Genomic DNA, 55,651 nt, shown 5'->3' on the forward strand with positions numbered 1-55,651 from the left:
ACGTCTCCGCAACGCCCGCGCGCCACCTGGGGTGCGCGCGGCCCGGGGGTCGGCGCCACCCATATCTGCCCACCAGCTTATGTGGTGTGTGTTCCCGCGGGTTCTGACCGTCGGGAACACTCACGAGCCCTTATCCCCGCGACTTGTACTCGCGCAGGAGACCGCGCGAGATGATCGTCTTCTGGATCTCGGACGTGCCTTCGCCGATGAGCAGGAACGGGGCCTCGCGCATGAGGCGCTCGATCTCGTACTCCTTCGAGTAGCCGTAGCCACCGTGGATGCGGAACGAGTCCTGGGTGACCTCGGCGCAGTACTCGCTGGCGATCAGCTTCGCCATGCCGGCTTCGACGTCGTTGCGCTCGCCGGAGTCCTTGAGGCGCGCGGCGTTGACCATCATCAGGTGCGCGGCCTCGACCTTGGTGGCCATCTCGGCGAGCTTGAACGCGATCGCCTGGTGCTCGGCGATCGCCTTGCCGAAGGTCTTGCGCTGCTGGGCGTACTCGACGGCCAGCTCGAACGCGCGGATCGCGATGCCGCAGGCGCGGGCGGCGACGTTCACCCTGCCGACCTCGACACCGTCCATCATGTACGAGAAGCCCTTGCCCGGCGCCTCGCCGAGCACCTTGTCGGCGCCGATGCGGAAGCCGTCGAACACCGCTTCGGTGGTGTCGACGCCCTTGTAGCCCATCTTGTCGATCTTGCCGGGGATGGTGAGCCCCGGAGCGACCTCGCCGAAGCCCTCAGGCTTCTCGACGAGGAAGGTGGTCAGGTTCTGGTGGGGCTTTTCGGCGCCCTCGTCGGTCTTCACCAGCAGCGCGATCAGGTTGGAGCTGCCGCCGTTGGTGAGCCACATCTTGGCGCCGTCGATGACATAGTCGTCGCCGTCGCGCTTGGCGCGGGTCTTGATCGCGGCGACGTCGGAGCCGAGGTCCGGCTCGGACATGGAGAACGAGCCGCGCACCTCGCCGGTCGCCATCCTGGGCAGGAAGTGCTCCTTCTGCGCCTGCGTGCCGTGCCGCGAGATCATGTGCGCGACGATGAAGTGCGTGTTGATCACGCCGGAGACGCTCATCCAGCCGCGCGCGATCTCCTCGACGACGAGCGCGTAGGTCAGCAGCGACTCGCCGAGCCCGCCGAACTCCTCGGGGATGGTGAGCCCGAACAGGCCCATCTCCTTCATGCCCTCGACGATCTCGGCCGGGTAGGTGTCGGAGTGCTCCAGTTCCTGTGCGTGCGGGATGACCTCCTTGTCCACGAACGCACGGACCGTCGCGAGGATCTCGGACTGGACGTCCGTCAGGCCGGCTGTCTGGGCGAGGCGAGCCATCACTGCTCCCTTTCGAGCGGTCGGAACGCCGTGCCCGGCGCTGGGTTACCGGTGAGTATGACCCCAATCCCCCAGTACTGCTATGAGCACGCTCACGCCCGTCTACGGTGAGAGCACACCAGCACGAGGGGAACAGAACGTGAGCTACCCGCAGGATCCCTACGGCCAGCAGCCCCCGCCGTACGGGCAGCAGCCGTCGGGGCCGTACCAGCAGCAGCCCTACGGCTATCCGCAGCCCGGCTACCCGTACGGGTCCGGGATCAACCCGGCAAGCCAGGACACCGGGATGGCCGTCGGCGCGCTGGTCTGCTCGATCGTCGGGCTCTTCCTGTGTGGCGGGACACTGTCGATCGTCGGGATCGTCCTCGGGCACATCGCGCGCGCCAAGGCGAAGCGCGGTGAGGCGGGTGGCGAGGGCATGGCGCTGGCCGCGTTGATCATCGGGTACCTCGCGATCGCGCTGATCATCATCGGCGTCGGCGTGTTCCTCGCGTTCGGCTTCGCGACCGACTGGCGTTTCAGGTAAGAGGGGCAGAAGAGCATGACCGAACCGTCCAGCCCGGCATCGGACCCGACGCCGTCGTCACCCGATCCGGTGGCCGACGCCACCGCGGCGCCGTCGCCTTCGCCGGATCCCACGGCCGAGCCGGCCCCGGAGCCCACGCCCGCCCCGGAGCAGGTGTTCCCTTCGTCGACCGGCTTCGCCTCGCCGGATCCGGAGCCGGATCCGTACGGCGCCCCGCCCGCGCCCGAGCCGTTCGTGTCGCCCGGCCCCGAGTCGTTCGGCACGCAGCCGCCCTACGGCCAGGGCTACCAGTACGGCTACGCGCCGACGGGTGGCCCGTACGTGCCGCCGCCCAGCAGCGGGCTGGCGATCGGCGCGCTGGTCAGCTCGATCGCCGGGCTGCTCACCTGCGGTCTCGCGGCGATCGCGGGCGTGATCATGGGTCACATCGCGTACAACCAGGCCAAGCGCGGTCAAGCGGGCGGCGAGGGCATGGCGTTGTCCGCGATCATCGTCGGTTACGTGATGCTCGCGCTGTGGGCCGGGGTGCTGGCGGCGGCGATCGTTTCCTACACGACCGGGTGGAGTTACCGGTGATCAGCCGTCGGCGGCCTTCAACTGGCCGTTGACGGGTTTCTCCGGTGGCTTCTCGGCCGGTCTGGGTGTCGAGGCCTCCAGAAACCTGAGCAGTTCCACCGGGAACGGCAGCACGAGCGTCGAGTTCTTCTCTGCGGCGACCTCGACGACGGTCTCCAGCAAGCGCAGCTGCAGCGCGGCGGGTGTGTCGGCCATCTGCGCCGCCGCCTGCGCGAGCTTGTAGGAAGCCTGGAGTTCACCGTCGGCTGAGATGACCCGCGCGCGGCGTTCGCGTTCGGCTTCGGCCTGGCGTGACATCGAGCGCTTCATCGACTCCGGCAGCGCGACGTCCTTGATCTCGACGCGGTCGATGTGGATGCCCCAGTCGAGCGCGGGGCTGTCGATCATGAGTTCCAGGCCCTCGTTGAGCCGTTCCCGGTTGGAGAGCAGGTCGTCGAGGTCGCTCTTGCCGATGATCGAGCGCAGCGAGGTCTGCGCGACCTGCGCCACGGCCGCGCGGTAGTCCTGCACGTTGACCGCGGCGATCACCGGGTCTATCACCTTGAAGTAGACGACCGCGTCGACCCGGACGGTCACGTTGTCGCGGGTGATGCCGTCCTGCGCGGGCACCGGCATCGTGACGATCTGCATGTTGACCTTCTGCAGCCGGTCCACGAACGGGACCAGGTAGGTCAGTCCCGCGCCGCGCACGGCGGGCCTGACCCGGCCGAACCGGTACACGATGCCGCGCTCGTATTGCTTGACCACCCGGACGCTCGCGGAAAGCCACGCGCCGCCCGCGAGCACCGCCGCGCTGAGGATCTCGATCACCATGGCAACTCCCTGGTGTGCACGCATCCCTTGCCTTCGATGCTACGCCGCGTCAGGTCACGTTTTAAGCCCTGCTTGAAATTCCTTGTCGGCTGGTATGAGGGCTGGAAAGGTTCCCGCCGGAAGCACCTTTTCGATTCTGGGGGTCTCGTGCGTAAATCGATTGCCGCCGTTCTGCTGGCGCTCGCGGCCATTACCGGCTCCGTCACACCGGCGTCGGCCGCTACCGAAACAACGGCAGCGGGCTGTAGTACCGATATGAAGGCCCAAGCGGACGATGGCATCACTGTCTGGGTCTATTACACGACGTTCAGCGGCGAGTGCTACGTCGATCGAGTGCTCGCCGACCGGCGCCTCCGCAATATGTACGGGCATTTCAACATGTTCGGGCCGGACGGCTTCTACAAGGACAGTGTGACCAAGATGTGGACCACCTCGGACGGGTACAACGAATATCCCCGGTTCAAGACCCACCCTGGTGACCTCTGGTGTGCCAAGTTCTACGACGGCAACAACAACCCGGTGACCAGGGCCGTCTGCGTCACCGTCTGATCGGACGGGGTGCCGCTCGCCGCGTTCACGAAAGCGCTTTCAGCCCAGGCTGAAATCCCTTGCCCGGACTCGAAAATCTCACTTAGGTTCAAGTCGCTCAAGCTGATCGACACAGGGGGTATCGTGCGGAAATTCATTATCGGAGCGCTCATCGCCTTCGCCGGTCTCGCCGGCTTGGCCGCACCCGCTTCAGCGGCGGCCGCCGGACCGCAGTCGGTGCAAGGCTGTCCTGGCACCAAGAGCCAGAACAACGACGGGATCACCGTCTTCGTCTACTTCAAAGAAGTGACAGGCAGCTGTGTGGTGAGCCAGGTCATGGCCTCGAACATGTCCGGTGGCTCGATGTACGGGCATTTCTACGTCTGGGGCCCGGACGGCTACGCCACCAACAGCCCGACCAAGACCTGGGGTTACACCGAGGGATTCATCACGAACCCCAACTACGTCGCCCGTTCCGGCCAGCTCTGGTGCGGGAAGTTCTTCGACGGGAACAACAACCCGGTGACCCGCAACGTCTGCGTCACCATCTGAGCCGGTGAGGCTCCGCGGCGCCGTCCGACTCGGTCGGGCGGCGCCGCGTGCCACCCCATAGGCTGATCGCCATGGGCTCCGTGAACAGGGTTTTTGTCGCACAACTGGCGGGTTTGCCGGTTTTCGGCCCTGATGGGGAGTCGATCGGCAAGGTCAGGGACGTGGTCGCGGGCCTGCGGCTGGACCATCAGGCGCCGAGGGTGCTCGGGATCGTGGTCGAGCTGTCCACCCGGCGCCGCGTCTTCGTGCCGATGCTGCGGGTCACCTCGATCGAGCCGATCGCGGTCACCCTGGCGACCGGTTCGGTCAACATGCGCCGTTTCCACCGCCGCCCCAACGAAGTGCTCGTGGTCGGGCAGCTGTTCGACGCGCACGCCGGGCTCGCGGGATCGGACGCCAGGATCACCGTGGTCGACGCGGCCATGGAGCCGACGCGCACCCGCGACTGGGTGCTCGCGAAGCTCGCCATCCGCGAGCGCGCGCGAGGACTCGGCCTCAGCAAGCGGCGCGGATCGCTGCAGGTCATGCCCTGGTCGGAGGTGACAGGGCTCGGGCTGACCGATCTCGCCGGGCAGCCGCAAGGCGCCGGGCAGCTGCTGGTGCTGTTCGACACCATGCGCGCGGTCGACGTCGCCGCCACGTTGCGCGACCTGCCGTTGAAACGGCGGCATGAGGTCGCCGACGCGATGGACGACGAGCGGCTCGCCGACGTCATCGAAGAGCTGCCGGAGGACGACCAGAAGGACCTGCTCTCCTACCTGCCGGAGGAGCGCGCCGCGGACATCCTCGAGGCGATGAACCCCGACGACGCGGCCGACCTGCTCGCCGAGCTGACCCCCGCCGACCAGACCAGGCTGCTGGAGCTGATGGAGCCGGACGAGTCGGCGCCGGTCAAGCGGCTGCTGGCGTACTCGGCCGACACCGCGGGTGGCCTGATGACGCCGGAGCCGGTGATCCTCACGCCCGACGCGACGGTCGCCGAGGCGCTCGCGCGCATCCGCAACCCCGAGCTGCCGCCCGCGCTGGCGAGCATGGTGTTCGTCTGCCGCCCGCCGACCGAGACGCCGACCGGGCGTTATGTCGGCTGCGTGCATTTCCAGCGCCTGCTGCGCGAGCCACCGGCCGAACTGGTCGCGGGCATCACCGACACCGACCTGTCCGCGCTGCGGCCCGAAGCGCCGCTGGCCGAGGTGACGCGCTACTTCGCGGCGTACAACCTCGCCTGCGGACCGGTCGTCGACGCCGAGGATCATCTGCTCGGCGCGGTCACGGTCGACGACGTGCTCGACCACCTGCTGCCGGAGGACTGGCGTGAGACCGGTCTCCACGACATCACCGGCGAACCCGGTGACCACCCTGAGGAGGCGGACCATGCCTGAGCTCCTGTCACGGCGGCGGCTGGACCAGCCGCGCAGCCAGAGCCGGTTCGCCTTCAGCATCGACCCGGACATGTTCGGGCGGCTGACCGAACGGGTCGCGCGGTTCCTCGGCACCGGGAAGTACCTGTTCTGGCAGACGCTGGCGGTCGTCGTCTGGATCGTGCTGAACCTGTTCGCGGTCTCGCTGCGCTGGGACCCGTACCCGTTCATCCTGCTCAACCTGGCATTCTCGACGCAGGCCGCGTACGCCGCGCCGCTGATCCTGCTCGCGCAGAACCGGCAGGACGACCGCGACCGCGTCTCGCTGGAGGAGGACCGCAACCGCGCGGCGCAGACGAAGGCGGACACCGAGTACCTGGCCAGGGAGATCGCCGCGCTGCGCATCGCGGTCGGCGAGGTCGCGACGCGCGACTATCTGCGCGGCGAGCTCGACAAGCTGCGCGAAGACCTCAACCCGAAGCCGAAGAAGCCCAAGCAGAACCGGGCCGAGAGCGCGACTCCTACCGGTACGTAGCATGGAGGCGTGACCAGTACGCAGCAGCTTCCCAGCGTCGAAGAAGTCCGTACCGCTCTGAAGGCCGTCCAGGACCCGGAGATCAAGAAACCGATCACCGATCTGGGCATGGTCAAGGACGTCGTGGTCGGCGAAGACGGCGTGGTCACCGTCGGCATCTACCTGACGGTCGCCGGCTGCCCGCTCAAGGCGACGCTCACCAACGACACCAAGGCCGCGGTCGAGAAGCTACCCGGCGTCACCGCCGTGCACGTCGAGCTGGACGTGATGAGCGACGAGCAGCGCACGGAGCTGCGCAAGTCGCTGCGCGGCGACTCGGCGGACCCGGTCATCCCGTTCGCCCAGCCCGGCTCGCTGACCAGGGTCTACTGCGTCGCGTCCGGCAAGGGCGGCGTCGGCAAGTCCTCGGTGACGGTCAACCTCGCGGTCGCCATGGCCCAGCGCGGCCTCTCCGTCGGCGTGGTCGACGCCGACATCTACGGCCACTCGATCCCCCGCATGCTGGGCGCGAACGAGAAGCCGACCAAGGTCGACACGATGATCATGCCGCCGCAGGCGCATGACGTGAAGGTCATCTCGATCGGCATGTTCACCCCCGGCAACGCCCCGGTCATGTGGCGTGGCCCGATGCTCCACCGGGCGTTGCAGCAGTTCCTGGCCGACGTGTTCTGGGGCGACCTCGACATCCTGCTGCTCGACCTGCCGCCGGGCACCGGCGACATCGCCATCTCGGTCGCCCAGCTCATCCCCAACGCGGAGATCCTGGTCGTCACCACCCCGCAGCAGGCGGCAGCCGAGGTCGCCGAGCGCGCGGGCGCGATCGCGATCCAGACCCGCCAGCGCGTCGCGGGCGTCATCGAGAACATGTCCTGGCTGGAGAACCCGGACGGCACCCGCCTGGAGGTCTTCGGCTCGGGTGGCGGCCAGACGGTCGCGGACTCGCTCTCGAAGTCGGTCGGCTCCAAGGTCCCGCTGCTCGGTCAGGTCCCGCTCGACCCCCGCCTGCGCGAGCAGGGCGACGCGGGCACCCCGATCGTGCTGGCCGAGCCCGAGGCCCCTGCCTCGCTCGTGCTGAAGGACGTCGCGACCAAGCTTTCGGTCCGCGCCCGCGGTCTCGCGGGCATGATGCTGAACGTGACCCCCGCGGGTCGCTGACGCCCCATTCCTGTCGGTCCCCCCGAGTACTTTGGGTACTCGGGGGATGCTCGAACGTTGTGAACGGGGCGTTCACAACGCTGAGCGTTGCGAACGGGGCGTTCGTTTCGATCGCGGCGCGGGCCAGCCCAGGCTTAGGTGGCGTCCGGGTCGACCGGTGGCTTCTCGCCCGGCTTCAACGGCTCGGCCTGCGGCTTCGCCGGCGCCGCCGCGTAGCCGTTCGACCCGTTGGCGCCGTTCGTGCCGCCGTTGCCGTTGATGTTGTTCAGGCCGAGCGGGTCCGAGTCACCGTCGAACAGGTGCTGCGTCACCACGCGCTTGGGGTCGAAGTTGCGCAGGCCGCGCAGGTCTTCGAGGGGCTTGCGGAGTTGCTCGAACTCCGGGCCCATTTCGTCGCGCAGCTGCTCGCGGGCGCCGGTGGCGAACTCGCGAACCTTGCGCATGCTCTTGGCGAGCCAGGCCGCCGCTTCAGGCAACCGCTCCGGACCGAGAATGAAGAGACCGGCGACGATGAGCACGAGGATCTCGCCCCAGCCAACGCTGTCGAACACCCGTGAACCTCCGCGTCAGGCCAAACCAAGTCAAGCCTACCTGTGTGGTCAGGCCGATCCCAAGGTCACATCGACGGTCAAAACCGCCTTGTCACGGACAAGCTGGACAGGGACGACCTCACCGGGCGCCTTGTCGTCGACGCCCGCCAGGAAATCGAGGGCCGCGCGGACCGGGTGGTCACCGATCTTGATGATCACGTCGCCCTCGCGGATGCCCGCCTTGGCGCCGGGGCCCTCCGGAGCGAGGTTCTGCACACGCGCGCCGGTGCTGGTGCTGCCCGCGACCGAGGCGACGTTGATGCCGATGTCGGCGTGCTTGATCGTCTCGCCCTTGATGAGTGCCTTGGCGACCTTCATCGCCTTGTCGGACGGGATCGCGAAGCCGAGGCCGATGCTGCCGTCGCCCTGCGCGGTCTTGATCGACGAGTTGATGCCGACCAGCGCGCCGGTCGAGTCGACGAGCGCGCCACCGGAGTTGCCGTGGTTGATGGGTGCGTCCGTCTGGACCGCGTAGTAGGCGCCGGGCGCCTGGCCCTCGTCCCCACCGGCGATCATCGGCCGGTTCACCGCGCTCACCACGCCGGCGGTGACCGTGTTCTGCAGGCCGAGAGGGGAGCCGATGGCGACCACCGCGTCGCCGGGCGCCAGGTCGCCTGACTTGCCGACCTGGACCACCGTGAGGTTCGGCGTATCGACCTTGACCACCGCGAGGTCGCCCTTCAGGTCACCGCCGACGACCCTGCCGATGGCCTGCCTGCCGTCGGTGAAGAACACCGTCACGATCATCTGCTTGTTGGTGACCGCGTCGGCGATCACGTGGTAGTTGGTGAGCAGGTACCCCTGCCCGTCGATCACCACACCCGAGCCGAGGCTCCCGTTGTCCGCGCCTGGGGCGGTGACCTGGATCGAGACGACCGCCGGCGCGACCCGCTTCGCGATGTCGGCGACCGAACCGGCCGGGCGTTCCTTGGCGGCTTCGGCCTCGGCGATGTTCGCGGAGCCGGTCAGCGACTCACCCGCGCTGGCGAACCACCAGCCGACCAGCCCGCCGACAGCGCCGACCAGCAGCGCGATGACGCCGAGCAGTGCCAGCGCCCTGGGCTTGACGCGACGGCCGAACAGGACCTCGGGCAGGCTGAGCTGCGCGCCTGGCTTGCGCTCGGCCTGCTCTTCCTCGTCCTCGGTGGCCACGGCGGGACCGCCGAGCACCGCGCCCGCGCCGGGGTCACGCCAGGGGTTCGCGGCGTGGGACCACAACGCGGCTTCGGCGGGATCCGCCTTGGCAGAACCGTTGCCACCGGCCGGACGCTCCAGCAGCACGCCCTCGGCGCCTTCCGGGCGCCGGAACGCCTCGGCCAGAGACTCCGGCGGCGGGCCGAGCGGCCGATGACCGTTGCCACGGGCGGGGGCGGAGAGCTTGTCGAAAGCGCCTTCGACGCCGTGCGGGCGCCCGAAGGTCGCTGCCAGCGCCGGATCCACGGCGGGTTTGTCGAGCGGACGCGGCGGGAGCCGGTCTTCGCCATGCTGCTCGTGATTCGGCTGCTCGGTCATCGTTCCCCGGTGCTGAGATGATCAGGTCGCTCGGCGTGACCCTACCGCCAAGCCTCAGTGACCGAGTCTGCCTCGGCAACGGTGAAACTGGCGTTGCCTACTTCAGGCCCACGAGCTGCGGCGTCGAGGTGACCGTCGGCGTGGCGGGAACGGGCTTCGGCGGCACCAGCTCGGCGGGCACCAGGTTGACGCCCTGCTGCGGCGGCCGGGTGCTGCTGTCGTTGGCGACCTCGCCGGTGTCACCCGAGGTCGCGACCAGGGCGAGTGCGCTGAGCACGAGTCCGGAGACCACGACACCCGCGCCCTGCGCCGCACGGCGCTTGGCCACACCGATCCTGCCGCCGCCGAGCACGTTGGGCGAGTTACCCAGCGGCGCGGAACTTCCCAACGGGGAGGTGCCTCCGAGCACGCCGGAGTCACGCAGCCCGGCGACCCGGTCGGGCCGCTGGATCGCGACGAGCTGACCGTCCGCGGTGATCGCGAGGTTGTCCGGTGTCGCGTCGAGTTCGGTGTTCTGCGGGATCTGCTGCAGGCTGGCCAGGAACCCGGCGGACATCAACGGCGCGCCCGCGCGCCGCAGCGCACGTACGGCCTGCCGCTGCGCCGACACCTCGGCCGCGCACGACGCGCACCGCGCGATGTGCGCCATCGCCCTGTCCTGGGCGCCGAGCGTCAGCTCGCCGTCCACGAGGGCCACTACCGCGTCTGGAAGCAAATGCGACTCGGGGAGGCCCCATCCTCGCGGTTCGCTCATGCGGGGGCCTCCACGGCTTCACGTTCCGTCGCGCGACGGCGTTCCAGGGAAGCGCGCAGCGCCTGCCGCCCGCGGTGAATCCTGCTTCGCACGGTGCCGAGTTTAACGCCCAGCGTCGCGCCGATCTCCTCGTACGAGAGACCTTCGACGTCGCACAGCACGACCGCGGCGCGGAACTCCGGGGGCAGCTCGTCGAGCGCCTCCTGCAGATCCGGGTCGAGGTGGGTGTCCGAGTAGACCTGCTCCGGGCTCGGGTCGTCGCCGACGATCCGGTCGGTGTCCTCGGGCAGCCCCTCCATGCGCACCCGCGAGCGGCGGCGCGCCATGTCGAGGAAGAGGTTGGTGGTGATGCGGTGCAGCCAGCCTTCGAAGGTGCCGGGCTTGTAGGACGCGAGCGAGCGGAACACGCGGATGAAGGTCTCCTGCGTGAGGTCCTCGGCGTCGTGGGTGTTGCCGGTGAGACGGTAGGCCAGGCGATACACGCGGTCGGCGTGCTCGCGGACGACCTCGTCCCACGAGGGCGGGGTCCATGTGGCCTCGCTCGCGTCGACCGTGACCGGCTCGACCTCGTGCGGGCTCTCCAGCTGGCTTGTCGTCATCGGCTGAGTCGGCACCTCCATCATCAGGCTGTTCTCCCCACTTACTGCACCCAACGCGGGCGGTCCGCTCGGTGTTCCCGATCTGCTGGACTTGAGTCTGTCCGGCTTCCTTATGGTTCTAATGAGCTTGGGCTGAGAGAAGTCTGAGAAGTTGATGGTCAAGTTGAAACCGGGTCGATCAGGGAGCCTGCGCTGATTTATCGACAAGCAGCGCTAACCTCCCTGCGTGAGCTCCGGAACACACGCCACCCCCTCGGCTCAGGTGACTGACGCCGATTTCGTGGAGGGGTACCTGCCTGACGACGAGGCGCTGGTCGCCGCGCGCGTCAGAGCGGCGGATTTCGGCTGTGTCCCGCTCGGGCCCGCCGCCGGTGCCGCGCTGCGCTTCATGGCCGCGACACTGCAGGCCAGGGCCGTCGTGGAGATCGGGACGGGCGCCGGGGTCAGTGGGCTGTACCTGCTGCGCGGGATGGCCCGTGACGGCGTGCTGACGTCCATCGACCTCGAGCCGGAGTACCACCGGTCGGCGCGCAAGGTGTTCACCGAGGCGGGCTTCCCGCCCGGGCGGACCCGGCTGATCATGGGCAAGGCGCTCGACGTGCTCCCCCGGCTGACCCCCGGCGGCTACGACCTGGTGTTCGTCGATTCGGCACGAGTGGAGTACCCGAGCTGCTACGAGAAGGCCGTGTCGCTGCTGCGGCCAGGTGGCGTGCTGGCGTTCCACAACGTGCTCGCCGGCGGCAGGGTGGCCGATCCTTCACGCCGTGATCCCGAGACGCTGGCGCTGCGCGAGGTCGCGCGTGCCATCCGCGAGGACGAGCGGCTGGTGCCCGCGTTGCTGCCCGTCGGCGGCGGGCTCTTGGTCGCCGCCGTCGCGTAGAGGGCGAGGCCCAGCCATGCCGTGGTGAGCGCGATCAGCCACGGCCAGCCCGCGTGCCCGTACACGACGCTTCCGATCGTGCCGCCGACGCTGCTGCCCAGGTAGTAGCAGAGCGTGTAGAGGCCGGAAACCTGGCCGCGCGCGTGTTCCGGCGCCTCGGCGGCCGCCCAGCCGTTGGCGACCGCGTGCGCGGCGAAGAAGCCGCCGGTCAGCACCACGAATCCGGCCACGACCAGCGGTAACGAGTCAGGCAACGTGAGCAGTCCGCCGCTGATGGTGACCAGTAGCGCGCCGATGAGCGCACGGCGTCGGCCGAACCTGGCGACCAGGCGGCCCGCGGTCGACGAGGACACGGCGCCCATCGCGTACGCCAGGAACACGAGCGACGCGATCGCGGGCGACAGGTTGATCGGCGCGCCGGTCAGCCGGAACCCCGCCGCGTTGTAGAGCGCGACGAACGAGCCCATGGCGAGCAGCGCGATGACGTACTGCACCAGCAGGATCCTGCTGGTCAGCGCGGCACCGAAGCCGCCGAAGAGGTTGGCCTTGGCCTGTTTCGACGACCTCGGCAGCGCCAGGACGGTCACGACGGCGCAGCCGAGCGCGATCACCGCGACCACGGCCAGCGCGCCGCGCCAGCCGAGCCCGGCCGCGGCGAAACCGCTGGCCAGGCGGCCGGTCATGCCCCCGATCGTGTTACCCGCGATCATCGCGCCGACGGCGGCGGCGACGCCCGTCTTCCCCAGCTTCTCGACCAGATACGCCGCCGCGACGCCAGGAAAGCCCGCGATCGCGACGCCTTGGACGGCGCGCAGCGCGAGCAGCACCGGATAGGACGGCGCGAGCGGCAGCAGCAGGCCGAGCAGCACGGACGTGAGCACCGAGGTGATGATCACCGCCCGCCTGCCGACCACCTCCGACAGCGCGGCGATGGGCAGCACGGCCAGCGCCAGCGCGCCCGTCCCGACACCGACCGCGAGCGAGGCGGCGCCGGGGTCGAGGTGGAACTCGGCCGAGAGCTGCGGAAGCAGCGGCTGCGGCGCGTAGAGCAACGCGAACGACGAGATGCCGGCAGCCGCCACGGCGAGGGTCACCCGAGACACGCGTCCGAAAGTAAGCTTCGCTAATCAATACGTCTAATACGCTGATCTGCGACTATCGATACCGTGACGCATGAGAAGCTCGCGGCCCAGCTGGCGCCCAACCTCGCGCTGCTCGCCGCTCTCAGGGAGATGGCGAACATCACCCGTGCGGCCGAGCTGCTCGACGTGCCCCAGCCCACGCTCAGCCGCAGGCTCGCGGCGCTGGGCTCGGCGCTCGGCGCCCCGCTGACCGTGCCCCACGGCCGGGGGATCCGTCTCACCCGAGCGGGCGAACTCCTCGCCGACGCCGCGTCCGACGCTCTGACGCGCCTCGAATCCGGAGTCCGCCGTGTGCTGGAGGAGGTCGAGCCGTCGAGCGGTCACGTCGTGCTCGGTTTCCTGCACCTGCTCGGCCGTTCGCTCGTCCCGTCACTGGTCCGCGACTACCGCGCGGCGCATCCCGGCACCCGGTTCACCCTCGTCCAGGGTTCCCGGCAGAACATGCTGGACCGCCTCCGCGACGGCGAACTCGACCTGGCGTTGCTCGCCCCGACGCCGGACGACCCGGCGTTCGAGTCCTCCGTGCTGTCGGAGCAGGAGATCTTCCTGTCGGTCCCGTCCGCGCATCCGCTCGCTTCACGCGACGAGGTCACCATCGCCGAGCTGGCCGAGGAGGAGTTCGTCCTGCTGGAGCAGGGCTACGGGTTGCGCCAGATCACGGACGCCCTGTGCGCCCAAGCGGGCTTCGAGCCGAAGATCGCCTTCGAAGGCCAGGAGTCCGACACCGTACGCGGCCTGGTCGCGGCCGGGCTGGGTGTCGCGCTACTCCCCCACTTCGAGCCTGGCGCACCCGCCGGCGTCGTCGAAGTCCCGATCACCCCGCGGGCGGGCCGGTCGATCGGCCTGGTGTGGCGCGCGGGCGAACCCCTGCCCCCTGCGGTCGCCGCCTTCCGCGCCCACGCCACCCGCCGCTGAAAAAAATCCCAATGTGGCTTTCGTCAGCTCTGAGCTGACGAAAGCCACATTGGCGTGCTGAAACCTGACCAATGCCGCATTGGGATTTTTTTCCCCGGGCTCAGCGGTAGGCGGAGGCCAGTTCCACCAGGGTCCGGGCGGCGAAGCCCGAGGCGCCGGGTACGACGTCGTCGTAGGTCTTGTCCGCGCGGGCGGGGCCTGCGATGTCGAGGTGGGCCCACGGGGTGTCGCCGACGAACTCGCGGAGGAAGAGCGCCGCCGTGATGCCGCCGGGGCCGGGTACCGCCTGGCGGATGTCGGCCAGTTCGCCTCGGATGGTCTCGGCGTGTGCTTCGAGCAGTGGCATCCGCCACCATGCCTCGCCCGCGCGCTCGCCCGCTTCGCGGACGCGGTCGGCGAGTGCGTCGTCGGTGGCGAAGAGGCCGCCGGTGCGGAGACCGAGCGAGACCTTCATCGCACCCGTCAGTGTCGCGACATCGATGACAGCGTCCGGCTTGAAGCGCTTGATGCCGTAGGCGAGCGCGTCCGCGAGGACCATGCGGCCTTCGGCGTCGGTGTTGCCGACCTCGGTGGTCACGCCGTTGAAGTGCCGGACGACGTCGCCCGGCCGGTACGACGAGCCGGAGACGTGGTTCTCCGCCGCGGGCACCAGCGCGGTGACGCGCACCGGGAGCTTGAGCGCGGCGATCGCGCGGGCCGCGGCGATGACCGCGCCGCCGCCCGCCATGTCCGTGCGCATCAGGTGCATGCCGTCGGCGCCCTTGATGGAGATGCCGCCGGTGTCGAACGTGATGCCCTTGCCGACGAGCAGCAGGTGCTTGGCGGCGCCGCGCGGGCGGTACTCGAGCTCGATCAGGCGCGGCGGGCTGGCGGAGCCGCCGCCGACCGCGAGCACGCCGCCGAAGCCCTGCTCGGCGAGCCATTTCTCGTCGCGGATGGTGACCGTCAGTCCGGGCACCGCCGTCTTCTGCGCGATCTCGGCCAGCCACGCCGGGTTCTTGACGTTCGACGGGGTGTTCGCGAGATCGCGGGCCAGCGCGGCCGCTCCGGCGAGCTCGCGGACACGCGCCGCGATCTCCTCGTACGCGGGCACAGCCCGTTCGTACCTGGTGAGCACGCGCAACGTGCGGACCGCGGGCTTCGTGCGGTCGGCGCTGACGCTGTAGCGGTAGCCGCCGAGCAGCGCGCCCATCATCAGCTCGGCGACGTCGTCGCCGTCGGCCTCTTCGGGAAGTTCGATCTGGAACGCGTGCCCGCCGTTGCCGTCGAGGTACGACTCGGCCTCGCGGGCGAGCGCGGCGCCCGCCTTGCGGTACTGCTTGGGCTCACCGTCACCGATGCCGGCCAGCCAGCGCGGGCCCGATCCGGCGGGGATCGTGCGGACCTCGCCCGCGCGGCCGCTGGAGGTGACACCCTCCAGCTCGAACGGGTCGGCGGGCGTGCCATCCTCGTGATCTTCGGGGGCGGACACCAGGATCGCGAGCGGGGCACCACGACGCTGGGTGTCGGCGACCTCGATGTCGATCAGCGGATAGGGGACGGGGGGTATCGGGATGCGCACGGTGCGTGATCTCCAAGAGAGTGACCGCGACCCCGGCCTCCAGCGCTGAGCAGCGCGGAAACCGGGGTGCGGAATTGTGGCTCGAGCAGGAGGTTCGGCTCAGCCGGTGACCTCCTGCAAGGCCACTCCTAGGTCCTTCGCCTCTTCTGCCGAAAGCTCGACGACAAGTCGCCCGCCACCCTCGAGTGGGACGCGCATCACGAGGCCCCGCCCCTCCTTAGTCACTTCGAGGGGACCATCTCCGGTCCGGGGCTTCATGGCCGCCATAGCGTGCTCCCTCCGTCTTAACCGGCGCGCCCGGGTCGCGCTCGTAAAAGCCAGCCGGGTCCTACTGTCCATTGTCCCTCATCAGCGACCGAGCGCGAACGCGGACCGATCTTTTGCCGCCGTATCGGTGCTGGTATGCGGCCCGCCGGGCTGTAAGACTCCATGCGTACCGATGTATTTCGCCCGAGGAGATTCTGTGACCACATCCGACGTTCTGCTCACCGCCGACGCCGAGGGGGTCCGCACGCTGACGCTCAACAGGCCGAAGGCGTACAACTCGATGACCGTCGAACTCAAGGAACTGCTGCTGGCCGCCCTGCGGGAGGCCGCGGAAGATCCGGAAGTCCGTGCCGTGGTGATCACCGGAGCGGGCAAGGCGTTCTGCGCGGGACAGGATCTGAAGGAGCACGTCGGGCTGCTGCAGGCGAACGACCCCGCGCCGCTGCACACGGTCAAGGAGCACTACAACCCGATCGTGAAGACCATCGTCGGGATGGCCAAGCCGGTCATCGCCGCGATCAACGGCCCGGCGGCGGGCGCGGGCGCGGCGTTCGCGTACGCGAGCGACCTGCGCATCGCGGCGACGTCCGCCAACTTCCTGATGGCGTTCGCGAACGTCGGCCTCGGCCCGGACTCCGGCGCCTCCTGGACGCTGCAGCGGCTGATCGGGCTCGGCCGCGCGGCCGAGCTGATGCTGCTCGCCCGCACGGTCGACTCGGCGGAGGCGCTGACGCTCGGCCTGGTCAGCGAGGTCGTCCCCGACGAGGAGCTCGCGGCGCGGGCTCAGGCCGTCGCGGCGCGGCTCGCGGCCGGTCCGACGGTCGCCTACGCGAAGATCAAGGGCGTGCTGGCCACGGCCGCCGAGTCCACTCTGGACGAGGCGCTGGCCGCCGAGGACGCCGCGCAGTCCGCGCTGGGCGCGACCGCGGATCACGCCGAAGCCGTTGAGGCGTTCGTCACCAAACGCCGCCCGACCTTCCAGGGCAAGTGAGGTCGTGAGTGGTATGGCCGGTTCTAACCGGCCATACCACTCACGAGCTCTTGGCCCGGAAACAGCCTTTGACGTGGTCGTCGACCATGCCGGTGGCCTGCATCAAGGCGTAACAGGTGGTCGGGCCGAGGAAGCCGAAGCCGCGCTTCTTGAGGTCCTTGGCCATCGCCTTGGACTCGTCGGTGATCGCCGGGACGTCGGCCATCGTGCGCGGCCGCTTGTGCTTGGCGGGCGCGAACGACCAGAGCAGATCGTCGAGCGGCACATCCAAGGAAGCGATCGCGCGAGCGTTCTTGATCGCGGCCAGTATCTTCGCCCGGTTGCGCACGATCGACGCGTCCTGCATCAGCCGCTCGACGTCGTCCTCGCCGAACTCCGCCACCTTCTCGGGGTCGAAGCCGAGGAAGGCCGCGCGGAAGCCTTCGCGCTTGCGCAGGATCGTGATCCACGAAAGCCCCGACTGGAACGACTCCAGGCAGAGCCGCTCGTACAGCGCGTCGCGCCCGCGGAGCGGGACTCCCCACTCGGTGTCGTGGTACTCGGCGTAGTCCGGTGTCGAATTACCCCACGAACAGCGCGCGACACCGTCCGCGCCGACCAGCGAACTCATCGATCCCCCAGCGAATAGGACTCCGCGAACCGCGCGAACTTCTGCAGCGACTGCCGCAGGCCGAGCACCATCGCGGGTTTGACGAACGGCCAGCCCAGCCTGCCGACCAGGCCGAACGGGAGTGAAAGGTGCTCCGCCCAGACGAAAGTGGAGCGGTGCGGGCCGTTGCTCGTCACCTGGAACACCCCGGTGCCCTTGACGATCGTGCCGAGGTGGCGCACCACGCAGCGGACCGGCGGCTCCCAGGTGGTGATCTCCATGGTGTCGGTGAACCCGATCCCGGCCAGCCCGGTGAACGCGGCGAGTTTCGTGCCGACGGCGCGGCCGTTGCCCTCGATCACGCGGACGTCGGTGCCGAGCATCCACTCGCGCTGGCGTGCCCAGTCGGTCAGCGCGAGCCAGGTCGTGCCTGCCGGGGCGTTGACCTCGACCGACAGCACGACGTCACTCAAGAGGTGACACCTTCTGGCCTGCATGGTCGGCACGCTCGGCTTCGAGCTCCGCTATCCGCGCGCGCAGGCCATCGATCTCGACGCCGAGCCTGCGGACGACCCAGTCGACCTCGGTCATCTTGTAGCCACGCAGCACGAGCTGGAAGCGGACCTGCTCGATGTCGTCGCCGGTGATGTCTTCGGCGGGCAGCCGGGTCGGCGAGCTGCCGGGCGCCAGCGGGGCGAGCTCCTCGCCCCTGCCGAAGATCACCGCGGCGAGCAGGAACACCACGGCGGCCACCAGCAGCATGACTACGAGGTAGATCAGCGCGGTCGTCACGCGACGATCGTGGCACACGTCTCCCAGGAACGTCGCGCGAGCACGACGAGCCGGAGGCTGACGAGCACCCAGACCACGGTCAGTATCCCGCACGGCACGCTGAGGAACAGGCGGTTCACGTCGACCACCCCGGTGGCGCCCACCATCACCGCGACCGAAAGCAGGTTCAACCCGACCGCGACCACGAGCAGCCCTGACGTCAGCTTGGCGATCTGCCCGCCGTCGGCGCGGCGGGACAGCCACCGCGTGCCCGCCAGCGCGAGCAGCCCCACGAGCGCGACGAGGTACGCCGAGCCGTGGGTGAACTGGGCCGCGTACTTGTACCAGCCAGGGGTCGGCGTGGACAGCTTCGTCCACGCGCCGAAGGTCAGCATCCGCACGACGTCCCAGGTCAGCTGCATCAGCGGGACCCCCAGCACCACCTTCCAGAGCGTGCGGACGCCGGTGTGCATCCCGAGTTCGGCCTGGTAGTCGCGGGCCACGACGGCCGCGGGTCCGAACTCGGCGACGGCACGGCGTTGGGCTTCTTCCTCATCCCAGCCTCCTTCGCGGTACGCGGCGGCGGCGTCGTGCAGGCCGTCGCGTGCTTCCTCGAGCAGGTCCGCCTTGGCCGAGCCGGGGCCGCGCAGCCTGCTGTCGAGTTCGGCGAGGTAGTGGTCGATCAGGCCCATGCCTGTCCCCCGAGCACGCCACCGATGACGTTCGTGAACTCCTGCCACTCCTGGCGTTCGGTCGCGAGCGCGCGCTGACCGGAGCGGGTGAGTTTGTAGGTGCGGCGTTTGCGGCCGGACACGACGTCCCACTCGCTGGCGAGGTAGCCGGCCCGTTCGAGGCGCCGCAGCGCCGGGTACACGGTGCCGGTCGGCAGGTCGAGCGCGCCGTCACTGCGCAGCTGGAGCGATTCGATGATCGCGTAACCGTGGAGCTTGCGGCCGTCGAGCACGGCCAGCAGTAGTGCGTCGAGGTGTCCGCGCAGGACGTCCGCCTTCATAGATAGGCACTCTACTCATGCCGGACCCGGCTATCGACCCCGAGACAACCCTGAATCGTCCCTGATTTGTTGCGTTTGCCGCCTACATGTAGCCGAACTACATATAGAGTCGCCGCCATGGACCCACTGCCGATCGCGAGAGCCCAGTTCGCGACCACGACCTCGTTCCACTTCCTGTTCGTGCTGCTCACCCTCGGCCTCGTGACGCTCGTCGCGGTGATGCAGACACGCTCCGCGTTCGGGCGAAAACCCGAATTACTCCGAATGACCAGATTCTGGGGCAAGCTCTATGTGATCAACTACGCACTGGGAATCGCCACCGGCATCGTGATGGAATTCCAGTTCGGGCTCACCTGGACCGGACTGTCTGCATTTGCAGGCGACGTGTTCGGCGCGCCGCTGGCCATCGAGACGCTGGTCGCGTTCTTCGCCGAGTCGACCTTCCTCGGGCTCTGGATCTTCGGCTTCTCGAAGCTGAACAAGTGGGTGCATCTGGCGCTCATCTGGCTGGTCACGCTGACCGCGTACGCCTCGGCGCTGTTCATCATGGTGGCGAACTCGTTCCTGCAGAACCCGGTCGGCACGCACCTCGAGAACGGGGTGCTGAAACTGGACGACTTCGGCGCGCTGCTGGCGAATCCGGCGCTCGCCGCCGCGTTGCCGCACCTGATCGGCGCGGCCGTGCTGACCGGCGGGTTCTTCGTCGTCGGGGTCAGCGCGTACCACTTCATCAAGCGCACCACCGAGATCGAGTTCTTCCGGCGCTCGATGCGGATCGGGGTGGTCGCGGCGCTGCTCGGCAGCCTGCTCGTGATCAACCAGGGCTTCGCGCAGTTCGGCCTACTCGACGAGTATCAGCCGGACAAGCTCAAGGGCGGGCCGGAAGTGGGCGCGCCACTGGGTTTCATGATCATGATCGGTTTCGTCTGCCTGCTGGCGGCACTGCTCGGCACGGCACTGCTGCACCGGGACCGGGTCACCAGAGCCAGGCCGTTGCTGTACCTGATGGTGCTCGCGATCCCGCTGCCGTTCGTGGCCGCGATCGCGGGCTGGCTGGTGCGTGAGTTCGGCCGTCAGCCGTGGCTGATCTACGGGAAGCTGCGCACCGCCGACGCCATCGCGGGCGTCAGCGGTGGCGAGATCCTGTTCTCGTTCCTGGCTTTCACGGCCCTGTTCGCCGTGCTCGCGATCGCCGACTGGGTGCTGATGGCCAGGGTCGCCAGGCGCGGCCCCGAGGTCGACGCGCCGCAGGCCGTCGCGCTGCCCGTGCTGAGCGGGGTCTGAGCATGGTGACCTTGTGGTGGAGTGTGCTGGGCCTGCTGATCGCGGCCTATTTCGCGCTGGCCGGGTACGACTACGGCATCGGGATGCTGCTGCGCGGCTTCGGCGGGGACCAGCGGCGGGTGCTCGGCTCACTCGGGCCGTTCTTCCTGGCCAACGAGGTGTGGCTGGTCGCGGCGGTCGGCGTGCTGTTCGGCGCGTTCCCGCATCTGGAGGGCCGCGTGTTCACGGGCGCGTACGTGCTGGTCGTGACGCTGCTGCTGGGCTTGGTGACGTTCACCGCGTCGGTGCAGCTCCGCGGCAGGAATCCGGAAACGCGTGGTGTGCTGTGGAGCTTCGGGATCGGCGCGGGCGCGCTGGTGACGGCCGTTTCGTGGGGACTGTTCCTCGGGAACCTGGTGCGCGGGGTGCCTGCCGGTGACGTGCTCGGGCTGTTCAATCCGTACGCGGTGCTGTGGGGAGCCGGGTTCGTCGCGCTGTTCGCGTTGCAGGGAGCCGTTTTCCTGACCGTGCGCGCGCCGGACGACCTGGTCAAGCGTGCGCGCAGGCTGGCCACTTCGCTGGTGGCGCCCGTGCTGGCGTTCCTGGTGGTGGCGACGCTCTGGGGATTCGTCGAACTCGAAGGCGCCACGTGGCGCGGGATTCCGGTCGTCGCGGTGGCGTTCGCGGCGCTGGCCGTGGTGTTCGGCGGGCTGCGTGCCCGCCGGTATCGGGTCGCGCTGGTGGCGGCGATGGTGCTCGCGGCGTCACCGGTGGCGCTGGTCGGCCTGATCCGGTTCCCGGTCGTCTACCTGTCCACCGTGGACACCCTGACGGTCGAGCAGGCCGCCACGTCGGCGGAGACGTTCACGCTGCTCACCGCGTTCGGCGTGCCCGCGATCGTGCTGGTCGTCGCGCTGCAGTGGCTGACCTGGCGCGCCAACCGCGGCCGGGTCGACCAGCGTTCACCGCTGCATTTCTGAGGGGCGTCATGCGTGCTTACTACGCGGTTTCGACCGGCTTCGGCGTGCTCACGGCGATTGTGATCCTCCTGCAGGCCGATCTGCTCGCGGCACTGCTGACCGGCGGTTTCAGCTGGCTCCTGGTCGTCGTCATCACGGCGAGGGCATTGCTCGCGGGGGTTCAGGGTGCGGTCGTCGGACGGTTCGCCGCCCGCACGAAGTTGTTGCTGCGCAAGCGGATTCTGTCGGCCGACACGGACAGAGCAGGTGAAGCGGCGACGTTGGCGACCAAGGGCATCGACGCCGCGGATCCGTATCTCACCGGGTATCTGCCGTCGCTCGTGACGGCCGTCGTGGTGCCGGTGGCGGTGATCGCCCGGCTGTTCACGGCGGATCTGGCGTCGGCGTTGATCGTCACCGCGACCGTGCCGCTGATCCCGGTCTTCGCGATACTCGTCGGCGCGCACACGAAGGCGAAGACAGCGCGGCAATGGCGGCTGCTGGCCAAGCTCGGCGGGCATTTCCTGGACGTCGTAAGGGGTTTGAGCACGCTGAAGGTGTTCGGGCGTGCCGAGGCGCAGGCACGGACCGTCCGCGCGATGGCCGACGCGCACGTCGACGCGACCATGCGGACGCTGCGGGTCGCGTTCCTGTCGGCGCTGGTGCTCGAACTGCTCGCGACACTTTCGGTGGCGCTGGTCGCGGTGCCGATCGGCTTCCGGCTGCTGGAAGGCGGGATGACCGCGCACACGGCGTTGCTGATCCTGATACTGGCGCCGGAGGCCTACTTGCCGCTGCGTGCGGCCGGCGCGAAGTTCCACGCGGGCGCGGAAGGGCTCGCCGCCATCCGCGAGACCGAAACGCTCGCACCCGTGCCGGTCACCCGGCCAGGGAAGCACAGGCGGCGCGGGGTTCCCGGTGTGGTACTGGACAACGTGACCGTCCGCTATGGAGACACAGTCGCTTTGTCCGAAGTGGATCTCCGGATCGAGCCGGGCGAGCACGTCGCGCTGATGGGGCCGAGCGGTTCTGGCAAGAGCACGCTTTTGGCTCTGCTCTTGGGCTTCGTCGAGCCGTCGGACGGACGAGTGTTGATCGACGGTGTCGACCTGCGCGAGCTGGACCTGGCCGCGTGGCGTTCGGAGATCGCCTGGGTGCCGCAACGGCCGACGCTGTTCACCGGCAGCGTCACGCACAACATCGGGTTCGGACGGCCCGTCGCCGACGCCGCGCGGGCGGCCGCGCTCGACGAGGTCGTCACCGCGTTGCCGGAGATCGGCGAGGTGGGCACCGGGCTCTCGTCAGGGCAACGTCAGCGCATCGGCGTCGCCCGCGCTTGGGCACGCACCGACGCCGGGCTGCTGCTGCTCGACGAACCGACCGCACGGCTCGACGCCGGGACCGAAGCGACCGTGCTGGCGGCGACGCGGCGCCTGCTCGAAGGCCGGACCGCGATCCTGGTCGCCCACCGCCCCGCGATGGCCGCGCTCGCGGATCGCGTGATCGAGTTCAAGACTCTGGAGCACGTATGAACCCCACGCGGCTCATCCGCGCGGCACTCATCGCCGCCTGTGCCGAACTGGCCGGGCTCGCGCTCATGGCCACCGCGGCCTGGCTGCTGCTCCGCGCGGCCGAACAACCACCGCTCGCGGCGTTGACTGTGGCGATCGTCGCCGTGCGGACGCTCGCGCTGCTGCGCGGCGGTCTCCGCTACGCCGAACGCCTCACCGGACATGAAGTGGTGTTGCGTTATCTGAGCGTGCTCCGCACTCGTGTCTACCGATCGATTGCCCCCCAACGCTATTCGAGCGGCGATCTCGTCGACCGCCTTGTGTCCGATGTGGACGCGATGCAGGACGCCGTGCTTCGCTGCCTGCTTCCGGCGGCGGTCGCCGGCCTTGTCGGGCTCACCGCCGTCACCGCGACCTCGTTCGCGAGCATCGGCAGCGCACTCGCGCTGCTGGGCGGACTGCTCGTCGCCGGTGTCGTACTTCCGTTGTGCGCCATGCGAACCCCGCCCCGGCGCACCGATCTCGCGAGGCACACGGTCGAACTGATCACCGGCAGGCGCGAGCTCATCGCCTACGACGCGCACGCACCCGCGCTGGCCGCCGCGCACAAGGTCGTCGACACGCTCGCCGCGCGCGACCGAGCCGTGAGTGCCAAGACCAGTTTCCTCGCGGCACTGGGAATCCTCACGCAGCTGGGCACCGCGGTCGCCGTGTGCCTGCTGGCCGGGACGTCCGCACCGGTGACCGCCGCGATGACACTGGGCACGATCACGGCGTTCGAGGTGGTACTCCCGCTCACCGCGGCCGCCCAGCGCTGGGTCGAGGTCCGCGCATCGGCCGCGCGAGTCCGGGCGCTGTTGGACGAGCGACCCACGCCCTGCGAGACGGACATTGTGACCACGGGTCACTTTCACCTCGACAAAGTGACCGTCCGCTACCCCGGCCGCGCACCCGCGCTGGTCGACATCGATCTCGATCTGCCGCCGGGCAAACGTGTCGGACTGCTCGGCCCCAGCGGCTCCGGCAAGAGCACGCTCCTCCACACCCTGCTCGGTCTCACCGAACCGACCGGCCGGATCACCGTCGACGGGAGGCCGATGGAGACCTGCGACCTGCCGCCGCTCATCTCCGGCGCGCTCGCGGACGCGCACGTCTTCCACACGACCGTCCGCGAGAACCTGCTGCTCGCGCGGCCCGAAGCGACCGAAGACGAGGTGCGCGCCGCGTGCGCCATCGCCGATCTCGACGTCGACCTCGACCGGGACGCCGGCGCGGACGGCGACGCGCTCTCCGGTGGTCAACGGCAACGCCTCATCCTCGCCAGAGCAGTGCTCGCCGCGCCACGGGTGCTCGTGCTCGACGAACCCGTCGAAGGCCTCGACCCCGCGCACGGCGACGTGGTGCTGGCCGAAGTGCTCGCGCGGGCGACCGGCACCGTCGTGCTCGCGACGCACCGGCCCGAACACCTGGCCGGCTTCGACGAGGTCCTCTACCTCGACGAAGGGCGAATTGTCCGGCGGGAGGCAACCAAACCATCGGCGGCCGCGTGAAGCTCACAGGTCGGGGCTACTTGTGGGGAGTAATTCATGCGAATGAGAACAATGGTGCGCGCCGGAAGCGTGCTGGCGGCCGTCGCCGCGGGTGTGGCGGCGGGCGTCATGCCCGCCGGTGCGACCACCGAGGCGAGCTGGTACCCGGTGCTGCTCCAGCTGCCGGACGGGTACCCGAACGCGACGGGCTACTTGACCGGAACGGACGGGAAGGGCGGGTACGCAGGCGAGTTCGCGATCGGCGACACCTCGCAGGTCGTGACCTGGACGAACGGCAGGCCGACCGTGCGCGGGGTGCCGGACGGCTACGAGTTCGCGAGTGTTGCGGACGAGAACGGCTCAGGCGTCGTGCTGGGTAACGCCATCGACTACGACACGGGGCTTTCGCGCGGCTTCACCCTGGATTCGCACGGCTTCCACCTGCTCCCCCCGCCGTCGGGCCTCTCCGGCTCCGTCGACGCCGTCTCGATCAACGATCGTGGCGACGTCGTCGGCGCGATCGGTGACCAGACGAACCGCCAGACCGTGCTGTGGCCGGCACTCGGGTCGGGGCCGGTGGTGATCCCGAACAAGCCCGATGTGTATCCGCGGGATCTCGACCAGGACGGCACCATCCTGTTCAACAGCGACAGCGGCCCGTTCCTCTGGCGTTCCGGGGTGACCACGAAGCTCGCGAAACCTGGCGACTACACGTACGTGTCCTCGATCCGGAATGGATCGGTTGTCGGTCGCGCGGGCGATCATGGCTACTTGTGGCAGACGCCCGGCACTCCGGTCGAACTGCCGGGTGGTTCCGAGGCTCATGAGATCGGCAAGTCGGGCCTGATCTCGGGCAGGCTGCCCATCCCGAACGCACCGTACGGACCGCTCGCGATCTGGCAGGGCACGAATCCGCTGGGCAAGCTGCCGCTGCCCACGGGTTTCAAGGGCGGCTCGGCGTACGCGATCGGCGATGACGACGTGATCGCAGGGATCGTCTCGAACGGCCCACTCGACGAAGGCGGCGTGCCGGTCGTCTGGCAGCGCACGCCGTAGGACTGTCTAAAGGGGACCCAGGTCTCCGGCGAGTACCTGACGCATCGGCGGCCGGTCGGCGACCAGCACGTCGGTGACGTCGGGGAGCCACTCGCCGGAGACCTGGACGAACTGCGTGAGCTGAGCGGGATCGTCGGACTCGATGCCGCAGCGGGACAGCGCGGTGCCAAGGATCTGGCGTGCCATCACGCCGAGTTGCAGCAGCGAGCGGTTGCGGTGCTTGCGGACGCCGAGGTTGACCTGGGCGAGCGCGTCGAGGCCGTAGTTCGCCTCACAGTCGAGCAGCAGGCCGATTTCGACGCCGTAGCCGGCCGCGAACGGCACGGACTCGAGGAACTCCCTGGTCGCGGCGTACTCGCCGCCGAGCGGCTGGACCAAACCGGACAACGCGGGACGCAGCGCCGAAAGCACCGGGCGCGCGAGCAGTTCGGTCACGCGGCCGCCGCCGCTGCTCTCCAGCCGCAGCGGGCGGCGATAGAAACCCTTGACCAGGTGGACCCCGTCAGCGGTGAGCAGCGGGCCGAGCAGCGTCGGCACGAACGCGGGATCGGGCTCGACGAGGTCCGAGTCGAGGAAGACGACCAGGTCGCCGCTGGTCGCCGCGAGCGAACGCCAGAGCACCTCGCCCTTGCCAGGCACCGGGGCGAGGCCGGGCAGCACGTCCTCGCGGTGCACCACGCGCGCGCCCGCGGCCTCGGCCAGCTCGGCGGTGGCGTCGGTACTGCCGGAGTCGACGACCACCAGTTCGTCCACAATGGACCCGAGCAGCGGGCGGACGGACGCGACGACGGCGCCGACGGTCTGCTCCTCGTTGAGCGCCGGTAGCACCACCGAAACCGTCCGGTCACTCTTCGCTGCCAGAATCTCGTCGAGTGTCCAGTCAGGGTCCTGCCAGGTACGCCGCTCGAACCAACTCATGAGTAGTGATCGTGCCATGCTGGATGTCAGGAACCGTCCCAGGAGGAGTTTTGCTGCAAGCCTTGGTCCGATTCGCGCTGGCACCGCTGGCTCGGACGATCTACCGGCCCACCGTCATCGGCGCCGAGACCATCCCGCTCACCGGACCGGTGATCTTCGCCGCCAACCACCGCGCGGCACTCGACACCGGCGTCATCGCGCTCACCGCGCCGCGGCCGGTCAGCTTCCTCGGCAAGGCTGAATACTTCACCGGCACCGGCCTCAAGGGCCGCGCGATGGCCGGGTTCCTGACCGGTCTCGGCTACGTCCCGGTCGAGCGCGGCAACGCCCAAGCGGGCCTCGCCGCACTCGAAGCCGCACGCAAGGTCCTCGACGCGGGCGGCGCGTTCGGCATCTACCCCGAAGGCACCCGCTCACTCGACGGCCGCCTCCACCGCGGCCACACCGGCGTCGGCGCGCTCGCGCTGGCCACGGGCGCGCTCGTGGTCCCGGTCGGCATCACCGGCACCGAGGGCCTGCAGCCCCGAGGCGAGCGCATCCCCCGCCGCGCCCACGTCACGGTCCGCTTCGGCGAACCCATGGACTTCGCCCGCTACGACGGGATGGACGCCTCACCCGCGATCCGCCGGGCCGTCACCGACGAGATCATGTACACGATCCTGAACCTCTCGAACCAGGAGTATGTGGACAAATACCACAAACGCCCCAATCAGGACGCCGCCTGAAACTCCGAATGTGGCTTTCGTCAGATGAGATCTGACGAAAGCCACATTCGGGGTTTCACGAGTCCTTGGCCCAGTCAGGCCTGGCAGGCGGCTCGTAGGTGGCGAAGGCGTCCAGCAGGACGGCGGGGTCCGGGTCGACCACGATGAAGTCGCGGTGGGCGGGCCGGAGGAAGCCTTCGGTGACCATGTGGTCGACGAACACCCGCAGCGGCGCGTAGTAGCCGGCCACGTCGACCAGGCCGAGTGGTTTCGTGTGCAGGCCGAGCTGGGCCCAGGTCCAGATCTCGAACAGCTCCTCGAGCGTGCCCGCGCCGCCGGGAAGCGCGAGGAAGCCGTCGGACAGTGCGGCCATCTTGGCCTTGCGTTCGTGCATGTCCGCGACGATGTGCAGTTCGGTCAGGCCGGGGTGGGAGATCTCGACCGAGCTGAGTGCCTCGGGGATCACGCCGATCACCTCACCCCCGGCGGCGAGCGCGGCGTCCGCGACGGCACCCATGGTGCCGACGCTCGCGCCGCCGTAGACCAGCCCGATGCCCCGCGACGCCAGTAGCGTGCCGAGTGCCGCCGCCGCGGCGGCGTACTCCGGCGAGTTGCCCATCGACGAGCCGCAGAACACGCAGATCCGCCGCATCAGTGCGTGTCTTCCCAAGCCTGGAAGGACTCCTTGACCACGCGGACCGCGTCGTCGATGTCGTCGGTGATGTGCAGCAGGTCGAGGTCCTTCTCGCCGATCTTGCCCTCGGCCAGCAGTGTCTTCGAGACCCAGTCGTAGAGCCCGCCCCAGTACTCGCTGCCGAACAGCACGACCGGGAACTTGGTGACCTTCTTGGTCTGCACCAGCGTCAGCGCCTCGAACAGCTCGTCGAGGGTGCCGAAGCCGCCCGGCAGGCAGATGAACGCCTGCGAATACTTGATGAACATCGTCTTCCGCACGAAGAAGTAGCGGAAGTTGACGCCCAGGTCGACCCAGCGGTTCAGGCCCTGCTCGAACGGCAATTCGATGCCGAGCCCGATGGACATGCCGCCCGCCTCGGCCGCGCCGCGGTTGACCGCCTCCATCGCGCCCGGTCCGCCGCCGGTGATGGCCGCGAACCCCTCGGCGGCCAGCGCGGCGCCGATCTTGCGGCCGAGTTCGTACTCCGGGTGGTCACGCGGGGTACGGGCCGAGCCGAACACGGTCACCGCGCGCGGCACCTCGGCGAGCGCGCCGAAGCCCTCGACGAACTCGGCCTGGATGCGCAGCACCCGCCACGGGTCGGTGTGCACCCAGTCGCTCGGGCCGCGCGTGTCGAGCAGGCGCTGGTCGGTGGTGCCTTCGTCGCGCTGCTCACGCCTCTGCACGACGGGACCCTTGTGCCGCTCCGGCGGGTTCTCCGGGTAACGGTCTGCTGTCTGATCACTCACGCACTCAGACTAGGACTCGTGAGTGTTCCGGGCGGTTAGAACCGCCCGGAACACTCACGACCTTGCTAGTTGCGACCTGCCAGCGAGAAGGCGAGCAGCGCGGTCGACGTGAAGTCGATGGCTGGCTCGTTCGTCTGCCAGGCGATGACCGAATCCATGTAGCGCGAGGCCTTGCTGTCGAACTTCTCGTAAGGCTTCGTGCACGCCTTGGAACCTTCCGGCAGCGGCTCGTTCGAGAAGAGCTCCGTCCCGTTCGGACCGTTGACGACCGCGCCGTAGAGCAGCTTGTCCGGGATCAGGTTGGCGATCTGGTGGTGCGGGCACTGCGGCCATGTGGTGCCGATGCCGACCACCAGCGAGACACCCCACGCGTTCGCGCCGAGTGTGAAGTTCCGCTGCTGCACACCGAAGGCGTCGTACTTCGAGTCGCCGGTCACCCGCTTGTAGAGCCGGGCGGTGGCCGCGAAGCCGTAGCTCTTGCTGGCCGCGTCGAAGGTGGTGATCTCCACCGCGGTGCGGAACGGGCTCTTCGCCGCGACCGCGACACCGGAGTCGAGCTGGCGGCGCAGGTCCGCGACGAGGTCCTTTTCGGCCACCTTGGCGCCGGACAGCCCGCGCTTGAGGATCCCGGCGAGGTCGGCGTGCGCGAGCGCGCTGGTGTCGTAGAGGTTCAGCGTCGACTTGTCGCCGCCCGCGATGTACTCCTTGGCCCACTGGGTCGCGGTGCGCGCGTAGTCGTCGGCCTTGGCGTCACCGAGCTTCTTGGCGGCCAGCGCGAGCTGGGTCGCACCGAGCTCCATGTCGTCGTGCCAAGAGTCTTCGGGGTAGTAAGCGTGCGGGAACGCGGAGACCAGCTCGCCGACATTGGTGGTCTTCGCCTGGGCGAAGATCGACGCGGCCTCGGCGAAGTACTTCTTCGCCTTCGCCGGGTCACGGTCCGCCTGGACCTGCGCGCCGAGCGCGAAGGCGGCGGCGACGCGACCGGCCAGGTTCGGGCTGATCTGCGCGCCCGCGGCGTTGGCCGCGAACACCGGGCGGTACTTCACGTAATACTTGGGGTCGCCCGGCTTGACGTTCAGCGCGTCGTCCGCTTCCGGCAGCCGCCACACGTCGTGGTCGCCGAGGAAGCCGAACTTCTCGCTGCCGGTGCCGATACCGACCTGTGCGTAGAGCGTCTTCGACTGCTCGTCCCACATCTTGTCGAGCCACTTGAGGCCGAAGCAGACCTCGTCGGCGAGCGCGGAATCGTACTTCTCACGCAGCACGAAACCCATCTCCGCCAACGAATACGCCGAGTTCGAGGTGAACTTCACGTAGTCGCCCGCGTCCGCCCAGCCGCCCTCGACGTCACGCTTGGCGCCGGTGGCCTTCAGCGGCTCGAGGATCTCGTCGCCCTCCGCGCCGCCGAACTTCGGCTCGGCGTAGACGGCACCGTTGGCGTCGTCGAGGTGCGAGGCCTTGCGGCCGAGCCTGCCGGGGATGACGTTCTTGCCGTCACGCTGCGCCTGGAAGAACTCGTTGTTCGCGCGGACCAGCGGGTCGAACAGGTTGCCCGTGGTGTCGACGCGGAACACCGGCGAAGTCGCCTTGTTCGTCCCGGTGACCTCGACCTTGTACTTGCCAGGCACCTTCAGCGCGGTCAGATCGAGCTGGTAGACGGCCTTGTACTTGGTGCTCCAGGTACCGAGGCTGCTCCCGGTCTTGCCGGTCAGCACCTTGGCGCCCTTGTCGTTCACGACCGTGTAGGACGAGCTGCCGGAGGCGCCGATCAGGTAGGCGTACTTCGCTTCGGTGACGCCATAGCCGACCTGGTCGACTCGCACCTCACCCGCCGTGGCGGCCTGCGCGGGCGCGACAGCCACCGCCAAACCGCCTACGAGAAGGGAGGAAATTACCCCAATGGACCGAAATCGGGTACGAAGCATGGGCGTACTTCCCTATTAATAGTTAAGAAAGTTTCCTATTTCGGATGGGGAACCTAACCGCTGTCACATGCGCACGTCAATATGTCCGTTTCGCACGGCCGCACTGATGATCTTGTTAGTTACCAACGGTGCTGCCCTCCCCGCGGAAGTGATCTACCGTGTGTCGATGACCGGAGAATCGCTGGGCGCGCGCATTCGCCGGTTACGCACCGCACGCGGCTGGACCCAGCGGGAGCTGGCCGAGCCGAGGTACGACCGGGGCTTCCTGGCCAAGGTCGAGACGGGTACGCGGCCGCCTTCGGACGAGGTGCTCGATTACCTCGCGCGACGACTCGGGCTGACCGTCGACGAACTCCGCTTCGGCAGGCCACCCGGTATCGCCGAGGCATTGTGGGCAGAGCTGGAAGACGCTTACCGCGCTCTCCAGCAAGGCCGCGTCGCCGACGCTGACACGATTTTCGGCAGCGTGACCAAGCGCGCGATCACCTACAAGCTGCCCGATGTCGAGTGCTACGCCCGGTTCTGCCGCGCCGAGGTGCTTTGGCAGGGTTACGACATCGAGGGATCGAGAGCCGCCTTCGAGCACGCCGCCCAGCTCGGGCCGAGCGCGCCCGCGTGGCTGCGCGCGATGATCACCCACCGCTGGGTCACCTGCGAGTACCTGCTCGGCGCCGCCGGGGCGGCGGTCGCGCACGCCGAGGTGGCACTCGCCGAGGTCCGCGCGGCCACCCCGGTCGACCCGGACGCCGAGCTCGCATTGCTCAGCGCGCTGATCCACCCACTGGTCGAAATGGGTGGACTTCGCCGCGCCAGGCGCGCGGCCGAGGACGGCAGGCTGGCGGCGGCACTGGCGGCGCGTCCCGACTTCATCGCCCGCTATCACCGCCAGGCCGCCCAGCTCTGGCAGGCGGTCGGGCTCGCCGACCGCGCCGACGACGACCTCACCGAGGCGCTGCGCCTGTTCACCTCGCTCGGCTACGACCGCGACGCGGCCCGCTGCCGCTGGGCGCGGGGATTCCTCTTGCGCCGCATGGATCGACTACCCGAGGCGCGCGCCGAACTGACGGCGGCGCGCGATCTGCTGGCCGCAGCGGGCTCCCGAGAAGGCATACTCGGCGCGACGATCGAGCTCGCCGACGTCCGGCGCCGCCAGGGTGCGCTCGACGAGGCCGAGGCGCTGATCGAGGACGTCCGCCCGCTGCTCGACGACGCGCCCGACGTCGAGGCGATCGGCGAGGTACACCGGCTGCTGGGGCTCATCGCGCACGCGCGAGACGATCTTCCCCGCGCCACAACGCTTCTGCGGCTCGCCGCCGACGAACAAGAACGCGCGTCACTGCGTAGCTCGCTTGTCAACACGTCTCTCCATCTGGGAGACGTGTTGCGCGCACAAGGATTGCTCTCCGACGCCGTCCACGCCTACCGGCGGGGCGTACTGGCCGCGGTGGACAGCGATTCGGATGTAGTTGGATAAAACCATACGAAAGTAGCGATGCGTGCATGTGGACGGCAAAACCCTTGCTGTTCAAGGGAATGTGTACGCAAGTTAAGGGGACGGTAAGGCCCCGCTAGGCCATTCGGCGCATTGACGGTCTACCACACAGATTCTTTACTCAGGTGTGTCCGGCGTCATAACACCAGTTATGCACGCGGACACGTCTGGTCCCCGCACACCGTGATCCCCGTCCGGTCGATGGCGCCCCATCCCTACTTCGTCGAGCCGGAAAAAGCACGGTTCTGCCTCCCTGGAAGGAAACAGATGACTCCTCAGCGAGGGCTTCGTACAGGCCTGGCGGCCATCGCCGGCCTGGCCCTTTCACTCGCGGTGCCGGTGAACCCGGCCGCCGCGACCGTCACCGCACAGCCGGCGAGCCCCGAACTCGCCGCTGCCAGCGCCGCCGACCAGGCCGCCGCGGCCGGTGTCGACCAGCTGAGCAAGGGCGCCGACGAGGCGTTCCGGCGGCTCGGGGTCACCCCCGGTGGCGCCGGCCTCTTCTACGCCTCCTACGAGCGCACCTACCGCGGCCTGCAGGTCATCGGCGGCGACGCCGTGGTCGTGGCCGACGGAGCAGGCCGGGTCCGCGGCACCGCCGCCGCCGAGACCGCGCCGATCACCGTGGGCACCACCCCGACGGTGACCGCGGACAAGGCGACCCAGATCGCGCGCGGCCAGCTGTCCAAGGTGGACAGTGTCGCCTCGCCGAAGCTGGTCGTGCTGGCCGGTGCCACGCCGAAGCTGGCCTACGAGGTCGTCGTCGCAGGCAAGAAGGAAGCGACGCCGAGCAACCTGCACGTCTTCGTCGACGGCGCCACCGGCGCGGTCATCGACACGCGCGACGATGTCAAGGCGGACAACGACTTCGTGCCGCAGTCGGCCAAGGTCGCGCAGAACACCGCGACCATCCAGGGCGCGGGCAACAGCTACTACGTCGGCAACGTCACGATCGACACGACGAACTCCGGCGGCACCTACTCCATGAAGGACCCGACGCGCAGCAACCTCAGCTGTGCCAAGGAGAACGGCTCCGTCTTCACCGGACCGGACGACAACTGGGGCAACGGCACCGGCACCGACCTCGAAACCGGCTGTGTCGACGCGCTCTACTCGGTGCAGACCGAGTGGAAGATGCTCAACGACTGGCTGGGCCGCAACGGCATCAACGGCAACGGCGGCGGCTTCCCCGCCTACGTCGGCCTGAACGACGTCAACGCCTACTGGAACGGTTCCTCGACCCACTACGGGCACTCGCAGGACAACAAGCGCCAGGCCACCAACATGGACGTCGTCGGCCACGAGTACGGCCACGGCATCTTCCAGAACACCCCGGGTGGCGCGGGTTCCGGCAACGAGAACGGTGGCCTCAACGAGTCCACCGGTGACATCTTCGGCGCGCTGACCGAGCACTACGCGAACAACCCGAAGGACACCCCCGACTACGAGGTCGGCGAGCTGCTGAACCTCGTCGGCAGCGGCCCGATCCGCTACATGTACCAGCCGAACAAGGTCTCGGGTCACCCGAACTGCTACTCCTCGTCGATCCCGAGCACCGAGGTGCACGCCGCCGCCGGTCCGCAGAACCACTGGTTCTACCTGCTCGCCGAGGGTTCGGCCCCGTCGGGCAAGCCCGCCAGCCCGACCTGCAACAACTCGTCGGTCACCGGTATCGGCATCCAGAAGGCCGGCAAGATCTTCTACAACGGCCTGCTGAAGAAGACCTCCGGCTGGAACCACAAGGCCGCCCGCAAGGCCACCCTGGAAGCGGCGATCGCGCTGTTCCCCGGTTCCTGCACCGAGTTCAACACCACCAAGGCGGCTTGGGACGCGATCAGCGTGACCGCCGTGGCGGGCGAGCCGACCAGCTGTGGCGGCCCGGCGGACAACGACTTCTCCATCGCGGCCTCCCCGAACTCGGGCACCGTGACGGCGGGCGGTTCGGCCACCACCACGATCAGCACCTCGGTCACCTCGGGCAACGCCCAGTCCGTCGCGCTCACCGCCTCGGGCCTGCCCGCGGGCGCCACCGCGACGTTCAACCCGGCCACCATCCAGTCCGGCGGCCAGTCGACGCTGACCATCGCCACCTCGGCCTCGACGCCGAACGGCACCAGCGTCATCACGGTCACCGGTGACGGCGCGAACATCGACCACACCACGCAGTACACGCTGAGCGTCGGCACCACCGGGACGCGCACGTTCACCAACGGCACCGACTTCCCGATCAACGACTTCGGCACGGTCAACTCGCCGGTCTCGTCGACCGCTTCGGGCAACGCGGTTTCGCCGGTGAAGCTCTCGATCACCGCTTCGCACACCTGCGCCGAGGACCTTCGCATCCAGCTGAAGGCGCCGGACGGCAGCGTCTACTCGGTCAAGCCGACCGGGTTCTCCCCCTGCACCCAGTTCGGTACCCGCACCTACTCGGTCGCGGTCACCAACGAGGTCGCCGCGGGCACCTGGACCCTCGTGGTCTACGACGCCTACTCGCAGGACACCGGAACGCTCGACAGCTGGACCATCACGGTCTAGTCACCCCTGAAGTCGAGTCCTCTTGAGACGGCCCCGGGTGGCGATCCCACCCGGGGCCCTTTTTCTGGAAGGAAAACCCATGAAACTCGGTTTACGGCTGCGCGCGAGCGTGACGGCCTTCGCCGGGCTCGCACTCGTCTTCGGCGCGGTCACCGTGCCTGCCGAAGCGACGACCAACGCGGCACCGGACATCTCGCTGGCGAACGTCAAGGCGCACCTCAACGCGCTGCAGACGATCGCGAACCAGAACGGCGGCAACCGTGCCGCGGCCGGTGGCGGCTACGCGGCTTCAGTGTCCTATGTGGAGGGTAAGCTCAAGGAGGCCGGGTACACGGTCACCCGGCAGACCTGTACCAGCTGTGCCGGGCAGAGCCAGAACCTGATCGCGGAATGGCCGCAGGGCGACGCGAACCAGGTCATCATGCTCGGGTCCCATTTGGACAGTGTGAGCGCCGGGCCTGGTATCAACGACAACGGCTCCGGCTCGGCCGCCGACCTCGAGGTCGCGCTGACGCTGGCCAGGACCAACCCGTCGATGGCCAAGCGCGTCCGCTTCGGCTGGTGGGCCGACGAGGAGTCCGGCCTGCGCGGCTCGAAGTTCTACGTGAACAGCCTGTCCTCGACCGAACGCGCGAAGATCAAGACCTACCTGAACTTCGACATGATCGCGTCGAAGAACTTCGGGCACTTCGTCTATGACGACGTGGCTTCGATCAAGGCCGTCTTCGACGAGTACTTCTCGTCGATCGGCGTGCAGACCGAGGGCGACAGCGAAGGCGACGGCCGCTCCGACCACGCCTCGTTCAAGGCGGTCGGCATCCCGGTCGGCGGCCTCGCCACCGGCGCCGGCGCGATCAAGACCTCTTCGCAGGCCCAGAAGTGGGGCGGCACGGCCGGTCAGCCGTACGACGCGTGCTACCACCGCGCCTGTGACACCACGGCCGCCGTCGCGGACGTCCCGATGGACCGCAACAGCGACGCGATCGCTTACGCCGTATGGAAACTGGCCGTCGGCGCGCCGGTCGGCAACGACTACTCGGTCTCGCTCTCGCCGACCTCCGGCACCGTCCAACCCGGACAGTCCGCGCAGGTTTCCCTGTCCACCAGCGTGACTTCGGGTTCGGCGCAGTCGGTTTCGCTGAGCGCCTCGGGCCTGCCCGCCGGCGCGACCGCGTCGTTCAGCCCGGCGACCATCCAGTCGGGCGGCTCATCGACGCTGACCATCGCGACCTCGGCGTCCACCCCGAACGGCACCAGCACGATCACGGTGAACGCGGACGGCGCGGACGCCGACCACTCGGCGACCTACACGCTGACCGTGGGCACCTCGAGCACGCGGACGTTCACCAACGACACCGACTTCCCGATCGACGACTTCGGCACGGTCAACTCGCCGGTCTCGTCGACCGCTTCGGGCAACGCGGTTTCGCCGGTGAAGCTCTCGATCACCGCGTCACACACCTGCTCGGAAGACCTTCGCATCCAGCTGAAGGCGCCCGACGGCAGCGTTTACTCGGTCAAGCCGACCGGGTTCTCGCCGTGCACGCAGTTCGGGACCCGCACGTATTCGGTGCCGGTGACGAACGAAGCGGCTTCGGGTACCTGGACTCTGGTGGTTTATGACGCATACTCGCAGGACACGGGTGTGCTGGGCAGCTGGACCATCACGGTCTAGCCGGTTACGGAGGTGGCGTGACGGCGGAGGAGGTCGGCGCGCGTCTGCGCAGGCTGCGTGCGGAACGCGGCCTGACGCAGCGAGCGCTGGCGGAACCGCACTACACGGCCGCCTATGTGTCCTCTGTGGAGACCGGAGCGCGCACGCCGTCCGGCGACGCGCTCCGGCACTTCGCCGAGCAGCTCGGTATCGAGGCCGACGAGCTGCTCGGCGGAACCTCCCCGCGTGACGTGGTCCGCCTCGACCTCGACCTGGCACTGGCCGCGGGCGACTTCCTCGACGGCGTCGACGCTTCGGTCCGCCTGCGCCGCATCGCCCGCCGCGCCGAGCGCATGGGCAGGCGCCGCCAAGCAGGCTTGGCCTGGCTGTGGCTGGCGCGGTTCTCCTCAGGTGACGCCCGCGCGAAGCTCGTCACGGCCGCCGAAAGCGCCTTCACCTCCGACGTGGCGCCGTACCGTGGGCTGGTGGTCCCGCTGCGCGCCACCGTGCTGGACGAGTGGGGCGAGCCGCACTACGCGATGCACCTGCTGCAGACCTGTCACGACGAGCTGATGCGTGACGGTTATCCGCATCCCTTGCTGCTGCTGACTTTGCGGGCCCATCTCGCCGAAGGCCATCTACGGCTGGGAAACCTGGCGCAGGCGGCACCGTTCGCCGACGACGCGCTGCGACTCGCCCGCGGCCGCGACGACGTGTTGTCGGAGCTCATCGCCTACCAGCTCGATCTGTGCCGGACGTTTCTGGCCGACGAGCACTTCACCGACGCCGCCACGGCGGTCGCGGTCGCCCATGACCTTCTCCACGAGCGCGCGCTGCGCCCGGCGATCGCCCGCTGTCTCCTGGTCCGCGCGCGAGTCCGCCCGGCGGGCGCGCTCGCCGACCTGCTCGCGGCGCGCGAGGCGACCGTTCCCGGCGACACTCGCGCGATCACGCTCGAACTCGCCGAGGTCAGCAGGCGGGAGGGCAGGCTGGACGAGGCGCTGGCCTTCCTGTCGGAGATCACGGTCGGCGACGACGATCCACTGGCGGCCGCGGTCCGCTACCAGCTCGGCGCGCTGGCGGTCTCGCGCGGCGACGCGTCATCGGCGGAAACCGAGCTGTCCCAGGCGATCGACCTCGCGACCAGGCTGGACGCGCGTGACGTGCTCGTCCGGTCACTCGACCACGCCGGCACGCTGCTGGCGTCGCAAGGACGCCTGGACGAAGCCGCCGACCTGCTCCGCGAAGGCCTGCTCAAACTAGGCGCGGAAAAGGACTCGTGAATCATGGGCTGATGAGTGATCTCGTGTCGCACCTGGAAGCCCGGCTAGGTCCCATGCGTGGGGGCTGGCGCGACGATGTCGACCCTGAAAGCGGCCTGCAGGTCGCCGGGTTCGGCCAGGACGTGCCGTTCGCCGGGGTGACGACGCTGGTCACGCTGGGCCTGTCGAACACGCACCTCGAAGGCGGGCATCAGGAATTGCTGATGCACCTGCCGGTCGGTATGGGCGACATGGGCCCGGCGCTGCTCGACTTCGCCCGCAAGCTGAAGGCGAGCGGCCGGGTGCTGCTGCGCGGCGAGTACGTCCGCCTCGGCGAAGGTTTCCTGGGCACCGGCGAGATGTCCGGGCTGCTCGCGTACAGCCCGGTGTACCTGCCTGATGGCTTCGGCACCTGCGACCTCGGGGACCGGACGATCATCATCGCGTGGCTGATCCCGATCACCCCGGCCGAGGAACGCTTTGTCGACACCCACGGCTGGCACGCGCTCGAAACCGCCTTCGCCACCGAGGACCCCGACCTCACCGACCCGAACCGGCCGACGGTCGCCGCCGCTCACTGACGTTTCCGCAGCTCAGGGCTCGTGAGCGGGATTGCCGGTTCTAACCGGTCATACCACTCACGAGCCCTTGAGGAAGGCCTTCAAGATCTGGGTGACCTGGCGGATCTCGCCCGCGCGCACGTTTTCCTGGCGGGTGTGCGCCAGTGTCGGGTCGCCGGGGCCGAAGTTCACCGCGGGCATCCCCATCGCCGCGAACCGGGCGACGTCGGTCCAGCCCAGCTTCGCCACGGCCTCGCCACCGGCGGCGGCGACCAGCTCGGCGGCCGCGGGAGCGCTCAGCCCGGGCAGCGCACCGGGCGAAAGGTCCACAACGGACACATCGAAGCCGTCGAAGACCTCGCGCAGGTGCTGCTCGGCCTGCTCGGGTGACCGGTCGGGCGCGAACCGGTGGTTGATCGTCAGCACCGCCTCGTCCGGCACGACGTTCCCGGCGACGCCGCCCGAGATCTTGGTCGCCTGCAAGCCCTCGCGATACGTGAGACCGTCGATGTCGACCACGCGTGCCTCGTAGGAAGCCAGGCGCCGCAACGGTTCCGCCAGCGCGTGGATGGCGTTCGAGCCCATCCACGCGCGCGCGGTGTGCGCACGCGCGCCGGTGGCGCGCAGGTCGATCCGCATGGTGCCCTGGCAGCCTGCCTCGATCACCGCGTTGGACGGCTCGCCGACGATCGCGAGGTCAGCCTGCAGCCACTCAGGCAGCTCGCGCTCGATACGGCCGAGGCCGTTCTTGGTCGCTTCGACCTCTTCGTTGTCGTAGAAGATGAAGGTCAGGTCGTGGCGTGGCTCCAGCACGGTCGCGGCGAGGTGCAGGAAGACCGCGTCGCCGCCCTTCATGTCGACGGTGCCGAGGCCGTGCAGGATCTCGTCGTCGCCCGAGCCCTCGCGGCGCAGCGGCAGGTTCTGGTTGACCGGCACCGTGTCCAGGTGCCCGGCGAAGATCACCCTCGACGGCTTGCCCAGCGAGGTGCGCGCGAGCACGGCGTCACCGTTGCGGACGACCTCGAGGTGCGGCGCCTGCTTGTCGAGCGCGGCCTGCACGACCTCGGCGATGCCCGCCTCCTGGCCGGACTCACTGAAGATGTCCACCAGCGTGGCGGTGATCTCGACGGGGTCGGCGTGCAGATCCAGCTCAGGCATGCCCCGCACGCTATCTGGTCACCGGACCGGGGCTACCGTGGCATGCGTGCGCAAGACCTTCGCCGTGATCGCCCTGCTGTTCATGCTGACCGCCTGTGGCCGGGAGGCCGGGCCGAAGCCGAAGGCGCCCGCGCCGGAACCGGGCCCCGACGCGCTGCCGACCAAGCTCACTGCGCTCAGCGTCGACCAGTGCTTCGTCGCGCCGAAGACCGAGGCGCCGAAGGGCTGTGAGAAGTACGTCACCGAGGTGGGCAACACCACCGCCACCGTCCGCAAGCGCGTCCCGGAGGCGGGACCGGCCGCGGACGCCGTCGACGCGGCCGTGAAGGTGTTCCGTACCAGCTCATGCAAGACCACGGCGGCGGCGGGCGGTGCTTGCACGCAGGCGCTGGTGGAAATGGCGAACGCGCTCGAGTCGGTGAAGACCACGGTGAACAAGCAGGCCACGACGGGTTAGCCTGTCCACCGTGAGCAACGCAGAAACGACCGGCGCACGCGGCGTCGGACTGGCCACCGTCACCCCCGACGGCACCGTGCTGGACACCTGGTTCCCGCAGCCCAAGCTGACCGAAACGGGCACCTCCGGCGTCGAGCGCCTGTCCGCCGAACAAGCCGCCGAGATACTCGGCGACGCGGCCGTCGCGCTGCTCGGCCCTGACACCGACCGTGGCGTCGAGGTCGTCGCGGTGCGCGTCACCATCGGCAGCCTCGCCGACGCGCCCGCCGACGCGCACGACGTCTACCTGCGCCTCCACCTGCTCTCGCACCGGCTGGTCCAGCCGCACGGGCAGAACCTGGACGGCATCTTCGGCCTGCTGGCCAACGTCGTCTGGACCAACCACGGCCCGTGCCCTGTCGAGGGCTTCGAGGCGACCCGCCTGCGCCTGCGCGCGCGTGGCCAGGTCACCGTCTACGGCGTCGACAAGTTCCCCCGCATGGTCGACTACGTCGTCCCCGCCGGCGTCCGCATCGGCGACGCCGACCGGGCCCGCCTCGGCGCGCACTTGGCGACCGGCACCACGGTCATGCACGAGGGCTTCGTCAACTTCAACGCCGGCACGCTCGGCGCCTCGATGGTCGAAGGCCGCATCTCGGCCGGTGTGGTCGTGGGCGACGGCACCGACGTCGGCGGCGGCGCGTCGATCATGGGCACGCTGTCCGGCGGTGGCAAGGAGACCATCTCGATCGGCGAGCGCTGCCTGATCGGCGCCAACGGCGGCATCGGCATCTCGCTCGGCGACGACTCGGTCGTCGAAGCGGGCCTGTACGTCACGGCGGGTACCAAGGTCCACGTCGACGGCAAGGTCGTGAAGGCCCGTGAGCTGTCCGGGATCTCGGGCGCGGTGTTCCGGCGCAACTCGGCCACCGGCGCGGTCGAGGTCGTGCCGCGCGGCGGCGTCGGCATCGAACTGAACGCGGCGCTGCACGCGAACTGAGCCTGTGTGAAGGGGTCCTTCACCAAGCCAGGCTTGGGGTATGACCCCATGAAGCAAATGATAACACTTGTGCGGGTGAATAGTTTTCCAAAAATTGTAGTTGTGTCCGGCGTAAATGTGGCCGCCAAAAAGCGGACCCGCCGCCTGCCCAAGACGACGACGCCTGCCGAACTCGGCCTCGGCGACCACCCGGCGAAACCCGGTCCTGGCGATCCACCCGTCGACCATCTCCGCGCCCAGCTCGACACCCAGATCCGCGAGCTGATCGCCCGCGAGCCCGGCACCCGCAGCGGCGCCGATCCCGAAGACCTGCACCAGATGCGCGTCGCGCTGCGCCGCATGCGGAGCACGTTGAAACTGTCCGGCGGACTGCTCGGCCCCGAAGCCGAGACCGTGCGAGCGGAACTCGGCTGGCTGGGCCAGTCGCTCGGTGAGGTCCGCGACTACGACGTCCTCATCGAGCACCTGCGCGAGGTCGTCGCCGAATTCGAAGCCCGCGACCAGCTGGCCGGACGCGAGCTCGTGTCGAAGTTCGTGGCCGAGCGCGGCGTCGCCAAGCGGAAGCTGACCCGACTGCTCGGCACGCCTCGCTACGCCGCCTTGCTGGTGAGCGCCGCCCGGCTGGTCACCGAACCCGCCGAGTTCACTGTGTCCGCTGTGTCTGATGTGGACGCACCGCACGCAGTGATCAGCCTCGATAAGCCCTACCGCAAGCTCGCGAAGGCCGTCGGCAAGCTCCCCCTCGATCCCCCCGACGACGACCTCCACGCGCTCCGCATCCACGGCAAACGTTTGCGCTACGCCGCCGAGCTGGCCCAGTCAGCCGCCAAGAAGAAGCAGGCGGCCAAGATCAAAGCGCTGATCAGCGCGACCAAGGACCTCCAGACCGTCCTCGGCGACCACCAGGACGCCGTGGTGGCGGCCGACCGCATGCGCGCCGCCCTCGACACCCTCACCCCCCAGGCCGGCTTCATCGCGGGCCGCATCGCCGAGCGCGAACTCACCCGCCGCACCGAGGCCCGCGCCGCCTGGCCCGCCGTCTGGGCCAAGGTCGACACCGCCGCGGCCCCGGTCGTCGCCCCCTGACCTCGGGAAAAAAATCCCAATGCGGCATTCGTCAGGTTTCCGCCTCCCAATGTGGCGTTCGTCAGCTCAGAGCTGACGAACGCCACATTGGGGGTTCCAGAGCTGACGAACGCCACATTGGGATTTTTTTAAGCGGCTAGACGCTGGTCACGGGGCCGACGTAGCCGTCGGGCCGGATCTGGAAGCGGCCGGTCCCATAGGCGGACAGGGCGTGCCCACCGAAGTCGGCGAACTCCTGGCCTCCGACCAGGGCGAGGCCAGGTGAGACCACCAGGTCGGTCCAGCCGGGGCCGCGGAAGAGGTCGAACAGGCGCACGCGCTTGCCGTTGGCGTCGGTCAGCGGGGCGTCGGGGGCGCGGTCACCCGAGGTCAGCGGACCGGGGGCCGGGCGGGAATCCGAGGCGAGGGGGCCGCCCCGGTAGCCGACGCCGAGCTGGTGCGTCGACTCGTCGCGCTTGAACGCGTCCGCCTCGCCGTCGACGTGCTTCTGGAGCAGGCCGGTCGACAGGCCGAGCACCTCGGCCGCGACGGCTCGGCGCTCGGCCTCGTAGCTGTCGAGCAGTTCGGGGGAACCGTCGGCCAGCTTCCAGCCGAGGTTGTAGGCGTCCTGGACGCCCGTGTTCAGGCCTTGGCCGCCGGTCGGCGGGTGGACGTGCGCCGCGTCGCCGGCGAGGAAGATCCGGCCGGCGCGGAACCTCGCGGCGAGCCGCACGTTCGGGCGCCAGACCGTCGACCAGGCCAGGTCGTGCATCCGCAGTGCGCGACCGGAGTGCTTGTCCAGCAACGCTTGCAGCCGCTCCAGCGACGGCTCCGCCTCTTCGAGCGGCGCGCCGAACTGGAAGTAGTCGCCGCCGGGCAACGGGGTGAGCGCGATCCCTTCGCGCATTGAGTCTCCGCTCGAGAACCAGTAGCCGTAGTCGTGGTCGAGGCCGTCGACCTTCACATCGCCGAGCAGCATTCGGATCGACTCGTCGGTCGTGCCCTCGAAGGCGATCCCCAGCGTCTTGCGCACGAAGCTGCGCCCGCCGTCCGCGCCGACGAGGTAGTCGACGTGGACGGTCTCCCCCGGCAGCACCACGTCGACACCGGCCGAGTCCTGCGAAAACCCGATGACCCCGGTGTTCAGCTCGACGCGCACACCGAACTCCGCGAGCCGCGCGCGCAGGATCGCCTCGGTGTCGTTCTGCGCCAGCACCCACGGGTTCGGGTACGGCAGATCCGGCGTCGGCTCCTTGAGCTCGCTCATCCGCGCGACCGCGACGAGCTCGCCGTGGGAATACGCCCGCATTTCGGACTGGTTGGCGCCCGCTTCGAGCACCGCGTCGAGCACGCCGAGGTCGTCGAAGACCTCCAGCGTGCGTGGCTGGATGCCGTCGCCGCGCGAGCCCGCGAGGTGCGCGGCGGCCTGGTCGACGATGCGGACGTCGACACCGCGCCTGGCCAGGTCGATGGCCAAGGTGAGCCCGGTCGGTCCACCACCCGCGATGAGCACCCTCATGACTGAATCTCCATTCACTGAACTGAGATTCAGTTTGACCACTGCTAGCGTCCCTTGTCAAGGAGGGGTGGATGAATCGCAAGGAGAAGGCCGCCGAAACCGAGCTGGCGCTCAAGGAAGCGGCCAAGCGGGTCTTCGCCGCGCGTGGCTACCTGAACACGAAGATCACGGACATCACCGCCGAAGCTGGCCGCGCGGCGGGATCGTTCTACAACCACTTCTCAAGCAAGGAAGAGCTACTAGAAGCCCTGCTCACAGACATGTTCGCGCAGGGCGACGAGTACGTCGCGGGCGATGACACGCACAGCCCCGACTTCACCGACCGCGCGGCGATCCGCTGGCATGTCGCGCAGCACTGGCACTTCTACCGCGAGCACCGCACGGAGCTGGTGGCACTACGCCAGGCGGCGCTGGTCAACGATGATTTCGCGCGACGACTGCAGCACCTCGTGACCGAGGGCAGCGATCATCTGCGCGACCATCTCGCCTACATCCCGCAGGCCGGCCTCACCCCGGCCGGGCCGTCGGACCTGCTGGTTTCCGCGATCGCGAGCCTGCTCGACCAGTTCGCCTACACCTGGCTCGCCGCGGGCGGCGACGGCTCCGGCCGCACACTCGACGACGACGAGGCCATCGACACCCTCACCAACCTGCTCCACCGAGGCTTGGCGGGCCAGGTGCCGTAGGCCCCCAATGCGTCTTTTGGTCCGCGGCAGGTGCCGAAAGACGCATTGGGGATATCGGGCGCCCTAGGAGGTCAGGCGTTCGGCGGCCGTGGCGATGCGCTCGTCGGTCGCGGTCAGCGCGATCCGCACGTGGTCACGCCCGGTCGGCCCGTAGAACGTGCCTGGCGCGGCGATGATGCCACGCTCGGCGAGCCACGAGATCGTCTTCCACGCGTCTTCGTCCCGAGTGGACCACAGGTACAGGCCTGCCTCGGAGTGGTCGACGCGGAAACCGCTGTCCTGCAACGCCTTCCGCAGCACCACGCGACGGCGTTCGTAACGCCCGCGCTGCTCGGCGAGCGCCTGGTCGTCGGTCAGCGCGGCGACCATGGCCTCCTGCACCGGCCGCGGCACGATCATCCCGGCGTGCTTGCGCACCTCGAGCAACCGCGCGACCAGCGCGGGGTCACCGGTGACGAACCCGGCGCGGTAGCTGGCCAGGTTCGCGGACTTCGACAGCGAGTGCACCGCGAGCAGCCCGTCCAACCGTCCACCGTGGACGGACGGGTGCAGCAGGGAAACAGGCTCGCTTTCCCAGCCGAGAGACAGGTAGCACTCGTCGGACACGACGATGACGCCGCGTTCCTGCGCCCATTCGACGACCTTGCGCAGATGCTCGACCCCGAGCACCCTGCCGGTCGGATTGGACGGCGAGTTCAGCCAGATCATCGCGGGCTTCTGCGGACCCAAAGCCACGAGACTGTCGGCGCGTAACAACGAAGCTCCCGCCAGCAGCGCACCGACCTCGTACGTCGGATACGCGACCTCGGGGATGACGACCAGGTCGCCCTGACCGAACCCGAGCAGCCTCGGCAGCCACGCGACAAGCTCCTTGGAGCCGATCGTGGGCAGCACGGCGTCGGCGGAGATGCCCTCGATGCCATGACGGCGCCGCAGCGCCTCGACCGCGGCCTCCCGCAGCGCGGGTGTGCCGTGCGTGGTCGGGTAGCCAGGGATCTCCGAGACCGAGGACAACGCGTCCTGGATGCTCCGCGGCACCGGATCGACGGGCGTGCCGACCGACAGGTCGACGAGCCCGCCGGGGTGGGCGCTCGCGGTGGCCTTGTACTCCGCGAGCGAATCCCACGGAAAATCAGGGAGAGAGATCATTCGCCCTGCGGGGGCAGCGCCTTGATGAAGGCGGGGTCGTGCGCGGTCTTGCCGACCTTGGACGCGCCACCCGGCGAGCCGAGCTCGTTGAAGAAGTCGACGTTCGCCTTGGTGTAGTCGGCCCACTGGTCGGGGACGTCGTCCTCGTAGTAGATGGCCTCGACCGGGCAGACCGGCTCGCAGGCACCGCAGTCGACGCACTCGTCGGGGTGGATGTAGAGCATCCGCTCGCCCTCATAGATGCAGTCGACGGGGCACTCGTCGATGCAAGCCTTGTCGAACACGTCGACGCAGGGCTCGGCGATCACGTAGGTCACGGGACACTCCTGCTTTTTCGTCTGGCCAAGTTCACATGCCGCGTCGGCGACATTACGCGGTCCCACCGGCCTTCGGCTGGTGAGGCCACCCTTATCCGACGCCGGGTTAACAGCGTTTACTCAGACTGCGGACGGCGCTTCCTGGTCGGCGCGACGCGGCTGTCACCGGTGACGATGAAACGAGGTTTGGGCTTGTCAGCCGCGTCCTCGTCCCCCTGCTTCGCACCGATCGCACGATTGAACCCGGCCGAGATCTCCTTGACCAGATCTTCGTTGTGCCGATCGTCCTTGCGCGCGATGCTCATCGGTTCCTCCCGAAGTCCTTGTCACAATCTAACCGTGAACGCTGCCGAAACGCTCGAAATCGCCTGTACTGCCGCCTGGGACCCGCTGATCAGCGAATCTCTCGGTGAGTGGCGGCTGCGCTGGGCCGGTGGTTTCACCGGCAGGGCCAACAGCGCGCTCGCCGTCGGCGACCCTGGCGTGCCGATCGCAGCGGCACTTCGCCGGGTCTGTGACTTCGCCCACTCCCATCGAATCGAGCCCCGCGTGCACGCGATCAAGGACGGCACGACCGAAGACGCGCTGGCCGCCGAGGGCTGGATACCGGACATCGAGTACGCGAACGGGCACGAGGTGACCGTCCTGACCGGGCCGCTCGGCGACGGCGATGCCACGCCGGTGCTGGACGAGCCGACTCCCGCCTGGTGGGAACTGACCACCGGCTCGGCCGACCCGTCCCCCGCGCAGCGGCACGTGCTCGCCACGGGCAAGGTCGGCTTCGGCGTGCTCGGCGACTTCGCGGCCGTGCGCGGCGCGGTCGCCGACGACATCCTGCTCGTCGGCAGGCTCGCCGTCCGGCCGGAGCACCGCCGCCGCGGCCACGCGGTCACGCTCATGAACGCGATCGGCGCGTGGGGAGCCCGCCACGGCGCGGCCCGGTGCGTGCTGCAGGTCTCGGTGACCAACGCCGCCGCGCTCGCGCTCTACGCGCGGCTGGGCTTCACGGAGCACCACCGCTACCGGTATTGGATACCCGCCTAGGATCGGTCCCGTGAAGGTTGTCGTAGTAGTAGGTGGAGTGGGCGGGGCTCGTTTCCTGCTGGGTCTCAAGGCCGCTGTTCCCGAAGCCGAGGTCACCGCGCTGGTCAACACCGGCGACGACGTGTGGATGCACGGCCTGCGGATCTGCCCTGACCTGGACACCTGCATGTACACGCTCGGCGGCGGTATCGACACCGCGCGCGGCTGGGGACACGCGGGCGAAACCTGGACGGTCAAAGAGGAACTGGCGGCGTACGGCGCCGAGCCGAGCTGGTTCGGCTTGGGCGACAAGGACATCGCGACGCACCTGATCCGCTCGCGGATGCTGCGTGCCGGTTATCCGCTGTCCGCGGTGACCGAGGCGCTGTGCGACCGCTGGAAGCCCGGTGTGCGGCTGCTGCCGATGTCCGACGACCGCGTCGAGACCCATGTCGTCATCGACGATCCCGAGAAGCCGGACCAGCAGAAGGCGATCCACTTCCAGGAATGGTGGGTGCGCTATCGCGCCGAGCCGGTCGCGCACTCGATCGTGCCGGTCGGCGCGGAAGAGGCGAAGCCGGGTCCCGGCGTGCTCGAGTCGATCGCCGAAGCCGACGCGGTGCTGTTCGCGCCGTCGAACCCGGTGGTCTCCGTCGGCACCGTGCTCGCGGTGCCCGGCGTGCGCGACGCGCTGCGCGAGACCAAGGCCGGTGTCGTCGGCGTTTCCCCGATCATCGCCGGGAAACCGTTGCGCGGCATGGCCGACGCCTGCTTGACCGCGATCGGCGTCGAGACCTCCGCCGAGGCGGTCGGCCGTCACTACGGCTCCCGCGAGGCCGAAGGCGTGCTCGACGGCTGGCTGGTCGCCGAGGGCGAGACCGTCGAGGTGCCCGGCGCCGAGGTGCGCGCGGTGCCGCTGCTGATGTCCGATGTGGACGCGACGGCCGCCATGGCGCGGGCCGCGCTCACGCTCGCTGGAGTCGAACTTGCCTGATCACGCTGCACCCAAGCTGGAGATCCTGCCGGTCGAAGGGCTGCCGGAGTTCCGCCCCGGCGACGACCTGACCGGCGCGATCGTGACCGCGGCGCGCTGGCTGCGCTCCGGCGACGTCGTGGTGGTCACCTCGAAGGTGGTGTCCAAAATCGAGGGACGGCTGATCACCGTGCCCACCGATCCCGACGCCAAGGAGGCCGCGCGGCGCAAGCTCGTCGACGAGGAGTCCGTGCGCGTCGTCGCGCAGTTCCGGCAGACGAAGATCACCGAAAACCGGCTCGGCATCGTGCAGGCCGCGTCCGGCGTCGACAACTCGAACGTGGCCGGCGGCGAGGTGGCGCTGCTGCCGTCCGACCCCGACGCGTCCGCGCTGGCGCTGCGCAACGGCCTGCGTGAGCGGCTCGGCGTCGAGGTCGCGGTGGTCATCACCGACACCATGGGCCGGGCCTGGCGGATCGGGCAGATCGACGCGGCCATCGGCGCGTCCGGCGTCCGCGTGCTGCACGCCTACGCCGGCGAGATCGACGGCCAGGGCAACGAGCTGGCGGTGACCGAGGTCGCCGTCGCCGACGAGCTGGCCGCGGCGGCCGACCTGGTCAAGGGCAAGCTCGGCGGCACGCCGGTCGCGGTGATCCGCGGCCTGCGGCTGGTCGACGACGGCTCGACCGCGCGCAACCTGATCAGGCCGGTCGAGGAGGACTTGTTCCGCCTCGGCACGAACGAGGCCATCGCGCAGGGCCGCCGCGAAGCCGTGCCGCTGCGGCGCTCGGTGCGGCAGTTCAGCGACGAGCCGGTCGACCCCGAAGTGCTGCGCCGCGCCGTCGCCGCCGGGCTGACCGCGCCCGCGCCGCATCACACGCGGCCGGTGCGGTTCGTATGGCTGCGCGGCGACGACGTCCGCACGAAGCTGCTGACCGCCATGCGTGAGTCGTGGCGCGCGGACCTGGTCGCCGACGGGTTCACCGACGAGCAGGTCGCCAAGCGGCTCAGCCGCGGCGACATCCTGTTCAACGCGCCGGAAGTGGTCGTCCCGTTCCTGGTGCCGGACGGCGCGCACGCGTATCCGGACGAGCGCAGGCTGGCCTGCGAGCGGACGATGTTCACCGTGGCGGGCGGCGCCGCCGTGCAGGGCCTGCTGGTCGCGCTGGCCGCGGAGGGGCTCGGTTCCTGCTGGATCGGGTCGACCATCTTCGCCGCGGACCTCGTGCGCGAGACGCTGGGGCTGGGCGACGACTGGGCGCCGCTGGGCGCGGTCGCGATCGGCCACCCGGCCACGCTTCCCGAGGCCAGGCCTGCCCGCCCGGCAGGCGAAGGGCTGCTGGAACTGTGACGCTGCACCAGGACGCGGTCTCCACTTTGGACAAGTGGCGGCCAACGCTGCCCAGCCAGGAATCGCTGCGCCAGGCGTTCCTCGGTTTCCTCGCCGCGCGCGAGGACGCGTGCGCGCGCTCGTGCGAAGCCGGTCACCTCACCGCGTCCGCGGTCGTGCTCGACGCGTCCGGCTCGCGCGTGCTGCTCACGCTGCACCCGAGGGTCGGCCGCTGGCTGCAGCTCGGCGGCCACTGCGAGCCGGAGGACGTCTCGCTGGCGGCCGCCGCGCTGCGCGAGGCCCGCGAGGAGTCCGGAATGGACGGACTCGTGCTCGATCCGGTGCCGGTGCACCTCGACGTGCACCCGATCACCTGCTCGCTCGGCGTGCCGACGCGGCATTTCGACGTGCGCTTCGCGATCCGCGCCCCCTCGGGTGCAAAACCGGTCCTCAGTGACGAATCGGACGATTTGCAATGGTGGCCCGTCACCGGTTTGCCTGACGGATCGGAGGATTTGACCGAACTGGTCCATTCGGCGGTCACCGCCGGTTAGGGTGACGACATCAGACAGAGGGGTACTTCGATGTCGTCGTTCATGGGGCCGTCTCCCGCGCGTGTGCGGGTCCACACCAGTGGCAGCGGTGACGGATCGGGATGGGTCGTCCTGGTCATACTGGGGCTGATCGTCCTGGGCGTCATCATCTACTTCGTGGTCAAGGTGAACCAGGAGAAGAAGAAGCAGGGCTTCCCCCAGCAGAGCTTCCCTCCGGCGAACCCGAACTTCCCGCAGCCACCCCCGCAGGCCGGTTTCCAGCAGCCGCAGCAAGGATTCCCGGCCCCGCAGCAGGGTTTCCCGCCACCGCAGCAAGGCTTCCCGCCCGCCGCCCAGCCCGGCTTCCCGCCGCCCCCGCAGCCCGCCTGGGGCCAGCCGCAGCCGCCGTCCGGCGGTTTCCAGCAGCCGGGCTTCCAGCAGCCCGCGTTCCCGCAGGGCCAGCAGCCGTACCCGCCACAGCCCGGCACGCAGCCGTACCCGAACCCCGGTCAGCAGGGCCCGCCGCCGCAGGGCTGGTGAACCCCATGACCGTCAGCGTGGACAACACCTCGCCGGTCCCGCCGTACGAGCAGGTCCGGTCCTCGCTCGCGCGGCAGATCAACGATCGGACGCTGCCCGTGGGCACGAAGCTGCCCACCGTGCGCAAGCTCGCGGCCGATCTCGGCATCGCGCCGAACACGATCGCCCGCGCCTACCGTGAGCTCGAAGAGGCCGGGCTCATCGAGACGCGGGGGCGGGCAGGCAGCTTCGTCGGGGCGTCCGGCGATGAGAGCAGGCAGCGTGCGCGGCAGGCGGCCGCCGACTATGCGAGCATCACCCACAAGCTCGGAATCGGCCAAGACGAGGCGCTCGCCATCGTCAGCGCCGCGCTGGAAGGCCTGTGATGATCCTCAGCCGGGTGACGGGAGCGGCATGATCGGGCTGATCGAACTGGTGATCCTGCTGCTGGTGCTCGCCGGCGGCGCGGTCGCGCTCGTACTGGTGCTCAAGAACAGCAACAAGCCGAAGTACCCGCCGCAGCAGTACCCCGGCCAGTATCCGCCGCAGGGCTATCCGCAACAGCCCGGCTATCCCCAACAGCCTGGGTATCCACAGCAGCAGTACCCGCCGCAGCAGCCGCCCGGTCCCCAGTACCCGCAGCAGCCGCCACCGCCGCCCCAGGGCTGGTAGTCACATCGCGCGGTAATCGCGCAGTTCGATGCGCGGACCACGTCGCGGCGCGGAGACGCCCGCGGCCATGAGGTACCGGACGGCGCGCTGACGTTGCGGCGCGTACGGGGCGAGTACGGCGTGCATGCCGCGGTCGTCGAGTTCGGTGCCGACCAGCGCGTGCCCGACCAGGCTCGGGATGTTGTAGTCGCCGAAGCTGACCGCGTCCGGGTCGCCCCAGGCGCGCTGTGCGACCTCGGCCGCCGTCCAGACGCCGATGCCCTGCACCTTGCGCAGCAGGGTTCTTCCTTCCACACCACGCAGTTCCGCGGCCCGTTCCAGTCCACTGGCGACCCGCGCGGCCCGGATCAGTGTGCCGCGCCTGGTGCTGTCGACGCCCGCCCGATGCCACTTCCAGTCCACAATGGAGAGAACAGCCTCGGGGCTGGGCGGGACCCGCAGGCCTGCCGGGCCAGGGCCGGGCGCCGGCTCACCGAACCAGCGGCACAGTTCCTTCCACGACCGGATGGCCTCTTTGCCTGCGACCTTCTGCTCCAGGATGGCGAGCACCAGGCTGTCCCAGACCTGCCCGGTCGAGCCGAGCCGCAGTCCTGGCATGCCGCGCCGTGCCTGCGCGATGACGTCGTGATGCGCGACGAAATCACGCGGATCGTCGTCGGCGCCCAGCAACGCGGGCACGCCGTCGAGCAGGCGATCCGCGCCGGGGCCCCAAGCCGCGGCCTCGATCTCGCCGTCGGCATGCCGGTGCAGCGCGAGCGTGCTGCCGCCGTCGGGGGTGTTCGTCGCGTACCACCAGGTGCCTGCGGCGTCGCGAACCAGATTCGGCGAGGAGGCGCCCCGGCGCAGCGGCGCCAGCACCCTCGCCAGGTCCAGTTCGAACGACGGCCGCCAGCGCATGGCTACGCGTCGCTCGAAAAGCGGACGGATCCGTCCGGCAGCTCGAATCCCGGCCACACGCGGGCGCCGTCGAGCAGTTCGCACCCGGCGCCGACCGAGGCGCCGTCACCCAGCACGACGCCACGCAGCACCGCGCCGGCGCCGACCTTGGCACCCGCACCCAGCACCGACCGCTCGACGACAGCGCCGTCCGCGATCGACGCGCCCTCGAAGAGCACCGACCCGGACACCCGCGCACCCGCGCCGACGACGGCGCCGGCGCCGATCGTCGAGCCGCCGGTGAGCACGGCGTCGTCGGCCACCTTGGCGCCGTCGATCAGCAGCGCCTCACCGGCCGGGCCGGGCAGCGCCGACGTCGGCGCGAGGCCGCGCACGAGGTCGGACGAGCCGAGCACGAACGCCTCGGGAGTGCCTACGTCCAGCCAATACGACGAGTCGACGAACCCGTGCACGTGCGCGCCGGAAGCCAGCAGCTGCGGGAAAGTCTCGCGCTCCACCGAAACCGGTCGCCCGACCGGAATGGACTCGATCACCGAGCGCCGGAACACGTAGCACCCGGCGTTGATCTGGTCGGTCGGCGGATTCGGCGTCTTCTCCAGGAACTCCAGCACCCGCCCGGCTTCGTCCGTGGGCACCGAGCCGAACCGGCTGGGGTCGTCGACCCGTTGCAGGTGCAACGTGACGTCAGCGCCCGACTCACGGTGCGTGCCGACCAGCGCGCCGAGATCGGCGCCGGACAGGATGTCGCCGTTGAAGATGACCGCGTCATCGGCGCGCAGGCGGTCGTAGACGTTGCGGATGGCGCCCGCGGTGTCCAGCGGCACGTCCTCGACCACGTACTCGATCTCGAGGCCCAGCGCGGAGCCGTCGCCGAAGTAGTCCTGGAACACCTCGGCCCGGTAGGACGTGCCGAGCACCACATGGGTGATACCGGCGGCCTTGATCCGGGAAAGGAGGTGGGACAGGAACGGCGTGCCCGCCGTCGGCAGCATCGGCTTCGGCGCCGACAAGGTCAGCGGCCGCAGCCGGGTTCCCTTGCCACCGACCAGCACGACCGCATCGACACCCAACTCGGACAACCGTTCCTCCTTTATCACGCCCCACTCGGCGACAAGCCGCGGGAAACACTGACGGCGGACGCTCCGAGGGCCTACCCTAGATTGCACACAGGCGGCTCTCTTCCCAGAGGGCCTCGGGTCGAGTCGGGAGGCCAAGGGGATGGACCCCCGCGATCGTGCGGACGCCCTGCTGGCGCGTGCGCGCGCTCGGGGAGCATTCGTCGTCACGCCGGACAACGCGACGTCGCCGATGGACTCCTCCAACACCCAGCAGATCCCGAGATCCGTGGTCAGCGAGATCGACCGCGCGGACGACCCGGACACCACCACGCAGCTGCCCGCGTCGATGATCGAGGACAACGATCACCACCTGGCCAGGCAGCAGCCCACCAAGCGCCTCGAGGTCGAGCGGCGCCCGCAGGCCACGGCCCCGCTGGCCAAGCCCGCGCCCCGCACCAAGCCGATGACGGTCCCGCTCCCGGCAGCCCGCCGCCCGGAACCGGCCCAGGAGCCGCACGAGGAGCAGGTCACCGGCCTGATCCCGACCACGACCCAGACGACCGGCGTCTCAGACCTCTCACGCCGCCTCGACGGCATCTAGGACTCGTGAGTGGTATGGCCGGTTCTAACCGGCCATACCACTCACGACTCTTTGCGGGTCGCGACTTTCAGGCGCAGCTTCAGGCCGGCCTTGATGACCGCGAGCACCGGCTTCCAGAGCAGGCCCTGGTGCCGGTCCGCGAGGTACCGGTAGGCGCTGACATGGTGCGCGGCCAGCATCTTCGCCGAAGCCTGCTTGGTCGCGTGCCCGCCGATGTGCATCACGCTGGACGACGGCGCGTAGACGTTCAGCCAGCCCTTGCGCGCCAGCCGATCGCCGAGGTCGACGTCCTCGAAGTACATGAAGTAGCGGGTGTCGAACCCGTTCACCGACTCGAACGCCTCACGCCGGAACAGCTGGCACGACCCGGAAAGCCAGCCCGCGGTCCGCTCGGTCGGCGCGGCGTTCTCCTGGCGGTACTCCCGCGTCCACGGGTTCCCCGGCCAGATCTTGCCGAACACGGCGTGCCCGATCCCTCGTCCGAGTGACGGCAGCAGCCGCGCCGACGGGTAGACGGTGCCATCCTGGTCGTGGATCAGCGGCCCGAACGCGCCGCCCCTCGGCCACCGCTGCGCGACCTCGACCAGCGCGTCGAGCGACCCCGGCTCCCACTCCAGGTCCGGGTTCACCACGGCCACCCAGCCGAAACTGTCGTCCAGCGCGGCGATCCCGCGGTTGGCGGCCGTGCCGTACCCGAGGTTCTCGCCGAGGCTGAGCAGCTTGACGTTCTCCCGCTGCCCGGCCTTCTCCGGCGCGCCATCGGTCGACGCGTTGTCCGCGACCACGACCTGCACGTCACGGTCGGTCGCCTTTTCGAGCGTGTCCAGGAACCGCTCGAGCGTCTCGCCGGGGAAGTACGTAACGGTCACGACGGCGAGCCGGTCACCATAGCGGGAATCCTCAGTCACCCGGCCATTGTCCACCGGTCACGCTCCGGCACGGGACTCACCCCATCGAGCTGAGCACGAATGCCACGGTCACATGACTACTCTGCGTCAACACCCGAACGCGGACTGTCGGACCCCTCGGCGAAAATGATCAGGTGCCAGTCCATGGATTCATCGACGAGTCGGTCCGCGATCGGCAGTACCTGCTGTGCGTGACCGTGGTCGAGCCAGTGTGCACCGAAAGCGGAAGAACTGGGACGCCAACGTTGCCTGGATCGCGCGGTGACCGAACTGATCGGTCTCGGCGCCCATCGACTGGTACTCGATACGAGAGCCGATCGAGACGCCCACGACCGCCGCACTCTGAGACAGGCCCTCGGCACGCGACCATCAAAGACCGCTCTGACCTACGAGCACCTTGATTCCAAGTCCGAGCCGCTGCTGTGGCTGTCGGACGCGATCGGCTGATGCTACGGCGCCGGCAACGATTGGCGACGCCGGGCAGCGCCGCTCATCTCGGCCGTTTTCCAGCTGTGAAAGCGAAAAGCCCGCAAGACGACCGTCCGGTCGCGTCACGGGCTTTCATACTCGGCTCCACAGGAGCCTCGCACCACCCACTGTACCAAATCTCCCCACCACCCCACCTCAACCCAATCGGCTGAGATGCCGCCCCCAAGCCTTCTCGTAAGCCTCGCGATGCCGTTCCGCCGAGGTCGCCCACGAGAACTCCTTCGCACGCAGCTGCGCCGCCTCCGCGAGCACGGCGCGCCGGGACGGGTCGTCGAGCAGTTCCGAGATCGCGGCCGCGACGTCGCCTGCGCCGACACCGCAGTACGCGACCGCGTCACCGCCGACCTCGGGCAGTGAAAGCCGCCGGGTGGTGAGCACGCAGGCTCCGCAGGCCATCGCCTCCAGCACCGGTAGGCCGAAACCCTCGCCAAGGCTCGGGTACGCCACCAGCTCGGCGCCGCCGAGGAATCCGGCCAAAGTCCCGAACGGCAGGTAACCGGCACGAATCACCCGGAACCGGTGCGGCACCGCGTCCAAAGCCTTCTCGACCTGGGAGTCCCAGCCCGGCTGCCCGGCCAGGACCAGCGCGGGCGGTGACGGGCGCGAAGCGACCGCGCGGGCGAAGCCGCGGATCAAGGCGGGCACGTTCTTCCGGGGCTCCAGAGCGCCCAGGAACGCCACGTAAGGGGTCGAGCCCAGGCCGACGGCGGCGCGGGCCGCGGCGACCTCGTCCGGGGATGGCGGATGGAAGCGTTCGACGTCGACGCCGTGCTGGATGATCTCGAGACCCGAGACGCGCGTGACCTTCGCCAGCTCCTCGGCCGTCGCGACGCTGGGCACGATGCAGAGCGAGGCGCGGCGCAGGGCCGTCGAGGTCCAGGCCCGGAAGAAGCGGGCCTTGACCGAGGAATGGAGCACCGCGTCGGTGAAGAAGGTGGCGTCGTGCAGGGTGACGACGGAGGCGACCGGGTTGGCCAGCGGGAGCGTGTAATGCGGCGAGTGCACGACGTCGACGCCGAGACGGCGGATCAGGCGCGGGAGCGTCGTCTGCTCCCAGGTGAGCCTGGCGGTGCGGGTCGAGGTGGCCTGCGAGGCGGGCACGATGCGCGTGTTCGGCGCGAGCTGGTCGTAAAGGTCCAGGTCGCGGGGCTGGCAGACGACGGTGAGCCGGGCGCCGTCCGCGTCGAGGGCGGCCACCAGCGAATCCACGTAACGACCGACGCCACCCCGGTCCGCGGGGACTGCGGTCGCATCGATCAGGATGCGGGGTTCGTGCGGCACATCAGCAGAGTACGACCGATCATCGGCAGCCAACTCAAGAACCATGAATCTGGTGGACGTCCCACACCGCGAGAGCGGCACGCTCCCAGGAGAACTCGTCAGCCCGTTTCTGCCCGCGCACGCACATCTCCCTGGCCAGCCATGGCGTCTCCAGCACCTCTGCCAGCGCGAACGCCAGCGCGGCGGCGTCACCTCTCGGCGTGACGCGACCGGCGCCGCCCGCGACCTCGACCAGCGCCGGTGCGTCGGAATGGACCACCGGGACGCCTGCGGCCATCGCCTCCAGCAGCG

Annotated in this window: 61 protein-coding genes and 1 pseudogene (1 of these 62 running past the window's edge); 34 read left to right on the plus strand and 28 right to left on the minus strand. The window is 69.3% G+C overall.

Annotated features, from left to right (window positions below; genetic code table 11):
• Positions 1–130: 130 nt before the first annotated feature.
• Positions 131–1,327: an acyl-CoA dehydrogenase family protein gene (locus tag ACFV15_RS13815; protein WP_378350584.1), complete on the minus strand. Its 1,197-nt coding sequence runs from the start codon at positions 1,325–1,327 to the stop codon at positions 131–133.
• A gap of 139 nt (positions 1,328–1,466) precedes the next feature.
• On the opposite strand from ACFV15_RS13815, the gene ACFV15_RS13820 reads away from it, so the two are divergent.
• The gene (locus ACFV15_RS13820) at positions 1,467–1,853 is read left to right on the plus strand and encodes a DUF4190 domain-containing protein (RefSeq protein ID WP_378350585.1); all 387 of its coding nucleotides are present in this window, start codon (positions 1,467–1,469) and stop codon (positions 1,851–1,853) included.
• Positions 1,854–1,868: 15 nt separating this feature from the next.
• The gene (locus tag ACFV15_RS13825; RefSeq protein ID WP_378350586.1) at positions 1,869–2,429 is read left to right on the plus strand and encodes a DUF4190 domain-containing protein; all 561 of its coding nucleotides are present in this window, start codon (positions 1,869–1,871) and stop codon (positions 2,427–2,429) included.
• Here the strand turns inward: ACFV15_RS13825 and ACFV15_RS13830 are convergent, their stop codons facing one another.
• Positions 2,430–3,242 (minus strand): slipin family protein, encoded by an 813-nt coding sequence (locus ACFV15_RS13830; RefSeq protein WP_378350587.1) that lies wholly within the window; start codon positions 3,240–3,242, stop codon positions 2,430–2,432.
• A 147-nt stretch (positions 3,243–3,389) separates the two neighbouring features.
• Between ACFV15_RS13830 and ACFV15_RS13835 the strand changes: the two genes are divergently transcribed.
• The 5 genes from ACFV15_RS13835 (at position 3,390) to ACFV15_RS13855 (ending at position 7,370) form a co-directional block, all read left to right on the plus strand.
• A complete protein-coding gene (locus ACFV15_RS13835) occupies positions 3,390–3,791 on the plus strand; it encodes a hypothetical protein (RefSeq protein ID WP_378350589.1) in 402 nt (133 codons plus the stop codon).
• A gap of 123 nt (positions 3,792–3,914) precedes the next feature.
• The gene (locus ACFV15_RS13840) at positions 3,915–4,322 is read left to right on the plus strand and encodes a hypothetical protein (protein WP_378350590.1); all 408 of its coding nucleotides are present in this window, start codon (positions 3,915–3,917) and stop codon (positions 4,320–4,322) included.
• A gap of 71 nt (positions 4,323–4,393) precedes the next feature.
• A complete protein-coding gene (locus tag ACFV15_RS13845) occupies positions 4,394–5,701 on the plus strand; it encodes a magnesium transporter MgtE N-terminal domain-containing protein (protein WP_378350591.1) in 1,308 nt (435 codons plus the stop codon).
• Complete coding sequence (locus ACFV15_RS13850; protein ID WP_378350593.1) at positions 5,694–6,215, plus strand: DUF1003 domain-containing protein; 522 nt, start codon at positions 5,694–5,696, stop codon at positions 6,213–6,215. Before ACFV15_RS13845 ends, ACFV15_RS13850 begins: the two co-directional genes overlap by 8 nt.
• A 9-nt stretch (positions 6,216–6,224) precedes the next feature.
• Positions 6,225–7,370, plus strand: coding sequence for an Mrp/NBP35 family ATP-binding protein (locus tag ACFV15_RS13855; protein WP_378350594.1), 1,146 nt, complete (start codon positions 6,225–6,227; stop codon positions 7,368–7,370).
• A gap of 134 nt (positions 7,371–7,504) precedes the next feature.
• Here ACFV15_RS13855 and tatB read toward each other — a convergent pair whose 3' ends face one another.
• The 4 genes from tatB to sigE form a co-directional block, all read right to left on the minus strand.
• Positions 7,505–7,921 carry a Sec-independent protein translocase protein TatB gene (tatB, locus tag ACFV15_RS13860; RefSeq protein WP_378350596.1) on the minus strand — a complete coding sequence of 139 codons (417 nt, stop codon included), beginning with the start codon at positions 7,919–7,921 and terminating at the stop codon, positions 7,505–7,507.
• Positions 7,922–7,969: 48 nt separating this feature from the next.
• Positions 7,970–9,472, minus strand: coding sequence for a S1C family serine protease (locus ACFV15_RS13865; protein WP_378350597.1), 1,503 nt, complete (start codon positions 9,470–9,472; stop codon positions 7,970–7,972).
• Positions 9,473–9,569: 97 nt separating this feature from the next.
• The gene (locus ACFV15_RS13870; RefSeq protein ID WP_378350598.1) at positions 9,570–10,226 is read right to left on the minus strand and encodes an anti-sigma factor family protein; all 657 of its coding nucleotides are present in this window, start codon (positions 10,224–10,226) and stop codon (positions 9,570–9,572) included.
• Positions 10,223–10,846, minus strand: coding sequence for an RNA polymerase sigma factor SigE (gene sigE, locus ACFV15_RS13875; RefSeq protein WP_378350671.1), 624 nt, complete (start codon positions 10,844–10,846; stop codon positions 10,223–10,225). Before sigE ends, ACFV15_RS13870 begins: the two co-directional genes overlap by 4 nt.
• A 205-nt stretch (positions 10,847–11,051) precedes the next feature.
• On the opposite strand from sigE, the gene ACFV15_RS13880 reads away from it, so the two are divergent.
• Positions 11,052–11,705: an O-methyltransferase gene (locus tag ACFV15_RS13880; protein ID WP_378350599.1), complete on the plus strand. Its 654-nt coding sequence runs from the start codon at positions 11,052–11,054 to the stop codon at positions 11,703–11,705.
• On the opposite strand, the pseudogene ACFV15_RS13885 reads toward ACFV15_RS13880, so the two are convergent.
• A pseudogene (locus ACFV15_RS13885) lies at positions 11,690–12,799 on the minus strand (MFS transporter); the annotation flags it as partial. The gene ACFV15_RS13880 and the pseudogene ACFV15_RS13885 overlap by 16 nt on opposite strands.
• A 72-nt stretch (positions 12,800–12,871) precedes the next feature.
• Here ACFV15_RS13885 and ACFV15_RS13890 point away from each other — a divergent pair.
• Positions 12,872–13,762, plus strand: a complete 891-nt coding sequence (locus tag ACFV15_RS13890) for a LysR family transcriptional regulator (RefSeq protein ID WP_378350600.1) — start codon at positions 12,872–12,874, stop codon at positions 13,760–13,762.
• A gap of 100 nt (positions 13,763–13,862) precedes the next feature.
• Here the strand turns inward: ACFV15_RS13890 and ACFV15_RS13895 are convergent, their stop codons facing one another.
• Complete coding sequence (locus ACFV15_RS13895; protein WP_378350601.1) at positions 13,863–15,323, minus strand: leucyl aminopeptidase family protein; 1,461 nt, start codon at positions 15,321–15,323, stop codon at positions 13,863–13,865.
• 99 nt (positions 15,324–15,422) lie between these two features.
• Positions 15,423–15,590: a DUF3117 domain-containing protein gene (locus ACFV15_RS13900; RefSeq protein ID WP_091294302.1), complete on the minus strand. Its 168-nt coding sequence runs from the start codon at positions 15,588–15,590 to the stop codon at positions 15,423–15,425.
• Positions 15,591–15,786: 196 nt separating this feature from the next.
• Here ACFV15_RS13900 and ACFV15_RS13905 point away from each other — a divergent pair, with 196 nt between their 5' ends.
• Positions 15,787–16,581, plus strand: a complete 795-nt coding sequence (locus ACFV15_RS13905) for an enoyl-CoA hydratase-related protein (protein ID WP_378350603.1) — start codon at positions 15,787–15,789, stop codon at positions 16,579–16,581.
• 40 nt (positions 16,582–16,621) lie between these two features.
• Here ACFV15_RS13905 and ACFV15_RS13910 read toward each other — a convergent pair whose 3' ends face one another.
• From ACFV15_RS13910 to ACFV15_RS13930, 5 genes are read right to left on the minus strand one after another with little or no spacing between them, the layout of a single operon-like run.
• Positions 16,622–17,191, minus strand: a complete 570-nt coding sequence (locus tag ACFV15_RS13910) for a DNA-3-methyladenine glycosylase I (RefSeq protein WP_378350605.1) — start codon at positions 17,189–17,191, stop codon at positions 16,622–16,624.
• On the minus strand, positions 17,188–17,643 hold the full coding sequence (locus ACFV15_RS13915) for an SRPBCC family protein (RefSeq protein WP_378350606.1): 456 nt from the start codon (positions 17,641–17,643) through the stop codon (positions 17,188–17,190). Before ACFV15_RS13915 ends, ACFV15_RS13910 begins: the two co-directional genes overlap by 4 nt.
• Positions 17,636–17,962 (minus strand): DivIVA domain-containing protein, encoded by a 327-nt coding sequence (locus ACFV15_RS13920; RefSeq protein ID WP_378350607.1) that lies wholly within the window; start codon positions 17,960–17,962, stop codon positions 17,636–17,638. Before ACFV15_RS13920 ends, ACFV15_RS13915 begins: the two co-directional genes overlap by 8 nt.
• On the minus strand, positions 17,959–18,633 hold the full coding sequence (locus tag ACFV15_RS13925) for a permease prefix domain 1-containing protein (RefSeq protein WP_378350608.1): 675 nt from the start codon (positions 18,631–18,633) through the stop codon (positions 17,959–17,961). The genes ACFV15_RS13920 and ACFV15_RS13925 overlap by 4 nt, the downstream gene beginning before the upstream one ends.
• The gene (locus ACFV15_RS13930) at positions 18,624–18,953 is read right to left on the minus strand and encodes a helix-turn-helix transcriptional regulator (protein ID WP_091294162.1); all 330 of its coding nucleotides are present in this window, start codon (positions 18,951–18,953) and stop codon (positions 18,624–18,626) included. The genes ACFV15_RS13925 and ACFV15_RS13930 overlap by 10 nt, the downstream gene beginning before the upstream one ends.
• 117 nt (positions 18,954–19,070) lie before the next feature.
• Between ACFV15_RS13930 and ACFV15_RS13935 the strand changes: the two genes are divergently transcribed.
• The 5 genes from ACFV15_RS13935 to ACFV15_RS13955 are packed head-to-tail and all read left to right on the plus strand — an operon-like array spanning position 19,071 to position 25,271.
• Positions 19,071–20,237, plus strand: coding sequence for a cytochrome ubiquinol oxidase subunit I (locus ACFV15_RS13935; RefSeq protein WP_378350610.1), 1,167 nt, complete (start codon positions 19,071–19,073; stop codon positions 20,235–20,237).
• A 2-nt stretch (positions 20,238–20,239) separates the two neighbouring features.
• Entirely contained in the window at positions 20,240–21,196 is a 957-nt protein-coding gene (locus tag ACFV15_RS13940; RefSeq protein WP_378350612.1) for a cytochrome d ubiquinol oxidase subunit II, read from the plus strand.
• An 8-nt stretch (positions 21,197–21,204) separates the two neighbouring features.
• Positions 21,205–22,707, plus strand: a complete 1,503-nt coding sequence (gene cydD, locus ACFV15_RS13945) for a thiol reductant ABC exporter subunit CydD (RefSeq protein WP_378350613.1) — start codon at positions 21,205–21,207, stop codon at positions 22,705–22,707.
• The gene (gene cydC, locus ACFV15_RS13950; RefSeq protein WP_378350614.1) at positions 22,704–24,236 is read left to right on the plus strand and encodes a thiol reductant ABC exporter subunit CydC; all 1,533 of its coding nucleotides are present in this window, start codon (positions 22,704–22,706) and stop codon (positions 24,234–24,236) included. Before cydD ends, cydC begins: the two co-directional genes overlap by 4 nt.
• A gap of 36 nt (positions 24,237–24,272) precedes the next feature.
• Positions 24,273–25,271 carry a hypothetical protein gene (locus ACFV15_RS13955; protein WP_378350616.1) on the plus strand — a complete coding sequence of 333 codons (999 nt, stop codon included), beginning with the start codon at positions 24,273–24,275 and terminating at the stop codon, positions 25,269–25,271.
• A 6-nt stretch (positions 25,272–25,277) separates the two neighbouring features.
• On the opposite strand, the gene ACFV15_RS13960 is transcribed toward ACFV15_RS13955, so the two are convergent.
• On the minus strand, positions 25,278–26,189 hold the full coding sequence (locus tag ACFV15_RS13960; protein ID WP_378350617.1) for a glucosyl-3-phosphoglycerate synthase: 912 nt from the start codon (positions 26,187–26,189) through the stop codon (positions 25,278–25,280).
• A gap of 50 nt (positions 26,190–26,239) precedes the next feature.
• On the opposite strand from ACFV15_RS13960, the gene ACFV15_RS13965 reads away from it, so the two are divergent.
• Positions 26,240–26,914, plus strand: coding sequence for a lysophospholipid acyltransferase family protein (locus ACFV15_RS13965; protein WP_378350618.1), 675 nt, complete (start codon positions 26,240–26,242; stop codon positions 26,912–26,914).
• 55 nt (positions 26,915–26,969) lie between these two features.
• On the opposite strand, the gene ACFV15_RS13970 is transcribed toward ACFV15_RS13965, so the two are convergent.
• The 3 genes from ACFV15_RS13970 to ACFV15_RS13980 all read right to left on the minus strand — a co-directional run bounded on the left by ACFV15_RS13970 (position 26,970) and on the right by ACFV15_RS13980 (position 30,180).
• Entirely contained in the window at positions 26,970–27,545 is a 576-nt protein-coding gene (locus ACFV15_RS13970; protein ID WP_378350672.1) for a TIGR00730 family Rossman fold protein, read from the minus strand.
• Positions 27,545–28,318, minus strand: coding sequence for a TIGR00730 family Rossman fold protein (locus ACFV15_RS13975; protein ID WP_378350619.1), 774 nt, complete (start codon positions 28,316–28,318; stop codon positions 27,545–27,547). Before ACFV15_RS13975 ends, ACFV15_RS13970 begins: the two co-directional genes overlap by 1 nt.
• A 65-nt stretch (positions 28,319–28,383) precedes the next feature.
• Positions 28,384–30,180 (minus strand): glycoside hydrolase family 9 protein, encoded by a 1,797-nt coding sequence (locus ACFV15_RS13980; RefSeq protein WP_378350620.1) that lies wholly within the window; start codon positions 30,178–30,180, stop codon positions 28,384–28,386.
• A 229-nt stretch (positions 30,181–30,409) separates the two neighbouring features.
• Between ACFV15_RS13980 and ACFV15_RS13985 the strand changes: the two genes are divergently transcribed.
• From ACFV15_RS13985 to ACFV15_RS14005, 5 genes are all read left to right on the plus strand, one after another.
• Positions 30,410–31,717, plus strand: coding sequence for a helix-turn-helix domain-containing protein (locus tag ACFV15_RS13985; protein WP_378350622.1), 1,308 nt, complete (start codon positions 30,410–30,412; stop codon positions 31,715–31,717).
• Between the two features lie 285 nt (positions 31,718–32,002).
• Positions 32,003–34,270: a M4 family metallopeptidase gene (locus ACFV15_RS13990; RefSeq protein WP_378350623.1), complete on the plus strand. Its 2,268-nt coding sequence runs from the start codon at positions 32,003–32,005 to the stop codon at positions 34,268–34,270.
• A gap of 79 nt (positions 34,271–34,349) precedes the next feature.
• Positions 34,350–35,945: a M28 family peptidase gene (locus tag ACFV15_RS13995; protein ID WP_378350625.1), complete on the plus strand. Its 1,596-nt coding sequence runs from the start codon at positions 34,350–34,352 to the stop codon at positions 35,943–35,945.
• A gap of 17 nt (positions 35,946–35,962) precedes the next feature.
• Complete coding sequence (locus ACFV15_RS14000) at positions 35,963–37,207, plus strand: helix-turn-helix domain-containing protein (RefSeq protein WP_378350626.1); 1,245 nt, start codon at positions 35,963–35,965, stop codon at positions 37,205–37,207.
• Between the two features lie 11 nt (positions 37,208–37,218).
• A complete protein-coding gene (locus tag ACFV15_RS14005; RefSeq protein WP_378350627.1) occupies positions 37,219–37,767 on the plus strand; it encodes a suppressor of fused domain protein in 549 nt (182 codons plus the stop codon).
• A gap of 57 nt (positions 37,768–37,824) precedes the next feature.
• On the opposite strand, the gene dapE is transcribed toward ACFV15_RS14005, so the two are convergent.
• Complete coding sequence (dapE, locus tag ACFV15_RS14010) at positions 37,825–38,904, minus strand: succinyl-diaminopimelate desuccinylase (RefSeq protein ID WP_378350629.1); 1,080 nt, start codon at positions 38,902–38,904, stop codon at positions 37,825–37,827.
• 46 nt (positions 38,905–38,950) lie between these two features.
• Between dapE and ACFV15_RS14015 the strand changes: the two genes are divergently transcribed.
• The 3 genes from ACFV15_RS14015 to ACFV15_RS14025 all read left to right on the plus strand — a co-directional run bounded on the left by ACFV15_RS14015 (position 38,951) and on the right by ACFV15_RS14025 (position 41,426).
• Positions 38,951–39,361: a hypothetical protein gene (locus ACFV15_RS14015; protein WP_378350631.1), complete on the plus strand. Its 411-nt coding sequence runs from the start codon at positions 38,951–38,953 to the stop codon at positions 39,359–39,361.
• Position 39,362: 1 nt separating this feature from the next.
• Entirely contained in the window at positions 39,363–40,340 is a 978-nt protein-coding gene (dapD, locus tag ACFV15_RS14020) for a 2,3,4,5-tetrahydropyridine-2,6-dicarboxylate N-succinyltransferase (protein ID WP_378350674.1), read from the plus strand.
• A gap of 102 nt (positions 40,341–40,442) precedes the next feature.
• Complete coding sequence (locus ACFV15_RS14025; protein WP_378350632.1) at positions 40,443–41,426, plus strand: CHAD domain-containing protein; 984 nt, start codon at positions 40,443–40,445, stop codon at positions 41,424–41,426.
• A gap of 136 nt (positions 41,427–41,562) precedes the next feature.
• On the opposite strand, the gene ACFV15_RS14030 is transcribed toward ACFV15_RS14025, so the two are convergent.
• A complete protein-coding gene (locus tag ACFV15_RS14030; RefSeq protein WP_378350633.1) occupies positions 41,563–42,924 on the minus strand; it encodes an FAD-dependent monooxygenase in 1,362 nt (453 codons plus the stop codon).
• 71 nt (positions 42,925–42,995) lie between these two features.
• Here ACFV15_RS14030 and ACFV15_RS14035 point away from each other — a divergent pair, with 71 nt between their 5' ends.
• Entirely contained in the window at positions 42,996–43,610 is a 615-nt protein-coding gene (locus ACFV15_RS14035) for a TetR/AcrR family transcriptional regulator (RefSeq protein WP_378350635.1), read from the plus strand.
• Positions 43,611–43,673: 63 nt separating this feature from the next.
• On the opposite strand, the gene dapC is transcribed toward ACFV15_RS14035, so the two are convergent.
• The 3 genes from dapC to ACFV15_RS14050 form a co-directional block, all read right to left on the minus strand.
• Entirely contained in the window at positions 43,674–44,759 is a 1,086-nt protein-coding gene (gene dapC / locus ACFV15_RS14040) for a succinyldiaminopimelate transaminase (protein WP_378350637.1), read from the minus strand.
• Positions 44,756–45,076, minus strand: coding sequence for a ferredoxin (gene fdxA / locus ACFV15_RS14045; RefSeq protein ID WP_378350638.1), 321 nt, complete (start codon positions 45,074–45,076; stop codon positions 44,756–44,758). Before fdxA ends, dapC begins: the two co-directional genes overlap by 4 nt.
• Before the next feature lie 116 nt (positions 45,077–45,192).
• Entirely contained in the window at positions 45,193–45,381 is a 189-nt protein-coding gene (locus tag ACFV15_RS14050; RefSeq protein WP_378350639.1) for a hypothetical protein, read from the minus strand.
• A gap of 34 nt (positions 45,382–45,415) precedes the next feature.
• Here ACFV15_RS14050 and ACFV15_RS14055 point away from each other — a divergent pair, with 34 nt between their 5' ends.
• Genes ACFV15_RS14055 through ACFV15_RS14085 form a run of 7 tightly spaced genes read left to right on the plus strand, consistent with a single transcriptional unit; the run spans position 45,416 to position 50,126 of the window.
• Positions 45,416–46,120, plus strand: a complete 705-nt coding sequence (locus tag ACFV15_RS14055) for a GNAT family N-acetyltransferase (RefSeq protein WP_378350641.1) — start codon at positions 45,416–45,418, stop codon at positions 46,118–46,120.
• 10 nt (positions 46,121–46,130) lie between these two features.
• Positions 46,131–47,093, plus strand: a complete 963-nt coding sequence (cofD, locus tag ACFV15_RS14060; RefSeq protein WP_378350642.1) for a 2-phospho-L-lactate transferase — start codon at positions 46,131–46,133, stop codon at positions 47,091–47,093.
• Complete coding sequence (locus tag ACFV15_RS14065; protein WP_378350644.1) at positions 47,086–48,423, plus strand: coenzyme F420-0:L-glutamate ligase; 1,338 nt, start codon at positions 47,086–47,088, stop codon at positions 48,421–48,423. The genes cofD and ACFV15_RS14065 overlap by 8 nt, the downstream gene beginning before the upstream one ends.
• Positions 48,420–48,956, plus strand: a complete 537-nt coding sequence (locus ACFV15_RS14070; protein WP_378350645.1) for an NUDIX hydrolase — start codon at positions 48,420–48,422, stop codon at positions 48,954–48,956. Before ACFV15_RS14065 ends, ACFV15_RS14070 begins: the two co-directional genes overlap by 4 nt.
• Positions 48,957–48,986: 30 nt before the next feature.
• A complete protein-coding gene (locus ACFV15_RS14075) occupies positions 48,987–49,475 on the plus strand; it encodes a hypothetical protein (protein ID WP_378350647.1) in 489 nt (162 codons plus the stop codon).
• Positions 49,476–49,480: 5 nt separating this feature from the next.
• Positions 49,481–49,840 carry a GntR family transcriptional regulator gene (locus ACFV15_RS14080; protein ID WP_378350649.1) on the plus strand — a complete coding sequence of 120 codons (360 nt, stop codon included), beginning with the start codon at positions 49,481–49,483 and terminating at the stop codon, positions 49,838–49,840.
• Positions 49,841–49,868: 28 nt separating this feature from the next.
• Positions 49,869–50,126: a hypothetical protein gene (locus ACFV15_RS14085; protein WP_378350650.1), complete on the plus strand. Its 258-nt coding sequence runs from the start codon at positions 49,869–49,871 to the stop codon at positions 50,124–50,126.
• Here ACFV15_RS14085 and ACFV15_RS14090 read toward each other — a convergent pair whose 3' ends face one another.
• The gene (locus ACFV15_RS14090) at positions 50,127–51,023 is read right to left on the minus strand and encodes a DNA-3-methyladenine glycosylase family protein (protein WP_378350652.1); all 897 of its coding nucleotides are present in this window, start codon (positions 51,021–51,023) and stop codon (positions 50,127–50,129) included.
• Positions 51,024–51,025: 2 nt separating this feature from the next.
• Complete coding sequence (locus ACFV15_RS14095; RefSeq protein ID WP_378350653.1) at positions 51,026–52,102, minus strand: sugar phosphate nucleotidyltransferase; 1,077 nt, start codon at positions 52,100–52,102, stop codon at positions 51,026–51,028.
• Positions 52,103–52,241: 139 nt separating this feature from the next.
• On the opposite strand from ACFV15_RS14095, the gene ACFV15_RS14100 reads away from it, so the two are divergent.
• Entirely contained in the window at positions 52,242–52,682 is a 441-nt protein-coding gene (locus ACFV15_RS14100) for a hypothetical protein (RefSeq protein ID WP_378350655.1), read from the plus strand.
• Positions 52,683–52,723: 41 nt separating this feature from the next.
• On the opposite strand, the gene ACFV15_RS14105 is transcribed toward ACFV15_RS14100, so the two are convergent.
• A complete protein-coding gene (locus ACFV15_RS14105) occupies positions 52,724–53,590 on the minus strand; it encodes a glycosyltransferase family 2 protein (protein WP_378350657.1) in 867 nt (288 codons plus the stop codon).
• 261 nt (positions 53,591–53,851) lie between these two features.
• Here ACFV15_RS14105 and ACFV15_RS14110 point away from each other — a divergent pair, with 261 nt between their 5' ends.
• Complete coding sequence (locus tag ACFV15_RS14110) at positions 53,852–54,037, plus strand: hypothetical protein (RefSeq protein WP_378350658.1); 186 nt, start codon at positions 53,852–53,854, stop codon at positions 54,035–54,037.
• A 177-nt stretch (positions 54,038–54,214) separates the two neighbouring features.
• Here ACFV15_RS14110 and ACFV15_RS14115 read toward each other — a convergent pair whose 3' ends face one another.
• Together ACFV15_RS14115 and ACFV15_RS14120 are read right to left on the minus strand one after the other, a co-directional pair.
• On the minus strand, positions 54,215–55,342 hold the full coding sequence (locus ACFV15_RS14115; protein ID WP_378350675.1) for a glycosyltransferase family 4 protein: 1,128 nt from the start codon (positions 55,340–55,342) through the stop codon (positions 54,215–54,217).
• A gap of 52 nt (positions 55,343–55,394) precedes the next feature.
• On the minus strand, positions 55,395–55,651 hold the 3' end of the coding sequence (locus tag ACFV15_RS14120; RefSeq protein ID WP_378350659.1) for a glycosyltransferase family 4 protein. Its footprint extends 808 nt past the window's final position; the window shows 257 of its 1,065 coding nt (coding positions 809–1,065); its start codon lies off the right edge, out of view; its stop codon occupies positions 55,395–55,397.

It is taken from the genome of Amycolatopsis sp. NPDC059657, assembly GCF_042734395.1.
GTDB lineage: Bacteria > Actinomycetota > Actinomycetes > Mycobacteriales > Pseudonocardiaceae > Amycolatopsis.

Coding starts and splice junctions, on each gene's coding strand:
- ACFV15_RS13865 (WP_378350597.1), bottom strand. CDS start 9,472: ATGACCGAGCAGCCGAATCACGAGCAGCATGGCGAAGACCGGCTCCCG.
- ACFV15_RS14005 (WP_378350627.1), top strand. CDS start 37,219: ATGAGTGATCTCGTGTCGCACCTGGAAGCCCGGCTAGGTCCCATGCGT.
- cydC (WP_378350614.1), top strand. CDS start 22,704: ATGAACCCCACGCGGCTCATCCGCGCGGCACTCATCGCCGCCTGTGCC.
- ACFV15_RS13910 (WP_378350605.1), bottom strand. CDS start 17,191: ATGAGTTCGCTGGTCGGCGCGGACGGTGTCGCGCGCTGTTCGTGGGGT.
- ACFV15_RS13900 (WP_091294302.1), bottom strand. CDS start 15,590: ATGGCGGCCATGAAGCCCCGGACCGGAGATGGTCCCCTCGAAGTGACT.
- ACFV15_RS13850 (WP_378350593.1), top strand. CDS start 5,694: ATGCCTGAGCTCCTGTCACGGCGGCGGCTGGACCAGCCGCGCAGCCAG.
- dapE (WP_378350629.1), bottom strand. CDS start 38,904: ATGCCTGAGCTGGATCTGCACGCCGACCCCGTCGAGATCACCGCCACG.
- ACFV15_RS13930 (WP_091294162.1), bottom strand. CDS start 18,953: ATGAAGGCGGACGTCCTGCGCGGACACCTCGACGCACTACTGCTGGCC.
- ACFV15_RS13830 (WP_378350587.1), bottom strand. CDS start 3,242: ATGGTGATCGAGATCCTCAGCGCGGCGGTGCTCGCGGGCGGCGCGTGG.
- ACFV15_RS13925 (WP_378350608.1), bottom strand. CDS start 18,633: ATGGGCCTGATCGACCACTACCTCGCCGAACTCGACAGCAGGCTGCGC.
- ACFV15_RS13815 (WP_378350584.1), bottom strand. CDS start 1,327: ATGGCTCGCCTCGCCCAGACAGCCGGCCTGACGGACGTCCAGTCCGAG.
- ACFV15_RS14100 (WP_378350655.1), top strand. CDS start 52,242: ATGGACCCCCGCGATCGTGCGGACGCCCTGCTGGCGCGTGCGCGCGCT.
- ACFV15_RS13960 (WP_378350617.1), bottom strand. CDS start 26,189: ATGAGTTGGTTCGAGCGGCGTACCTGGCAGGACCCTGACTGGACACTC.
- ACFV15_RS13985 (WP_378350622.1), top strand. CDS start 30,410: ATGACCGGAGAATCGCTGGGCGCGCGCATTCGCCGGTTACGCACCGCA.
- ACFV15_RS14080 (WP_378350649.1), top strand. CDS start 49,481: ATGACCGTCAGCGTGGACAACACCTCGCCGGTCCCGCCGTACGAGCAG.
- ACFV15_RS13970 (WP_378350672.1), bottom strand. CDS start 27,545: ATGCGGCGGATCTGCGTGTTCTGCGGCTCGTCGATGGGCAACTCGCCG.
- ACFV15_RS14085 (WP_378350650.1), top strand. CDS start 49,869: ATGATCGGGCTGATCGAACTGGTGATCCTGCTGCTGGTGCTCGCCGGC.
- ACFV15_RS14050 (WP_378350639.1), bottom strand. CDS start 45,381: ATGAGCATCGCGCGCAAGGACGATCGGCACAACGAAGATCTGGTCAAG.
- dapC (WP_378350637.1), bottom strand. CDS start 44,759: ATGATCTCTCTCCCTGATTTTCCGTGGGATTCGCTCGCGGAGTACAAG.
- ACFV15_RS13995 (WP_378350625.1), top strand. CDS start 34,350: ATGAAACTCGGTTTACGGCTGCGCGCGAGCGTGACGGCCTTCGCCGGG.
- ACFV15_RS14035 (WP_378350635.1), top strand. CDS start 42,996: ATGAATCGCAAGGAGAAGGCCGCCGAAACCGAGCTGGCGCTCAAGGAA.
- ACFV15_RS13870 (WP_378350598.1), bottom strand. CDS start 10,226: ATGAGCGAACCGCGAGGATGGGGCCTCCCCGAGTCGCATTTGCTTCCA.
- ACFV15_RS13935 (WP_378350610.1), top strand. CDS start 19,071: ATGGACCCACTGCCGATCGCGAGAGCCCAGTTCGCGACCACGACCTCG.
- ACFV15_RS14030 (WP_378350633.1), bottom strand. CDS start 42,924: ATGAGGGTGCTCATCGCGGGTGGTGGACCGACCGGGCTCACCTTGGCC.
- ACFV15_RS14090 (WP_378350652.1), bottom strand. CDS start 51,023: ATGCGCTGGCGGCCGTCGTTCGAACTGGACCTGGCGAGGGTGCTGGCG.
- ACFV15_RS13990 (WP_378350623.1), top strand. CDS start 32,003: ATGACTCCTCAGCGAGGGCTTCGTACAGGCCTGGCGGCCATCGCCGGC.
- ACFV15_RS14075 (WP_378350647.1), top strand. CDS start 48,987: ATGTCGTCGTTCATGGGGCCGTCTCCCGCGCGTGTGCGGGTCCACACC.
- ACFV15_RS13825 (WP_378350586.1), top strand. CDS start 1,869: ATGACCGAACCGTCCAGCCCGGCATCGGACCCGACGCCGTCGTCACCC.
- sigE (WP_378350671.1), bottom strand. CDS start 10,846: ATGGAGGTGCCGACTCAGCCGATGACGACAAGCCAGCTGGAGAGCCCG.
- ACFV15_RS13955 (WP_378350616.1), top strand. CDS start 24,273: ATGCGAATGAGAACAATGGTGCGCGCCGGAAGCGTGCTGGCGGCCGTC.
- ACFV15_RS13940 (WP_378350612.1), top strand. CDS start 20,240: ATGGTGACCTTGTGGTGGAGTGTGCTGGGCCTGCTGATCGCGGCCTAT.
- ACFV15_RS13845 (WP_378350591.1), top strand. CDS start 4,394: ATGGGCTCCGTGAACAGGGTTTTTGTCGCACAACTGGCGGGTTTGCCG.
- cydD (WP_378350613.1), top strand. CDS start 21,205: ATGCGTGCTTACTACGCGGTTTCGACCGGCTTCGGCGTGCTCACGGCG.